General features: G+C 59.3%; 56 protein-coding genes (1 of these 56 running past the window's edge). 36 read left to right on the plus strand and 20 right to left on the minus strand.

Annotated elements, in window-relative coordinates; translation table 11 throughout:
• Positions 1-118: 118 nt before the first annotated feature.
• The 5 genes from VL197_03105 to VL197_03125 form a co-directional block, all read right to left on the minus strand.
• Positions 119-1,291, minus strand: a complete 1,173-nt coding sequence (locus VL197_03105; GenBank protein ID HUJ16957.1) for an HD domain-containing phosphohydrolase — start codon at positions 1,289-1,291, stop codon at positions 119-121.
• Positions 1,292-1,322: 31 nt separating this feature from the next.
• Positions 1,323-1,676, minus strand: coding sequence for an STAS domain-containing protein (locus VL197_03110; GenBank protein ID HUJ16958.1), 354 nt, complete (start codon positions 1,674-1,676; stop codon positions 1,323-1,325).
• Positions 1,669-3,342 carry an ATP-binding protein gene (locus tag VL197_03115; GenBank protein ID HUJ16959.1) on the minus strand — a complete coding sequence of 558 codons (1,674 nt, stop codon included), beginning with the start codon at positions 3,340-3,342 and terminating at the stop codon, positions 1,669-1,671. The genes VL197_03110 and VL197_03115 overlap by 8 nt, the downstream gene beginning before the upstream one ends.
• A 1-nt stretch (position 3,343) precedes the next feature.
• Positions 3,344-5,365, minus strand: a complete 2,022-nt coding sequence (locus VL197_03120; GenBank protein ID HUJ16960.1) for a diguanylate cyclase — start codon at positions 5,363-5,365, stop codon at positions 3,344-3,346.
• 803 nt (positions 5,366-6,168) lie between these two features.
• Entirely contained in the window at positions 6,169-7,035 is an 867-nt protein-coding gene (locus VL197_03125) for a CpXC domain-containing protein (GenBank protein ID HUJ16961.1), read from the minus strand.
• Between the two features lie 137 nt (positions 7,036-7,172).
• Between VL197_03125 and parC the strand changes: the two genes are divergently transcribed.
• Together parC and VL197_03135 are read left to right on the plus strand one after the other, a co-directional pair.
• Positions 7,173-9,434, plus strand: a complete 2,262-nt coding sequence (gene parC / locus VL197_03130; protein HUJ16962.1) for a DNA topoisomerase IV subunit A — start codon at positions 7,173-7,175, stop codon at positions 9,432-9,434.
• A 76-nt stretch (positions 9,435-9,510) separates the two neighbouring features.
• A complete protein-coding gene (locus VL197_03135; GenBank protein ID HUJ16963.1) occupies positions 9,511-9,930 on the plus strand; it encodes a secondary thiamine-phosphate synthase enzyme YjbQ in 420 nt (139 codons plus the stop codon).
• A gap of 77 nt (positions 9,931-10,007) precedes the next feature.
• Here the strand turns inward: VL197_03135 and ftsH are convergent, their stop codons facing one another.
• The 5 genes from ftsH to VL197_03160 all read right to left on the minus strand — a co-directional run bounded on the left by ftsH (position 10,008) and on the right by VL197_03160 (position 13,476).
• Positions 10,008-11,828 (minus strand): ATP-dependent zinc metalloprotease FtsH, encoded by a 1,821-nt coding sequence (gene ftsH / locus VL197_03140; GenBank protein HUJ16964.1) that lies wholly within the window; start codon positions 11,826-11,828, stop codon positions 10,008-10,010.
• A 49-nt stretch (positions 11,829-11,877) separates the two neighbouring features.
• Complete coding sequence (locus tag VL197_03145) at positions 11,878-12,381, minus strand: Slp family lipoprotein (GenBank protein ID HUJ16965.1); 504 nt, start codon at positions 12,379-12,381, stop codon at positions 11,878-11,880.
• A 32-nt stretch (positions 12,382-12,413) separates the two neighbouring features.
• Positions 12,414-12,923 (minus strand): Slp/YeaY family lipoprotein, encoded by a 510-nt coding sequence (locus VL197_03150; GenBank protein HUJ16966.1) that lies wholly within the window; start codon positions 12,921-12,923, stop codon positions 12,414-12,416.
• Between the two features lie 58 nt (positions 12,924-12,981).
• The gene (locus tag VL197_03155) at positions 12,982-13,245 is read right to left on the minus strand and encodes a hypothetical protein (protein HUJ16967.1); all 264 of its coding nucleotides are present in this window, start codon (positions 13,243-13,245) and stop codon (positions 12,982-12,984) included.
• A gap of 105 nt (positions 13,246-13,350) precedes the next feature.
• Positions 13,351-13,476: a hypothetical protein gene (locus tag VL197_03160; protein ID HUJ16968.1), complete on the minus strand. Its 126-nt coding sequence runs from the start codon at positions 13,474-13,476 to the stop codon at positions 13,351-13,353.
• Positions 13,477-13,868: 392 nt separating this feature from the next.
• On the opposite strand from VL197_03160, the gene VL197_03165 reads away from it, so the two are divergent.
• The 14 genes from VL197_03165 to VL197_03230 all read left to right on the plus strand — a co-directional run bounded on the left by VL197_03165 (position 13,869) and on the right by VL197_03230 (position 23,790).
• Positions 13,869-14,156, plus strand: a complete 288-nt coding sequence (locus VL197_03165) for an HU family DNA-binding protein (GenBank protein HUJ16969.1) — start codon at positions 13,869-13,871, stop codon at positions 14,154-14,156.
• A 48-nt stretch (positions 14,157-14,204) separates the two neighbouring features.
• A complete protein-coding gene (ccsA, locus tag VL197_03170; protein HUJ16970.1) occupies positions 14,205-14,987 on the plus strand; it encodes a cytochrome c biogenesis protein CcsA in 783 nt (260 codons plus the stop codon).
• Between the two features lie 129 nt (positions 14,988-15,116).
• Positions 15,117-15,833, plus strand: a complete 717-nt coding sequence (locus tag VL197_03175) for a cytochrome c biogenesis protein ResB (GenBank protein ID HUJ16971.1) — start codon at positions 15,117-15,119, stop codon at positions 15,831-15,833.
• A 148-nt stretch (positions 15,834-15,981) separates the two neighbouring features.
• Positions 15,982-17,049, plus strand: a complete 1,068-nt coding sequence (mnmA, locus tag VL197_03180) for a tRNA 2-thiouridine(34) synthase MnmA (GenBank protein ID HUJ16972.1) — start codon at positions 15,982-15,984, stop codon at positions 17,047-17,049.
• Positions 17,050-17,194: 145 nt separating this feature from the next.
• Positions 17,195-17,545: a LysR family transcriptional regulator gene (locus VL197_03185; protein ID HUJ16973.1), complete on the plus strand. Its 351-nt coding sequence runs from the start codon at positions 17,195-17,197 to the stop codon at positions 17,543-17,545.
• A complete protein-coding gene (locus tag VL197_03190; protein HUJ16974.1) occupies positions 17,542-18,336 on the plus strand; it encodes a substrate-binding domain-containing protein in 795 nt (264 codons plus the stop codon). The genes VL197_03185 and VL197_03190 overlap by 4 nt, the downstream gene beginning before the upstream one ends.
• A gap of 10 nt (positions 18,337-18,346) precedes the next feature.
• A complete protein-coding gene (locus VL197_03195; GenBank protein HUJ16975.1) occupies positions 18,347-19,195 on the plus strand; it encodes a substrate-binding domain-containing protein in 849 nt (282 codons plus the stop codon).
• A 19-nt stretch (positions 19,196-19,214) separates the two neighbouring features.
• The gene (locus VL197_03200; GenBank protein HUJ16976.1) at positions 19,215-20,033 is read left to right on the plus strand and encodes a substrate-binding domain-containing protein; all 819 of its coding nucleotides are present in this window, start codon (positions 19,215-19,217) and stop codon (positions 20,031-20,033) included.
• 84 nt (positions 20,034-20,117) lie between these two features.
• Positions 20,118-20,822, plus strand: coding sequence for an ABC transporter permease (locus VL197_03205; protein HUJ16977.1), 705 nt, complete (start codon positions 20,118-20,120; stop codon positions 20,820-20,822).
• Positions 20,819-21,466, plus strand: a complete 648-nt coding sequence (locus VL197_03210; protein ID HUJ16978.1) for an ATP-binding cassette domain-containing protein — start codon at positions 20,819-20,821, stop codon at positions 21,464-21,466. The genes VL197_03205 and VL197_03210 overlap by 4 nt, the downstream gene beginning before the upstream one ends.
• A 159-nt stretch (positions 21,467-21,625) precedes the next feature.
• The gene (locus VL197_03215) at positions 21,626-22,450 is read left to right on the plus strand and encodes a GAF domain-containing protein (protein HUJ16979.1); all 825 of its coding nucleotides are present in this window, start codon (positions 21,626-21,628) and stop codon (positions 22,448-22,450) included.
• A 13-nt stretch (positions 22,451-22,463) separates the two neighbouring features.
• Entirely contained in the window at positions 22,464-22,844 is a 381-nt protein-coding gene (locus VL197_03220) for a response regulator (GenBank protein ID HUJ16980.1), read from the plus strand.
• 221 nt (positions 22,845-23,065) lie between these two features.
• Complete coding sequence (locus VL197_03225) at positions 23,066-23,506, plus strand: hypothetical protein (GenBank protein HUJ16981.1); 441 nt, start codon at positions 23,066-23,068, stop codon at positions 23,504-23,506.
• A 98-nt stretch (positions 23,507-23,604) separates the two neighbouring features.
• On the plus strand, positions 23,605-23,790 hold the full coding sequence (locus VL197_03230; protein HUJ16982.1) for a hypothetical protein: 186 nt from the start codon (positions 23,605-23,607) through the stop codon (positions 23,788-23,790).
• 593 nt (positions 23,791-24,383) lie between these two features.
• On the opposite strand, the gene VL197_03235 is transcribed toward VL197_03230, so the two are convergent.
• Positions 24,384-24,935: a YaeQ family protein gene (locus tag VL197_03235; protein HUJ16983.1), complete on the minus strand. Its 552-nt coding sequence runs from the start codon at positions 24,933-24,935 to the stop codon at positions 24,384-24,386.
• Between the two features lie 499 nt (positions 24,936-25,434).
• Here VL197_03235 and VL197_03240 point away from each other — a divergent pair, with 499 nt between their 5' ends.
• Complete coding sequence (locus tag VL197_03240; GenBank protein HUJ16984.1) at positions 25,435-29,640, plus strand: anhydro-N-acetylmuramic acid kinase; 4,206 nt, start codon at positions 25,435-25,437, stop codon at positions 29,638-29,640.
• A 115-nt stretch (positions 29,641-29,755) separates the two neighbouring features.
• On the opposite strand, the gene folE (VL197_03245) is transcribed toward VL197_03240, so the two are convergent.
• From folE (VL197_03245) to rlmN, 7 genes are all read right to left on the minus strand, one after another.
• Positions 29,756-30,331, minus strand: coding sequence for a GTP cyclohydrolase I FolE (folE, locus tag VL197_03245; protein ID HUJ16985.1), 576 nt, complete (start codon positions 30,329-30,331; stop codon positions 29,756-29,758).
• Positions 30,315-30,842 (minus strand): 2-amino-4-hydroxy-6-hydroxymethyldihydropteridine diphosphokinase, encoded by a 528-nt coding sequence (gene folK, locus VL197_03250; protein HUJ16986.1) that lies wholly within the window; start codon positions 30,840-30,842, stop codon positions 30,315-30,317. Before folK ends, folE (VL197_03245) begins: the two co-directional genes overlap by 17 nt.
• A gap of 2 nt (positions 30,843-30,844) precedes the next feature.
• On the minus strand, positions 30,845-31,201 hold the full coding sequence (gene folB, locus VL197_03255) for a dihydroneopterin aldolase (protein HUJ16987.1): 357 nt from the start codon (positions 31,199-31,201) through the stop codon (positions 30,845-30,847).
• Positions 31,182-31,976 (minus strand): SDR family oxidoreductase, encoded by a 795-nt coding sequence (locus tag VL197_03260; GenBank protein ID HUJ16988.1) that lies wholly within the window; start codon positions 31,974-31,976, stop codon positions 31,182-31,184. The genes folB and VL197_03260 overlap by 20 nt, the downstream gene beginning before the upstream one ends.
• Positions 31,973-32,320 (minus strand): 4a-hydroxytetrahydrobiopterin dehydratase, encoded by a 348-nt coding sequence (locus VL197_03265; protein HUJ16989.1) that lies wholly within the window; start codon positions 32,318-32,320, stop codon positions 31,973-31,975. Before VL197_03265 ends, VL197_03260 begins: the two co-directional genes overlap by 4 nt.
• Before the next feature lie 178 nt (positions 32,321-32,498).
• On the minus strand, positions 32,499-33,704 hold the full coding sequence (locus VL197_03270) for an FAD-dependent oxidoreductase (protein HUJ16990.1): 1,206 nt from the start codon (positions 33,702-33,704) through the stop codon (positions 32,499-32,501).
• A 563-nt stretch (positions 33,705-34,267) separates the two neighbouring features.
• Entirely contained in the window at positions 34,268-35,374 is a 1,107-nt protein-coding gene (gene rlmN / locus VL197_03275) for a 23S rRNA (adenine(2503)-C(2))-methyltransferase RlmN (GenBank protein HUJ16991.1), read from the minus strand.
• A 343-nt stretch (positions 35,375-35,717) separates the two neighbouring features.
• On the opposite strand from rlmN, the gene VL197_03280 reads away from it, so the two are divergent.
• The 13 genes from VL197_03280 (at position 35,718) to VL197_03340 (ending at position 48,981) form a co-directional block, all read left to right on the plus strand.
• Positions 35,718-36,869: a methyl-accepting chemotaxis protein gene (locus tag VL197_03280; GenBank protein HUJ16992.1), complete on the plus strand. Its 1,152-nt coding sequence runs from the start codon at positions 35,718-35,720 to the stop codon at positions 36,867-36,869.
• A 15-nt stretch (positions 36,870-36,884) separates the two neighbouring features.
• The gene (locus VL197_03285) at positions 36,885-37,250 is read left to right on the plus strand and encodes a response regulator (protein ID HUJ16993.1); all 366 of its coding nucleotides are present in this window, start codon (positions 36,885-36,887) and stop codon (positions 37,248-37,250) included.
• Between the two features lie 60 nt (positions 37,251-37,310).
• Positions 37,311-39,440: a chemotaxis protein CheA gene (locus tag VL197_03290; GenBank protein HUJ16994.1), complete on the plus strand. Its 2,130-nt coding sequence runs from the start codon at positions 37,311-37,313 to the stop codon at positions 39,438-39,440.
• A 42-nt stretch (positions 39,441-39,482) separates the two neighbouring features.
• Positions 39,483-39,830 carry an STAS domain-containing protein gene (locus tag VL197_03295; protein HUJ16995.1) on the plus strand — a complete coding sequence of 116 codons (348 nt, stop codon included), beginning with the start codon at positions 39,483-39,485 and terminating at the stop codon, positions 39,828-39,830.
• A 1-nt stretch (position 39,831) separates the two neighbouring features.
• A complete protein-coding gene (locus VL197_03300) occupies positions 39,832-42,006 on the plus strand; it encodes a chemotaxis protein CheA (GenBank protein ID HUJ16996.1) in 2,175 nt (724 codons plus the stop codon).
• 144 nt (positions 42,007-42,150) lie between these two features.
• On the plus strand, positions 42,151-43,845 hold the full coding sequence (locus VL197_03305; GenBank protein ID HUJ16997.1) for a methyl-accepting chemotaxis protein: 1,695 nt from the start codon (positions 42,151-42,153) through the stop codon (positions 43,843-43,845).
• 94 nt (positions 43,846-43,939) lie between these two features.
• On the plus strand, positions 43,940-44,455 hold the full coding sequence (locus tag VL197_03310; protein ID HUJ16998.1) for a chemotaxis protein CheW: 516 nt from the start codon (positions 43,940-43,942) through the stop codon (positions 44,453-44,455).
• A gap of 119 nt (positions 44,456-44,574) precedes the next feature.
• On the plus strand, positions 44,575-45,423 hold the full coding sequence (locus VL197_03315) for a protein-glutamate O-methyltransferase CheR (protein ID HUJ16999.1): 849 nt from the start codon (positions 44,575-44,577) through the stop codon (positions 45,421-45,423).
• Entirely contained in the window at positions 45,420-45,983 is a 564-nt protein-coding gene (locus tag VL197_03320; GenBank protein ID HUJ17000.1) for a chemotaxis protein CheD, read from the plus strand. The genes VL197_03315 and VL197_03320 overlap by 4 nt, the downstream gene beginning before the upstream one ends.
• A gap of 7 nt (positions 45,984-45,990) precedes the next feature.
• Positions 45,991-47,070 carry a chemotaxis response regulator protein-glutamate methylesterase gene (locus VL197_03325; protein ID HUJ17001.1) on the plus strand — a complete coding sequence of 360 codons (1,080 nt, stop codon included), beginning with the start codon at positions 45,991-45,993 and terminating at the stop codon, positions 47,068-47,070.
• A 120-nt stretch (positions 47,071-47,190) separates the two neighbouring features.
• The gene (locus VL197_03330) at positions 47,191-47,586 is read left to right on the plus strand and encodes a response regulator (protein HUJ17002.1); all 396 of its coding nucleotides are present in this window, start codon (positions 47,191-47,193) and stop codon (positions 47,584-47,586) included.
• Positions 47,587-47,655: 69 nt separating this feature from the next.
• Positions 47,656-48,030 carry a response regulator gene (locus VL197_03335; protein HUJ17003.1) on the plus strand — a complete coding sequence of 125 codons (375 nt, stop codon included), beginning with the start codon at positions 47,656-47,658 and terminating at the stop codon, positions 48,028-48,030.
• A 36-nt stretch (positions 48,031-48,066) separates the two neighbouring features.
• The gene (locus tag VL197_03340; GenBank protein HUJ17004.1) at positions 48,067-48,981 is read left to right on the plus strand and encodes a phosphate/phosphite/phosphonate ABC transporter substrate-binding protein; all 915 of its coding nucleotides are present in this window, start codon (positions 48,067-48,069) and stop codon (positions 48,979-48,981) included.
• Positions 48,982-48,998: 17 nt separating this feature from the next.
• Here VL197_03340 and VL197_03345 read toward each other — a convergent pair whose 3' ends face one another.
• Together VL197_03345 and VL197_03350 are read right to left on the minus strand one after the other, a co-directional pair.
• Positions 48,999-49,679 (minus strand): hypothetical protein, encoded by a 681-nt coding sequence (locus tag VL197_03345; protein HUJ17005.1) that lies wholly within the window; start codon positions 49,677-49,679, stop codon positions 48,999-49,001.
• A complete protein-coding gene (locus VL197_03350; protein HUJ17006.1) occupies positions 49,676-51,394 on the minus strand; it encodes a VWA domain-containing protein in 1,719 nt (572 codons plus the stop codon). Before VL197_03350 ends, VL197_03345 begins: the two co-directional genes overlap by 4 nt.
• A gap of 161 nt (positions 51,395-51,555) precedes the next feature.
• Between VL197_03350 and VL197_03355 the strand changes: the two genes are divergently transcribed.
• The 6 genes from VL197_03355 to VL197_03380 all read left to right on the plus strand — a co-directional run.
• Entirely contained in the window at positions 51,556-52,347 is a 792-nt protein-coding gene (locus tag VL197_03355) for a carbon monoxide dehydrogenase accessory protein CooC (GenBank protein HUJ17007.1), read from the plus strand.
• Between the two features lie 111 nt (positions 52,348-52,458).
• A complete protein-coding gene (locus tag VL197_03360) occupies positions 52,459-53,010 on the plus strand; it encodes a 5-formyltetrahydrofolate cyclo-ligase (protein ID HUJ17008.1) in 552 nt (183 codons plus the stop codon).
• A 91-nt stretch (positions 53,011-53,101) separates the two neighbouring features.
• Positions 53,102-53,665, plus strand: coding sequence for a GTP cyclohydrolase I FolE (gene folE / locus VL197_03365; GenBank protein HUJ17009.1), 564 nt, complete (start codon positions 53,102-53,104; stop codon positions 53,663-53,665).
• Positions 53,666-53,692: 27 nt separating this feature from the next.
• A complete protein-coding gene (locus VL197_03370) occupies positions 53,693-54,295 on the plus strand; it encodes a 4Fe-4S dicluster domain-containing protein (GenBank protein ID HUJ17010.1) in 603 nt (200 codons plus the stop codon).
• A 29-nt stretch (positions 54,296-54,324) separates the two neighbouring features.
• A complete protein-coding gene (locus VL197_03375; protein HUJ17011.1) occupies positions 54,325-55,200 on the plus strand; it encodes a CoB--CoM heterodisulfide reductase iron-sulfur subunit B family protein in 876 nt (291 codons plus the stop codon).
• Positions 55,197-57,326: the 5' portion of an FAD-dependent oxidoreductase gene (locus tag VL197_03380; protein HUJ17012.1), read on the plus strand. 927 nt of this gene lie beyond the right edge of the window; 2,130 of the gene's 3,057 nt are visible here — the first part of the coding sequence; it begins with the start codon at positions 55,197-55,199; its stop codon lies off the right edge, out of view. Before VL197_03375 ends, VL197_03380 begins: the two co-directional genes overlap by 4 nt.

The following is a 57,326-nucleotide window of genomic DNA, read 5'->3' on the forward strand; positions in this document are numbered from 1 at the left end:
TCACAAGCAATGCAAAAAGGCGGTGATTACTCACCGCCTTTTCTGTTGTTCTCTTGTCATGCTGTTTCGTAGGGACGCCCAATCGCCTCTTCCCATGCACGTTCCCATACGTGATCGATCAATTGGCCGAGATGCTTTCGGTCAGGTGAGGCAAGAGGGGAAGAATCTGGAGATCATGGACTTCACCGCTCAATTCCCTGAGGAGCAGGTTGAAAAAGGTCTTCGTGATATGTTCGTCAAATTGAGTGCCGCTGCATTTCAGCACCTCGCGGAATGCCTCATCAAGCCCCATCCTATTCCGGTAGGGGCGGTCCGTCGTCATGGCGTCAAAGGCGTCGGCAAGCGCGAGGATCCTTACACCCTCGCTCAGTTCGGTCGCGCTGAGCGAATCGGGATATCCCTTCCCGTCAACCCGTTCATGATGGTGAAGGACAAACATCTCGACGTTTTTCCACGGGAACTTGATCTTCGACAGGATATCGTAGGATATCTGGGGATGCTTTTTTATTTCCCTGACCTCGGGCCCCGTTAACGCCTCTCCCTTGTTGATGATATCCCGATCTATGATGATCTTGCCGATATCGTGGAGCAGGCCCGCAACGTAGATACCCTCCACATCGTTCTTCTTCCAGCCCAGTTCGCGGGCGATCGCGACGGCATAGCTCGCGACGCGATAGGAATGGTCCTTGGTATATTCATCCTTGGCGTCGATTGCAGCCGCAAAGGCCTGGATCGTGTCGTGGTAGATGCGGCGCATGTTCTCATACAGTCGCTTGTTCTCCGCAGCCTTCTTGGCGAGATCCCTGAACAGGCGGGCGTTATGCAGCGTTATCGCTAGCTGATGGGCGACGACCCTGAGAACATCCTTGTCACTGGGGCGGAAGGGCGTTTTGCCGATCTTCTTACCGAGCGCGAGAGCGCCGACAAACTCATCCTTCACGAAGAGCGGAAGGAATATCCTTGCCTGGAGACTGGCGAATACGCTGCTGTTCTGCTCGTAGAAGTCGCTCAGCGACAGCTCCCGGATGGTATGGGGTTCATTGATCCGGAACTTGCCGACCTGGTCCGCTCGGATTGTCAGTCGGGACACCTGCTTGATCGCGTCCTTGTGCCCCTTGTGGGCCAGGAGTTTGAGGCATTTTTTCGGTGCTTCGTAGGCATAGAGCGATGCCGATGGTACGGAAAACATGCCCGTTACGACGTAGAGGGCGGATCTCATCTTGTCCGTCAACTCCTTCGATGAGGACACTTCCTGCCCCAGGTCGGCAAGGGACGCGATGCTGAACATCATCCGCTTCAAATGAAGTTTCCTGTTCGGCATGTCAATCACGGTCGCTCAAATAAGAGAGAGCGTCCTTCTCGTCCTTGAATACGCGCACGTGTTCGATCAAACCCACCGTCTCAAAGATGTCCCGGTGGATCTTCTTCATGTTCGTGAAGCAGAGCTGGCCTTCGTAATCTATCGTCTTTTGCACGATGCCGGTGAAGATCGAGACGCCCAGCGTGTTGATGAACTGGACGTGGGAAAAGTTGATGACGATCTTCCTGAGCCCCCTTCCCAGGTACTGCTCGCTGGTCAGTTCAAGACGTTCGGCTCCGAGGTCATTAATGTACCCCGTAGGACTCATGATCGCAACATCTTGCGCATCTTTGAGCGACAGCGAAAAATTACTCATGGCTGATGGCGTCCTCCTTCTTTACTCCCGCAGTCGGTTCAAGCTTCTTTATCAAAGTCGTTTTCGTTCCCCGGGCCGTCTTTTCAAATTTCACTTCGTCGGCGTATCGCTTCATCAGTTTTATTCCCCACCCTCTGCCGGAGGTTCTGGCTTGCTCCCGGTCAACGGCGGGCTCGCCGCCTTCCAGGGCGACGAATTCCTGCCCTTCGCTTTCGATCGAAACTTCCAGGCGATCTTTTCCCGCGACCACTCCAACATAGACCCTGTTGTCGGTCCCCTTGCTGTGCTCCATGGCATTGATGCATGCCTCAATGACCGCTATTTGCAGCTGACCGACTGCATCCTGGTGCATGTGCAGGTTCTTGCCGATCTGCTCGAGGCACTGCGCTGCCACCAACTCCGCTTCCTTGATCATCGGCAGGGTGATCTCATAACTGACGACCTCTTCGCCGGCGGCCGATGATCGTTCAAGGATTTCCTGTGCCAGGTCATGAGACGCTTTCCCGAGGATCTCCCGGCGGAACAGGGTTTCAATGATGTCCCGTACCACCCGGTCATGGGCCGACCTGAGAACGCCGAACTCTCCGCGCGCAATATCCGCCCGGTACAGCCCGTGCGCGATCGCTTCCGCCTGGTCGACGCTCAGCGAGAAGGTCCTGGCGAGTTGGTGACATGCAAGGGGCTCATTTGAATGAGAGACCTTGTATGCCGCCGTGAGGGCAAGTCGTCTGAGCTCGAGATCGGGGAAAATGCACTTCAGGTGCGACGACACCGCCAGAGCGAGCGACCCCTCTGTAATCTCGTGTGCGTAGGCCTTCCAGAAATCCGCTTCAGTGGGATTAGGGAGTGTGGCCGCCATCAAAACGACGCGGCGCAGGTAGAGAGGATTGCCCCCGAGGTGGATGAGGAGGGCCTGCGGTATCGAGCCTTTCGAAGCGTGGTGCGCGTGGAGCAGGGATCCGGCGCCCGTAGCCGCGATGGCGAGCCCGAGGGGCGGAACGGCAATCCTCTCCAGGCCGCTTGAGACGGGCATGTCCCGGAGATCTGCCTCATTTCCCGCGATGATGTGGGGGGTCTTCCTGAACGACATGGGTACTTCGAACAGGGAAGCTAGCCGCGGATCGGGATTGTCGCCTATCGAGAGCTTCTTGACACGGTGAAACCCGTCGATCAGTACAGCCACCGGCACGCCCGTAGTCAGCACCGATTGCTGAGGAGCGTTCAACGCTATGTGGAGGGCGCTCAGCGGGTCTCCGGCATTTCGGGCAAATTTTTCCAGAACCTCTCGCGCCCACCGGGCCTCCCGTTCTTCCACAAGGATTGAAAGTTCGTCCAGTGATACACCGTCGATATACAGGAGGGCCTGCTCCTTTTTTTCGAACGCGATCCGTTGGTAAAGGAACTGAGTGAGATAGCTTCTTGAAAAGGACGCCGCGGAGACGAGGGCGGGGTTAATCGAATAGAAGAACGGAACGACCCGGTCTTGCCTCCAGAACAGCGAAGAGAAGAGCTGCTTGAGTAGCTCTGTTTTGCCGATGCCGCGCGGCCCGGAAAGATAAGCGCTTTGCGCCAGACCGCGCTCGGCCTGAAGGACCCTGCGACGGAGGTCGCCCAGCTCCGCTTCTCTTCCGAAAAATTCCGTTTCCTGAAGCGTTCCGGGCAGCATGTTACGAATACACCTCTATTCTGTTCTTGCCGCGATCCTTTGCACGGTAGAGTGTCTTGTCAACGAGGTCGAGCAGAAGTTCGATCGTGTTTCCGTGTGCGGGATAGCACACGATCCCGATGCTGGTCGTGAGCTTGATCGGTTCCGTGCTGGTTGTACGCTGCGGGAGGAAGGTGCTGTCCGCCACGTTGCTTCTCAGGCGCTCGGCGATTTCGACTGCCAGTGCTTCCGTGGTTTCGGGCAGGATGATCATGAACTCATCTCCGCCGTAGCGTGACACGATGTCGATGGAGCGGACCGTATTGAGCAGGGTCTCCGCAACGTCCTTGAGAACCTTGTCCCCGAAGAGGTGGCCGAAGGTATCGTTGCAATACTTGAATCCGTCGAGATCGAGCATGAGGAGGCTCAGTTGGTGGCCGTACCGTTCGGAACGCGACAGTTCATCCTTCAGTCGTTCATAGAGGTACCTGCGGTTCAACAGCCCCGTCAGGTGGTCCGTGATGGTCAACCTCTTGAGCTCTTCCGTTTTATTGATAAAGACGTTGCGCTCCATGATGATCGCTGCATGGGTCGCAAAGGACTGTATGAGCTTCAGATCCTCCTCGTCGAAAACTTCGCCGCTTGTTTTGTCAGAGAGGTTGATTACGCCGATGATTCGATCGTCGATCTTGAGCGGAACGCTCACGAAGGACCGGGTCTTGTAGTGGTCACGATTTTTCTGCCTGATCCGCGGGTCGCTCTCCAGGTTCTTGACAAGATAGGGCTCGCCCAGCGCCGCTACTTTCCCGGCGATGCCGACTCCGCGCTGGATCCTGATCTTGCCTGACATTCCCTGGATGATGCCTTTTTTCGCCTCGAGGAGAAGATTGTCGGTTTCATGATCGAGCAGCATCAGGGACCCCTGTTCAGCCTTCAGCAGTTCGGCGGACTTCTCAAGGATTGTCTGGACGAGGGTTTCAAAATTCTGGATCGGCACAATGGTCTTGGTCAACTCCGACATGGCGACAAAGCGGTTGAATTTCTTGTAGAGGTCGTGGTGCAGTTGCTGATTCTCGATGATGAGAGCGGTCTGCTTGCAGAACCCCGAAATGATCTGCTTGTCGTTTTCTTTGAAAATGCGGTCGGGGATGCTCAGGATCCCGCTTAATCGCTTATTGACGACAATGGGGAAATAATAGCGGGAGCCGCTTCGAGGCGTTTCGACGCCGGTAGCCGCTGCCGGTTCCGATGTCCGGACGAAGGCTTTGCCTCTCAGAAGGTCCTTGACGATCGGGTCATGGACATCGATGCTGTGCGGGTCGGTCCGGATGCCGCCCTTGGACAGGCCGTAGAGGCTCGTAAATCTGCTCCGAGCCTTGTCGAGCGATAGGATCGTGATCCGGTCGACATCGAGCAGTGACGAAAGATTATACAGCATGTCGTGGTACCGCGTTTCCGGCTGCTCAGCGCCGGAAGAGCCCCAGAGTGCGAAGACGCTTTTCAGGCTTTCGAACTTCTTCCGCAGGGTCACGGTTTCCTGCGTGTTCTTCAAGAGCCGGTTGACCGTGTCGACCGCGAAGTTGCAGGCCTTCCACGCCTGCTTGGAGCTCGTAAAGTTGAGGGGTGTCTTTATGGTGACCATGTCAACGCCGTAGGCGCTGACGAGGTCCATGTAGTCACGAAAATCCTCGTACGAGGAAAACGACCCCTGCCCAAGGACAACGGCTCTTTCGTCCATGAAGTCGATGGGAAAAGCAAAGCTCATGATCTTCGCGTGGCATTTGAAGATATTGGGTGTACCCATCTCGAGGGTGTTTACGATGAAGGGTCGGCAGACGGTATCGCACAGGGATTTGAGTTCAGCTGACTGGGAAGGAAATCCCTTGCAGGGCAGGTTATCTCCCTGGGGGACATAGATCGGCTCTCCTGCAGCGGAGTAAAGGCTGAGAGTAAAACCCAAGGTTTCGGAAAGGGACTCAAAATGCTCCTGCCACTTCCCGCCCGTAAAAAGGTCCTGCAGACGCTGCCCGGTTGATATGTTCAACGCAGTACCTCCGAAGTGCTCATGAACCGATCGTTGCGAGAGCTCTCGTCCTTATCCTTTATTAATATGAAAGCAATCCGTAACTCCCGAAGCAGCGCGAGCATTTTCCCGTGCTCGACAGGAGGGACTCCTGGTTTCCTGTAAAAAACAATTTTTGAGCAAGACGTTGAAAAAGCTTGTAGTTTTACAACTCACCCTGCTGCTAATGTGCTTTGTGAACCGCATTCCTGATCGTAAGACGCTTTGGAACGGAATGATGATTCTGGGAAAAAGCGGTGAGGTACTCTCAATAAACAAATATCATAAGACAAATAAGCCGTCAAGAGGAAAGGGGCCCGGCAAATAATTTATGTCGGACTCATTTAATTGCAATAAATTGCATTAAGCAAGATATACGCCATATATATTATACTAATATATAATATTTTAGAATTACGTTCTAATGTTTTAGCATTATATATTTCTAATTTTAGGAAGTAATACATATACAACGATAGTTTGCATATCTGATCGTTCGGTTTGGAGTCAGCAAGCTGGTATCGAAGCCGAAATCATTCGAACGGTAAGGCCGGGCTCCGGGAGCTTGGCTCTCGTATGTCCCGCGACGGTGCGCTTGTGGTATCGATGCATCGGGTTTCAGGAGGACGAAGAAAGCAAGTTGTTGCTTCGATGGCGGCGTTGTGCTCCTGTGGGTCAGGAAAAGACGACAGGAACAACCGCCCGCGGCGGCTCCTGTCTGAGTGGGATGAGTGACAAACGGTAATGCTCGCCGTCCTTCATGCGTTATGCCGACTGGCCATGTATTAGTGTGACGGTTCTTGGGCCTCGACCCGCGATGCCGTTCTTTTTACTTCCTTGCGAAGCTCATTTTGCGCATCATAGGATTCGACAGTCCCCAGCTTCCAGGTATAGACCCTGCCGCACGTCTCGCATGAGGCGCCGGAGAGGGCCTCTTTGCAGCTGGGACAGTACACGACATAGTGTCGCGAAAGAAGGTCGTTGTGGTCGTTCAATTCAATCCGGTTGCCGCAGCATTTGAACTCGGCGGACAAGTCCGCCCCGCACTTGCACCGGCCATCCTTGGGCCAGGGAAGCATCTCCTCGAGCGTATAAACCGCCTGGCCCAGAATGTCGACGAGTTCGTCGTTTGTCGCGTCGCCAAAGAACGATTCGGTCAACTTCTCGCGGATGTCGATCATCAGGGGATCTTCCTTCAGAAACCGGAGCATCTTCCGAAGGCGCTCCTCACCCGTGCCGATCCTTGACAGGGCACGCAGGTTCCTGTTCATCTTGTAGTGATCCTGAAAATAGATCAGCATCCAGACCTGGGTCATGTCATAAAAAAATTCGAGCACCGGGTAGTAGCCGTATTTCTGCCGGATGCCCGTTTCCACTTCTCCTCGCTTGTCGGGAATGCGCGGGAACACAGCGATCAGCATGCCATCTTCAAAATCCTCGTAGAAAAAGGGGGTGCCTGAAAAATGCCGGCAGCCGCAATGAGTGCACTGAATGATGTTGAACTCCCATTTCAGGAGGGCTTTCCGCGCCTGCGGCGCCCGCGTCACGTCAACCCACGTGATCACCTTTGCCTGAAAGTCCCGGTCGCAGTTGCCGCACTGGAACGTCTCATGGCTGTATGCTTCTGCTTGGATGGTCAACAAATTTACCATGCCACATTATACACCTTTTTTAAAACTTGACTTTGAAAAATCAATCCTCTTTGTGGTAATATAGCGGCCGACAGTTAGTTGCATAAAATCCGGCTCATCGATTTTTTTCTGTTCTTGTGTTAAGAAAGGGGCTCTTCATGCCGATACAAGAGGATTCTATTTTGACAACGGCGCTCCACGCGGAGGTCGAGAACCGGTTTCTGACCTATGCGCTCTCGACAATCGTGTCCCGCTCATTGCCCGATGTCCGCGACGGCCTCAAGCCGGTGCACCGGAGGATTCTCTATGCCATGTGGGAGATGGGGCTGGGACCTACGGCGAAGTTCAGAAAGAGCGCAGCCGTCGTGGGCGAGGTCCTCGGCAAGTTCCATCCCCACGGCGATCAGGCTGCGTACGATGCCATGGTCAGGATGGCGCAGGACTTCTCCCTGCGGTATCCCCTGATCGATGGCTCGGGTAACTTCGGAAGCCTCGACGGCGACCCGGCCGCTGCCATGAGGTATACCGAGGCGCGGCTGTCGCAGCTTGCCGAGGAGCTGCTGGTCGAGATCGAAAAGGACACGGTGAGCTTCCGGCCGAACTACGACAACTCCCTGAAGGAACCCGTGGTGCTGCCTGCCCGCTTTCCCCAGCTGCTCGTGAACGGCACCTCGGGCATCGCGGTCGGCATGAGCTGCTCCTTCCCGCCGCACAACATCGGCGAGGTGATCGATGGACTTGCGGCCATGATCGATGACCCCGCCCTCGAAGTGAAGGACCTGCTGAAATACATCAAGGGCCCGGACTTCCCGACGGCGGGACAGGTCCTGAACTCCAAGAAGGAGCTCAGGGACATATACCAGTCGGGAAGCGGCGCGATCCGGATCCGCGGCGAATATGCCGTCGAGGACCTTCCCCGCGGCAGGCTGGCCGTTGTGTTCACGTCAATTCCCTATCTTGTGAACAAGGCGAAGCTGCTCGAGAAGCTCATCGGTCTCATGGAGGAGAAGAAGCTGCCCCAGGTCGCTGCCGTGCGCGACGAGTCGACCGGCGAGGTGCGCGTCGTGATCGAGCTCAAGGCGGAGACGAGCCCCGAGCTCGTGACGGCCTATCTCTTCAAGCATACGGACCTCGAATCCTCCTTCGCGATCAACTTCACGGCTCTCAAGCCCACCATGGAGCCCGAACGGCTGTCGCTCAAGCAGTTGATGCAGTACTTCCTTGATTTCCGGCACGAGATCACGACCAAACGGCTCAACTTCGACCTGAAGATCCTGAAGGCGCGGCTTCATATTCTTGCCGCTTTTGAAAAGCTGTATGATGACCTGGATACGGCCATCAAGATCATCCGCAAGGCAAAATCGCGCGAGGAAGCGGCAGAGAAGCTCAAAAAGCACTTCAAGTTCGATGATGAGCAGGTGCGTGCGATCCTGGAGATGCAGCTGTACAGGCTCGTTGGCCTCGAGATCGAACGCATCCTGAAGGAGAAGGCCGAGAAGTCGAAGCAGCGGAAGGACATCGAGGCGATCCTTGCGAGTCAGAAGAAGATCTGGGGCCTGATCAGGACGGAGTTGCTTGAGATCAAGGAAAAGTACGGGGACAAGCGCAAGTCCGTCATGAAGGCTGCCGAGGACGTGGAGTTCTCCCAGGAGGACTTCATCGTGCACGAGGACGTGACCGTGATCCTCACGAAGATGGGATGGGTCCGGCGCGTCAAAACGGTAGGGGAAAACCTGCGCTTCAAGGAGGGGGACGACCTCCTGGCACTGCTGCCTGCCAACACCCGGGACACCATCGCGATCTTCTCTTCCATGGGCAAGGTCTATGTCATCAAGGCTTTTGATCTCCCGTCGGGGTCCGGCTTCGGCGAACCGGTCCAGAGCCTGTTCAAGTTCGGCGACGGCGAGCGGCCGATTGCTGCGATGAACTTCACTACGGTCATGGCTGGCGAGCGCGAGCCCGGCGGCGGACCGGAGAAGCAGGCCGAACTGGCGCTGGCGCCCCGCGAGGTATCGGCGCTGTCCGTATCAGCAAAGGGCATCGGGTTCCAGTTCGACCTCGGCCAGTTCAATGCGGTGACCACGCGTGCAGGGAAGAAGTTCGCCGGCGTGAAGGAAGGCGACGGCATCATGGCCGTGGAGATCCTCGATCTGCCGAACGTGCTGTTCCTTACGACGGAGGGCAAGGCCGTGGTCGTGGCGGCAAAGGACATTCCCGCTCTGAGCGGTGCTGGCAAGGGCGTGAAGCTGGTCAACGTGAAGAGCGGCGAAGTGGCGCTCGTACGTGCCGTGCGGAAGAACGACCAGGTGAAGGTCATCGACGAGAAGGGCAAGGAAAAGGTCATCGACCTCAAGGGGTACGGTGTGATGACCCGGGGAAGCGTGGGGCACAAGGCGGTCAAGGCGGTGAAGTTCGGGTAGAAGTAGATTAAACCCACACCCTGCACTCGCGCGTGTCATGCGTGGCTGGACCCGTGGTTGCAATCTGGGAACGAGAATGAAAAGCTTTCGCAAGGAACTCTGGTTCAACGTGCCCGCGCGCAGGGGGTTCATCAACATCACGCTGCAGGTGGAGGACTGTCTTCGCGAGAGCGGCGTCGAGGAGGGTCTCGTCCTCGTGAACGCTATGCACATCACCGCGTCCGTCTTCATCAATGACGACGAACCCGGCCTGCGTCATGATTACGAGGCCTGGCTCGAACGGCTAGCCCCCCACGAGCCGGTTGCCCAATACCTACACAACCGGACCGGCGAGGACAACGGCGACGCCCACCTGAAGCGCCAGGTCATGGGTCGTGAGGCCATCGTGGCCGTCACGAAGGGCAGGCTCGACTTCGGCCCCTGGGAGCAGATCTTCTATGGAGAGTTCGACGGCATGCGCAAGAAGCGTGTGCTGGTGAAGATCATCGGGGAGTAGACAGCCCGCCGGAACAAAAAAAGCGCCCTCGGTCATGGAGAGCGCTTTTTTTGCGTCGGGTCACGAAGGTGGTGCGTCTATTCCTTTTTCTTCTCCGGCAGCCCGAGGAGTTTCCTGATCTCATCCCCCTCAATGGTCTCTTTGTCCAGGAGAGCCGCCGCAAGCTTCCGCAGGTTCTCCTGGTTGGCCGTCAGCATTTCGCGGACCTTCGCGTAAGCCCCGTCCACCAGCTTCTTCACTTCCTCGTCGATCTCGCGGGCCGTCTCCTCGCTGTACTCCCGGGAGCTCTGCGGAATGCCGATATCGAGGAACAGGGGCCTCCGCTCCCGTTCAAAGGTGAGGGGCCCGAATTTTTCGGTCATGCCGTACTCCGTGACCATTGTGCGCGCGATCAGGGCGGCCCGTTGGAGGTCGTTCTGGGCGCCGGTGGACACTTCGTGGAAGATGATCTCCTCGGCCACCCGTCCGCCGAGCATGACGCAGAGCTTGTCCTGCAGTTCGGTCTTGGTCATGAGGTACCGGTCCTCGGTCGGAAGCTGGAGCGTGTAGCCGAGGGCCGCGATGCCGCGCTGGACGATCGAGACCCGGTGCACCGGGTCGGTGGTCGGCAGCAGCTCCGCAACGAGCGTGTGACCGCACTCGTGGTAGGCGACGGTCTCCTTCTCCTTCTTGTTCATGACCCGCGTTTTCTTCTCGAGGCCGGTCATGACCCGGTCGATGGCTGCTTCGAAGTCCGTCATGTCCACTTCGGTCTTGCTCTTCCGGGCGGCCAGGAGCGCCGCTTCGTTCACGATGTTCGCCAGGTCGGCGCCGACGAATCCCGGCGTCCGGGCGGCGACAACGGCAATATCGACGTCCTTCGACAGCTTCACGCCCCGGATGTGCACCTTGAGGATCTCCTCGCGGTCCTTGATGTTAGGCCGGTCGACGAGCACCTGCCGGTCGAACCGGCCGGGGCGGAGCAGCGCCGGGTCGAGGATCTCGGGCCGGTTCGTCGCCGCCATGATGATCACGCCCTTGCGCGCGTCAAAGCCGTCCATCTCGGCGAGGAGCTGGTTCAGGGTCTGCTCCCGCTCCTCATGGGTGCCGGCTATGCCGATGCCCCTGGCGCGGCCCAGAGCGTCGAGCTCATCGATGAAGATGATGCAGGGGGCCTTCTGGACCGCCTGCTGGAAGAGGTCGCGGACGCGCGACGCGCCTACACCGACGAACATCTCGACGAACTCGGACCCCGACAGGGAAAAGAAGGGGACCTTGGCCTCGCCGGCGACCGCCCGGGAGAGGAGCGTTTTCCCGGTCCCGGGGGGCCCGACGAGCAGGACCCCTTTGGGAATGCGGCCCCCGAGCTTCGTGAACTTGTCGGGTCGACGGAGGAACTCGATGATCTCCATGAGTTCCTCCTTGGCCTCGTCCACGCCAGCCACGTCATTGAAGGTCACCTTCACGTCGCTCTCGCTGTAGATCTTGGCCCGCGACTTGCCGAAGCTCATAAAGGTCTCGCCCGGGCCGCCCGATGCCATGCGGCGGAACACAAAACTCCAGATGAGCATCAGTACGACGAGGGGGAGTATCCAGGTCAGGAGGAAATCCCTGAGCCAATTGCCCGAGAGGTCGCCGCGGTAGGAAATGCCGGCGGCGGCGAGGCTCTTCACGAGGTCGGGATCATCCACGCGCACGACAGTGAACGGCTTGTCCTTCTCTCCAGCCTTGTCCGCCGAGCGCACGCCCTTGATCGCGTCCTGGGAGATGACGACATCTTTCACCTTGTGTTCAGTCACTAGGGCCTTGAACGTGCTGTAGGGTATCTCTTCGGTACGGGGTTCCGAGAAGAGCCGGAACACACTGATGAACACGAGGAAGAGCATCACGTACAGGAGTATCGGAGAGCCTTTTTTCATGCATGCACCTCGCGAGAGCCCGCCTCGGCAATTGCCCGGGCCTTGCCAGTCAGAATCCGTGATAGACTCCGACGCCGACACCCACGGAGATTTGCGGACCCGTCCTCGGCTCCCACAGCAGGATCTGCCTGGCTGCCACGACAGGGTAGCGGTATTGCATCTCGCCGAGCGGTCGCACTTCTTGGCCAACGACCTCGCCGATGAGTGATATCCGCTTGCCGGCATGATACACCGCGGGGTCCAGATACTGTCCGGATTTCATGATAAACCGGCCTTCAGTGTCATCCGTCTCCTCGGGTCTTCCCCTGCGGTCGACGGGACGTTGGAGCACCTCGATGAACGTGCCTTGGGCCGTATTCCGGATGTCGACGATGACTCCGCCCAGCATCAGCCATTTTCCCCGGTAATGGTCGGGATCGCGCTGCACGTCCCGGAATGCGGCGTCGGGGTCCACGCGGTCGAGTGCCTCCCGGGAAAAGGTGGGCGCGCATCCCGCGCAGAGCAGCAGCGCGGCGAACGCAGACAGGAACATTGTTCTTCTTTCCACTCTCATGGCATGCCCCCGCTCCGTTGTCCCTATAAGCGTCAGTTGGAATAGCGAGGTGAGGCGTACGGATCGTAGAGCGGATCGAGATACTGGGGTCTGCTCCAGGCGCGTCCCGGCTCCGGCCAGAGCTTCAGCTCCTTCGCGAGAAGAAGGGGCCAGCTGCGGTCTCCGTCGTCGAGCCCTTTGTGCCGGCTCCCGTCGATGATCGCAGCGGCGGTGATCTCGCGGCCCGGACTGTAGAGCAGGGGGTCGAGGGACCCAGGATGGAGGAGGAGAAAACTGCCGCCGGACCGGTTCGTCCGCAGCGGCCTGCCCCAGGAGTCCAGGGAGTGCTGCGCCACTTCGATCATGGTGCCGTCCGTGGTGCGGATTGCTCCGGCGATCGTTCCGCCGAGAATGACGAGCGTACCCTTATGCTGCTCGGGAGCCGACTCGATCTGTTCGAAGGAAAGGGTCTTGTCAGCCTGTTTGACGAGTTCCGGGGAGATGGCGTAGGTGCATCCGGGGAGGAGGAGGGCGATAAGGGCCACTGGAACTATGTTATTCATATGCAGACTCCTTCTCCGACCCCGCCACGCCCGGGCATGATGCAGAGGACCTGCCGCTCTACGCCCCCGAATTCTCCCGGGATTCCGCTTCGATCTTCTTCCTGACCTTGTCTGGGACGTCGACCCCGCTCAGGTCAAAAGCCCCGAGTTCGCGGGCCAGGAGATTGATCTTCTCGCTGGTCTGGAGGTGTTTATTGATGATGATCCTGCGCGTTTCCATGACCCTGCAAGATCCGCCCTTTGATGTCTTGAGGTCGTCATAGGTCAGCTTGATGGACAGGGCTTTCGCAACGAGTTCAAGATCCGCAAGCGTAATTTTCATGGCCATGACTTCTAGAGTAAGTATAGCAGAGAGCGATAGAGCAACACGCTGGTTCCTCGCTCCGGCGCCGTCACCGGCCCCTTGTCTCTGCTGGCGCGGGTCCGGTCAGGCTTCCTCTTTGTGGACCTCAAGGATGCTGACGACGTTCACGTTCGCGTCCTTGAGCGCCTTCTGCACATCGGCAAGCTTCGCGTCCTGCACCTTTAGAATGAAGTTTGTCTTCGTAGCCATTTTTCGGCCTCCTCACTAATGATTAGAAAGCAATCAGCGTTCGATAAATTATCATAAAGGCGGCAGTCAAGTCAACTCCGAAAGGACGCAGGTGCTGCATCCACCGGTCTCTTGCAAAAGCGTCCACCAAGAGTGCCGGAATAAGCATTATCGGTACTGCGGGATGATTACGCTCACTCCGCAACGGGGCTGGTCAGGGCCCTCGCTCGCGTTGAAGATGCCTGCAGCGCGCACGTGTGCGCCATCTCGTGAAAATGCGCCGCGAAACGCGGACATTGAAAAAATTTCTCTTGCTATTTCATGCCAGACTGTATATACTTTTCCCCGAAACAGCACCTAATCTGCCTTTGGGCAGTTAGAATTTTTTAATTTTTTTAAAGGGAGGATTTTTTATGGCAAAAGCCATGACGAAGTCTCAGATTGCTGATTTTGTCGCGAAGAAGGCAGACATCAAGAAGAAGATGGCGGTACAGATCCTGGAAGACATTGCAACGCTCGCCTACAAGGAAGCCAAGAACTCCTTCACGCTGCCAGGGCTCGGCAAGCTGGTGCTCGTTCAGCGCAAGGCCCGCATGGGCCGGAACCCTCAGACCGGCGAGGCGATCAAGATCCCGGCCAAGAAGGTCGTGAAGTTCCGCGTGGCAAAAGCCGCAAAGGAAGCCATTCTCGGCAAGAAATAATCCCATCGTACCTGGTCTGACTCCAAAAGGCATTCCGGAACATCCGGAATGCCTTTTGTTCTTCACCCGCATGCAGCAGTGACGAGGCTCGTGCGCGCCGCGGTTCACGGAGTTGGTTCCAAGCCTGCTATGCATCTACTTCTTATTCTTCTATATTCGCTGGGGCTCTACCGCCTGCGCTTTGTCCTGCCCGCGCTTCTCCTGCACGCCGTCCTCATCTCGGGCACGGCAATGATGTTCGGCAGGATACCGCTCATGGGCATGCGCGAAACGCTCGGTTTTCTCGCTTTCGCGATCGGCGCTCTCGCGCTGGTCCTGGGCTGGAACCGGAAGCGCGATCTCTTCACCTCTCTGTCCATGCCGCTTGTCATCCTGCTTCTGGCGGGCTCGTCGCTCTCCGCGCCCGTGGAGCACTCCCTGCCGCCGGTTCTCAAGACCATCTGGTTCGAGCTGCATGTTATCCTTTCCTTCGTGTCCTATGCATTGTTCGCCATCGGCGCAGTCTACGGCGTCCTTGCGCTCGCGGAGGACGAACCGGGCGCCGAGAAAAGCCAGTACAGCTGCCTGCTCCTGGGCTACGTTCTCTTCTCCACGGCGATGATCTTCGGCGGCATCTGGGCCTACCTCGCGTGGGGGACCTATTGGCTTTGGACGCCGAAGGAGCTCTGGACCACGATCGTGTGGCTCTTCTACGGCCTGTACCTGCATGCGCGGCTCGTGCGCGGCTGGACAGGGCCGAAGGTCATCGGGATGGGCATCGCCGGGTTCATCATCGTCCTGTTCACGTACGCGGGTGTCGGGCTCTTGATGAAGAGTTCCCATGAGTTTTAAGAAAAGAAGGCGGACGTGGATTTGTTCGGGAAAAAACGGATACGGCAGGGCGGGAGCAGTGTTGAACAATTCATGCATCATCGATTCGCGGCTGCTCGCGGACACCTGCGTTCCGCATGAGCGGGAACCATGAAGAACTTTTTTCTTTCGCTCAAGACAGCGGTCTGGACGCTCTTTGTCCTGATCTGCCTCTTCTTTATCGGCTCGGGCCTGATGCCGGCGTACCGCGATGTGTTCGCTCCCCTGAACGACGACCTTCTTCTGAACTGGATCAAGGGTGCGGCTGCGGCGAACCCGTGGCAGACGTGGTGGTTCTTTGCATCCCTTGCAGGCCTGGTTGTGCTCACGATCAACACGATTGTCTGCAGCATCCAGGCAGTCTCGTTGCGATGGTCCCGCTCCGAATTCCTGCTCCGCATCTCGCCGCAGGTCATGCATGCGGGCTTCCTTCTCATCCTGCTCGCGCACCTGCTCAGCGCCGTCTCGGGGTACAAGCTCTCCGGCATGCTTCCCGAGGGAGGATTCGGCAGGCTCCCGGAGGACCGGGCAGTGCTCCTGCAGGAGGTCCGCGTAGAAACCGATGCAGCGGGATATATGACCGACTGGACAGCATCGGTCTCCCTGTACGAGAAAGACCGACTCGTGAAGAGCGATGCCCTGCGTCCGAACAAGCCCGTCTTCTACCGGGGCGTCGGCGTCTACCTGAAGACCCTGAACTTCGACCGGGGGCCGGCCGCCTTCCTCATGATCGTGAAGGACCCGGGGGCGGTCTGGGCTCTGGCCGGCGGCCTGCTATTCATGCTTGGCTCGGTCACCCTGCTTGCGCTGAAATGGAAAAAGGCGTAAGGTTAGTTGTTGACGGGAAAGAACGGCAACGGATTCTGCTGCTGGGACGACGTCGATAACGCCATCTGTCGTGATAACTTTGGATCTAGCATGCGGTTTCTGACTCTACCCAAGCGGTGCATCCACCCGGGCATTCCTATCCCTTCGCGTGCATTCGCGGCAGGACCTAGGCCACTCCATGAATAAGCGCGTACTCGTAGCCATGAGCGGCGGCGTGGACAGCTCCATCGCGGCGGCCCTGCTCAAGCAGCAGGGCATGTCCGTCGAGGGCGCGACCATGAAGCTGACCGCGGGGCTTTGCTGCGACATCAGCGCGGCCCAGGCAGTGTGTCAACATCTTGGCGTCCCACACCGCATGATCGACGCCCGGGACCGGTTCTCCGAGTCCGTGGTCCGGGACTTCATTTCCGAATACCGCCGGGGACGGACGCCGAATCCCTGCATCACGTGCAACGACCTCGTCAAATTCCGGCTGCTGCTCGACTACGCCCGCTCACAGGGCTTTGACCATCTTGCCACCGGCCATTACGCGCGCATCGAGCAGGACCCAACTACTGCGCGGTATCTGCTGAAAAAGGGCATCGACCCGGACAAGGACCAGAGCTACTTCCTCTACCGTCTGAAACAGGAGCAGATGCGGCACATTCTCTTTCCGCTGGGAGGCATGCGCAAGGCGGATGTTCGAAGGCTCGCGGCCGGGCTCGCCCTTCCCGCGGCTGAACGGCCCGAGAGCCAGGAGATCTGCTTCGTCCCGGGCAATGACTATCGCTCGTTTCTCAAAGAGCATGCGCCTGAGACGCTCCGGCCGGGAGACATGGTCATGATTGATGGAAAGGTGGTCGGCAGGCATGACGGTGTTGCTTTCTTTACCGTCGGACAGCGGAGAAAGCTCGGTATAGCCGCGGGTGAACGGCTGTATGTCGTGAGCGTAGAGCCGGATACGAACAGGGTCGTGCTCGGAAAACCGTTCGAGCTCCAGGCCAGCGAGATGGCAGTAGCGAACCCCAATTTCGTCGCCGTTGATAAGCTTCATGAGCGCACGATTGTCACGGTCAAGATACGATACCGCTCGTCTTACGCGCCCGCTGTCATTGAACCGGCCGGTCCCGACAGGGTTCGCGTGGTGTTTGAACAGCCCGTTCCCGGCGTCTGCCCCGGCCAAGCCGCGGTCTTCTACGACAATGACATCGTCGTGGGCGGCGGCGTCATCGAGTAAACGTCCTTTCCTGCGCGCCGCACATCATGCGGTCCGATCCTCACTACTGATCTTTCTCCTTGCCCACCGTTATTCCCTATGATATATTACGACTATGCGGAACGCGCATCATCGCAGCAGCTGAAACGCGAAGCCCACGCCGGGGTTGCGCGGCCGCATCTGGATCGATGGGCCCGAAGGGACCTTCATCGGGTACGGACGGGTCGTCCTGCTCGAGCGCATCAGGGAGCAGGGGTCTATCACGAAGGCCGCAAAGTCAATGCAGATAGCGTATCGCCACGCCTGGGACCTGGTGGACTCCATGAACCGGCAGGCGAAGGAGCCCCTGGTGGAACTGGCCACGGGCGGCAAGGGCGGCGGCGCGCGGGCCACAAAAGAGGGTGAGCGCGCGATCAAACGGTTCCGGCGTTTCTATGATGATTTCCAGTCATTCCTGAAGCGGGAAGAAAAAAACTCCAGCCCTGACGGCTGGACAACAGAGGAGGCGCACCCATGATGAAGAAGCGGACCAGACTGATCGTTGCCTCGACGACCAGCACCCAAAACTCAGGTCTTTTCAACATTCTGATTCCCGCCTATGAAAAAGCGACGCGCTATGACGTCTCCGTGGACGTCATCGCCGTAGGCACCGGCAAGGCGATCCGAATCGCCAAGAAAGGCGGGGCGGACCTGCTTTTTGTCCATGACCCCTTCAGGGAGGAGAAATTCGTCGCAGAGGGATACGGCGTCAACCGGCGACCCGTCATGCATAATGTGTTCGTCATCGCCGGTCCGCAGAGGGACCCGGCAAAGATCAAGGGGGTACGAACGGCAGTCGAGGCCTTCGAGTTGATCGCCGAAACGGGCTCCCCCTTTGTGTCCCGGGGAGATGATTCAGGTACGAACATCAAAGAGCTGGATCTGTGGGATGATGCCAGCATCAATCCGAAAGGCAAGGGATGGTATTTCGAGACCGGCGGAAAGATGGGTGATACCCTGCTGCTCGCGGACCAGAAGAAGGCCTATACCCTCACGGACATCGGCACGTTCCTCAATTATGAAAAGCAGGTCGACCTGAAGATCCTGTTCCAGGGTGATCCGCTCCTTAAGAACAGCTACAGCGTCATCGCCGTCAATCCCGACCGCTTTCCGAATGTAAGCTACCGCGAGTCCATGGACTTCATCGCCTACGTCACGTCGCCCGAGGGCCAGGCCGTCATCGCGAAATACATAAAGCACGGCATGCGCCTGTTCAATCCCGACGCCGTTCAGAGCGCCGCGTCCTCAGTGCGGCGAACGAAATCATAGGAGGCATGCCATGTTGAGCCGTATCGTGCCTTTCCTTGCCGTATTCCTGGCCATGTCAATCTGCCCGCAGCTCAATGCCGCGGAAACAGCGCCGACGAAGCTCATGCTCGCAAGCACCATCGGCCCCATTGACGCGGGCATTGTGGGGGCGCTGGAAGAGGCGTTCACGAAGAAGACGGGCATACTCGTCGAGCATACCGGAGCGGGCACGGGACAGGCCCTGAAGCTTGCCGAGTCCGGGCAGTATGACCTCGTTCTGGTGCATGCGAAGGCGCTCGAGGAAAAATTCGTGGCCGACGGGTTCGGCACGAAGCGCTACGACCTCATGTACAACGACTTCGTGATCCTCGGCCCCGCAGCCGACCCGGCGGGGATCCGGGGAATGCGGGATGCCGCCGGAGCGCTGCGCAAGATCGCCGGCACGAAGGCGCCCTTCGTGACGCGGGGCGACAAGTCGGGCACGAATGTAAAGGAACTGGAGGTCTGGAAGAAGGCGGGCATCGAACCACAGGGTGCCTGGTATACGGTATTCGAACAGGGAGCAAAGGGGAACGCTCCGACCCTTGCCTTTACCGACGAGAAACAGGCCTATACGATCATGGACCGGGCCACCTATGTCACGATGAAAGCAAAGATATCCCTACAGGTGCTTGTCGAACAGGATGACGTTCTGCTGAACTATATCACGCTTATCCCGGTAAGCCCGGCCAGGTTCCCGCAGGTGCGCCACCGCGAGACGATGCAGTTCGTCGAGTGGCTGCAGGGCAGGGAAGCGCAGACCATTATCCGTGACTTCGGCAAGGACAAGTATGGGGAGCCGCTTTTCTTCCCCAATTCAGCGGAAGGGGAAAAATTATAATTTTACTGAGACGGAGGGCATGATGAGAGGGTTTTTCGTACTTATTTCGGTATTCCTGATCATGGGCAGCGCGGCTGCAGTTTCTGCCCAGACGCGCATTCGCATGGCCTCGACCACGAGTACGCAGAATTCCGGGCTCTTTGACTATCTGCTGCCGATATTCGAAAAAAAAACCGGGATCAAGATCGACGTTGTTGCCGTGGGAACCGGCGCATCGATCGAGATCGGCAAGCGCGGCGATGCCGACGTGGTGTTCGTTCACGCCAAGGAGCACGAGCTGAAGGCCGTAGAAGAGGGGTTCTTCGTGAACCGCCACGATGTCATGTACAACGACTTCCTCGTCATCGGCCCCACGAACGATCCGTCGAAGATCAAGGGCATGAAGTCGGCGACCGAGGCGTTCAAGAAGATCGCCGACTACGGCTCACCCTTCGTGTCGCGTGGGGACAAGTCCGGCACGAACACCAAGGAGCTTTCGATCTGGAAAAAGGCGGGTCTTGAACCGGCGGGCAAGAAATGGTATCTTGAGGTCGGCCAGGGCATGGAGAAGACCCAGCGTGTTGCCGACGAGAAGCGGGCCTACACGCTCACGGACCGCGGCACCTGGCTCGCCACGAAGGACAAGGACAAGCTGGACATGATCGTAGTGCTCGAAGGCGATCCAACGCTCTTCAACCAGTATGGGGTCATGGCCGTGAACCCGGAAAAAGCAAAGACTGCGAAATACAAGGAAGCGATGGAATTCGTGAACTGGATCATCTCCAAGGAAGGCCAGGACGTAATAGCTTCCTTCAAGGACAAGAACGGCAACGCACTTTTCATTCCGAACGCGAACTAGGACGCAGGGCGGGCACGGACCGGTACGACACAAGCGAGTCGATACCCCCAGTATACATCCCCGCGCCGGTCCGTGCCCTTATCTATGGATTCAATCGCCCAAGGTTTTATCCGCGCATTTGATCTTATCCTTCACCTGAACGCCGAACTCTTCGGCATTATCCTCCTGTCCCTCAAGGTGTCCGGTCTTGCCCTCCTGGTCGCGACCATCCTGGGCCTGCCCCTGGGCGCGTTGCTCGGCCTGAGGCGATTTCCCGGCCGCGACCTTGCCATCAGCTCCATGAACACGCTCATGGGTCTCCCTCCGGTGGTCGTCGGGCTTTTCGTCTATCTCCTCATTTCCCGCAAGGGGCCGCTGGGGTTTCTCGGACTGCTCTACTCACCGTCGGCCATGATCATCGCCCAGACGATCCTAGCGCTGCCGATCGTAAGCGCGCTCTGCCACTCGGCCATTGTGAACGTTGACCCGGTGATCGGCCAGGCCGCACGAACGCTTGGGGCGACGCCGGGCCAGGTGACCATCACTATAATAAAGGAAGCGCGGTACGGCATCCTGTCCTCGATCATCGCGGCCTTCGGCAGGGTCATGGCAGAGGTGGGCTCCATCCTGATCGTGGGCGGCAACATCGCGGGGTACACACGGGTCATGACAACGACCATCGCCCTCGAAACGGACAAGGGGAACTTCGAACTGGCCCTCGCCCTGGGCATCATCCTGCTCGCGATCTCGTTTTTTGTCAACGCCGTACTGCATGGCGTTCAGAAGAGGGGGGCAATGCCGTCACCATGAAGCTGGCCGTTTCCCATATCAAAAAAGCCTACGCGGGCAAGGCCATCCTCCAGGACTGCTCAGCGGTCTTTGACAAGGGGGGGATCTCCGTGCTCATGGGCCCCAACGGGTGCGGCAAGTCCACATTCCTCAGGATCTGTGCCTTGCTTGAAGAGGCCGACCGGGGCGAGCTCCTCTTCGGCGACGACAGCGCGCCGCTCACGCACGACCTTGCGCTCAAGCGGCGGATCACTCTCGTGCTTCCCCGCACGGGCATATTCAACACCACGGTCTTTCAAAATGCGGCCTACGGCCTCAGGGTCCGGGGAAGGCGCCCGGCAGAGGTCGCCGGGCCGGTCCGGGAGGCCCTCGCGTTCGTGGGCCTCGAGCAGAAGAAGGACCAGCAGGCCCGCACGCTCTCGAGCGGGGAGACACAGCGGCTCGGCATTGCGCGGGCGCTCATCATCGAGCCCGAGATGCTGTTCCTCGACGAGCCCACGGCCTCGGTGGACCAGGAGAACACCGCGATCATCGAGTCGATCATCCTCGATATGAAGAAGCAGGGCAGATCCACGGTCATCATGGCCACGCACGACCGGGACCAGGCGGAGCGGCTTGCAGACCGCGTACTGGTCATGAACCGAGGAATGATCGAGGAACGCTGAGACCGCTGAGCGGCCCCACCGCCAAGAATTGGCCTTGATAAATTCGGCGCACTTTACTATAATAGGTTACATTTTCGACCGCGTGCATCCGTCCGTGAGGGTGCGAAGGGATGGCATCGTTTTGATGTTGCGTGCAGCAGCGGGAATGAGGAGGGTCTGATGGACAAGGAACCGGCATCTATCTCCAAGAGGGTCGAGGATTTTCTCCAGGTCTTCAAGAAAGGCGAGGAGTTCACGCAGGAGCTGCTCAAGGAGAACGAGAAGCTCCGGTACCGCGTCGCGCAGCTCGAGGAACTCACCAAATTCTCGGACCGCGAGGGCAACTTCAAGGTGCACTCCATGGAGGAGCGCATCAAGTTCCTTGAGGATGAGAACAGGAACCTGCTCGACCGGTACCGGCAGGTCGAGGAGGAGAACAAGGACTTCGCCAACCGCTACATCGAGGTGGAGGCCGAGAACAACAACCTCGCCAACCTGTACGTGGCCAGCTACCAGCTCCACTCGACCCTGGATTTCAACGAGTCCCTCAAGATCATTCTCGAGATCGTCATGAACCTGATCGGCGCCGAGGAGTTCTCGATCATGATGCTCGACGAGAAGACGAACGAGCTCACGATCGTGGCCCAGGAGGGCATGGGCCCCGAGGCCCGGGCCAGCGTAAAGCTTGGCGACGGGACCATCGGCACGGCGGCCAAGGCGGGCGAGGCCTACTACCGGGAGGGCGACCCGACCGACCTAGGCGGGGTCGACTACCTGCACCCCCTGGTCTGCATTCCCCTCAAGATCAAGGAGCACGTCATCGGCGTCATTGCCATTTACAAGCTGCTCGTGCAGAAACAGGCCTTCTCCAACGTGGACTACGAGCTCTTCTCGATGCTCGCCGGCCACGCGGCGACCGCGCTCTTCTCATCCAAGCTCTACTCCCAGTCGGAACGCAAGCTCACGACCATCCAGAGCTTTCTCGATCTGCTGAAAGAAAAATAAACGGAGGTTGGCAATGCCCGAGTACAATTTTCTGGTGGTGGAAGATTCCCCGACGATGCGGCAGCTGATATCCTTCGCGCTCAAGCGCATCCCGGGAAGCAAGATCGTCGAGGCCAACGACGGCATCGACGCGCTCAAGAAGCTTTCGATCCAGAAGTTCGACATCATCCTGACCGACATCAACATGCCGATCATGGACGGCCTGAAGCTCGTGTCCATGGTCCGGAACGACCCCGCCCACAAGGGCATCCCGATCGTCATCATCACCACGGAAGGCGCTGAGGAGGACCGGAAGAGGGGTCTCGCGCTCGGCGCCAACGCCTACATCCCAAAACCGATCCAGACAGCGGACCTTCTGACTGTCGTGAACCAGATTCTCGGGGCCAAGACCTAGTCCGCAGCATTTTGAAAGCATCACGCAAGGAAGGACGAGAGACGATATTGTTTCTCGTCCTTTTTGGTTGTCTGCGAATACCGGGGGAGGGCAAGAACCCGAGGGGCTTGGAAGAAGAGTGATTGCCAACGTGAAGACGGGCGGAGAAACAGGCGCCTTGGAGACGACGGAATAGGGCAAGTATCAAGTCCGAACCAGGAGAGTCCATAGGAGCAATGCACATGCAAAAGATGATCACCATTATGGCAGCGCTGGCGTTTTCATGCGCAACAGCAGCAGCCGAAGAGCACTTCGGGGTGAAGGCTTACCCCAACGTCAAGACCGACGCTTCGACGGACCGGTACTGCAGGCAATACGTGCAGGAGAGCGAGAACGCGGCAAGAAAAGCCGGCAATGCCTCGATCGGGACAGAGGCCTATTGCTTTCGTACGGGCGACGGCTTTGACAGGGTTGCGGCCTTTTACCGGAAGCAGAAGGGCCTCGAACTCCTCGGCAATATCGCGAATAGACCCGGAAACAGGGCCGCGGTATTCTGTCTTCCGGAAATGCGGTGCGCTGCCCTGGGCAACGGCGTGGACGTGACCATAACGTCGCCCTGGATCGACGATAAGAAGAGGCAGAACGACGTCATGATAACGATCAGGGAGAGCAGGCAGAAGTAGGGGTCAGGGAAAAGACCTGACAGACGTATGCGGGGAAAAGAACGTATCGGGATCAAATCCTAGATGTTGATTAATATGCAAAGAAAGATTTGATCCCGGTGAGACTTGAATCGAAACTGATCGAACCCCGCAGCACTTTAATGGTGCTCTCCATGCTCTCCATGATCATGGTCTCCATGATCACCATGGCCGTGTTCTTCATGTCCTCTATGACCGTCGTCCACCGGTACGAAAACGGGAAAGCAACCGCTGGATACGAGCAGCAGGACCCCGATTATCATTAGTCTAATTTTTTTCATAGTAGTATAGTATTGTCATCCTTCACTTGTTTCTTTCGGATTGTCTCAGTTTTCTGACAACTGATGCCGAGGTTCTTCCGGCAATACCCGATTGAATATTTACATTATAGCATCGTTTTTTCAAGCTGCTGACACCGATGACGGCTGCTGCTCTCTTTCGCAGATCATTACTGAGTTGCTGCGACGGGCGAACACGAGAAGGGGGTCTTCCGGGCCTGGTTTCTCTTCTTGCCGCTTATCCTCGCTGTCTGCAAAAGTTCCCTCTTACGCAACGGTCTTAAAATAATGGGTACGGTGAAAGCCGAGTCCGCCGGCCTTTCCGTCCCGCTACATCGCCGGCTAAGCATTGCATGACGTGAACCGTCCCCTCCTTTTTTCCAGCACCGTCTCAAACCCCGGACTGATGATCCTAATCGCTTCCACTCAAATGGAAGAAAGACGACCATCGATGGCGCTATTGGAATTGCACGAGAGCGAAGTGGATCGCCAGTTAGAGAAAGGTCAGGCAATATAATAATACTTTCGACACTGAACCCGCATTTATCCGTGTCAAAGGTCTTGATTCATTGGCGGCCGGATTATGAAGGAGACAGGACCGTTGCCTTGGTCAGGTCCAGGTGCACTGTTTCCCGTTCATCGGTCACCCACACCTGGTTGTCCTGGATGGTGAATTGCAGTTTCATGCTGCGCTGCGCCAGCCTGGCGAGGGCCGGGGGGGTCGTCGCGGGCAGGTTTATCACGGTCAGATTCCTTAAGCGTCCGAGACTGTTCCTGATCTGGTTCAGCCAGACGTCAGCGCCGTGGCCGCCGAAGCTGTAGATATATACCCCTGCCGCGCGTCCACAGGCTCTGCGAATGCGTTTTTCGTCGGGTTGTCCCACATCGATCCAGAGTTGGACCCCGCCGGTCAAATCCTTCTGCCAGAGCGAGGGTTCATTATCGGACCCGATGCTGTCGCCAAAGACCAGCGCCTCGTGGGCGTGCAGGGCAAAGGCCAGAAGGCGCACCATCATGCGCTCGTCTGTCTCGGAGGGGTGGCGGGCGATGGTGAGGCTGTGGTCGCCGTAGTAGTTGCGGCCCATGTCGGAGATCTGGAGCTCCGCCTTGAATATGGTTGATTTCAGCGCCATGTCGTCATTGTCCCGGAGAGTTATAACTACCCACGGAGTAAGGAGAATACAGTAAACCATCCAGCAGGGCAAGGGAATTTACATAAACTACACGCAGGTCTTAGGGTGAGGCCCTTTATTGAGACCTCCGCCTGGTTCTCTGCTACGGAGATTTTAGTGCCTTCTTCTCGCCTTTCTGATGATAAGGCCGTCGCATGCGCATAACAGACCTTTCCTGCTTTTGTTCTTTTCTCTGACCGCTATCCTCAAAGAAACCTTTACCGGTTCTTTCCTCCATACGCAGCCCTGGGTGCTATACTTGACTCAACTGAATCATTCGTCGATCCAAATCGATCCCCTCAAGCAAGAACGAGCCGGATTTGAACATCCGGAGTTGTCTGTCGGGAACAAAGATCGCTCTCCTGTATTTTACCGTCAAGTTTAACGCCGCGAACCGCGTGGTCTGGGCGCTTGCTGCCGCAGAGCGTTCATATTGCCCCGTGGAGAATTGAGGGAAACCATGCCGAACATCCTGCCCATGAGTCAGAATGCATTATTGCAGGAAAAGGCGCCGCAACCGTTCTGTGTGGGCGCGAACATCGGCGCCATAACGGTGAAGGCAGTGGCCTTGCGTGGGGACGATGTCTTCTCCAGCGTGAAGGCCCATCAGGGCCGTCCCCTGGAGGTGCTCGGGGAAATGCTCGTCGGGAAGGAGTTTGACGGAGCCGACTGGTTCGGGGTGTCCGGCCGCCGGGGGCACATCACCGAGGTTGCCGCCATACAGCGGGCTTTGGCTGAGTTGGGGGGCGATTTCGATGCCGTCGTCTCGCTGGGCGGCGAGTCCTTTCTGGTGTATCTCCTTACGGACGGAAGGATCGAAAATGTGCTTTCGCACAATAAATGCGCTGCCGGAAGCGGCGAGTTCTTTGTGCAGCAGATCGGCCGGATGAGGCTTACTATCGAGGAAGCGATCCAGCGCTCATTCAGCGGGAAGGTCGTACCCCTGGCAAGCCGCTGCTCGGTCCACTGCAAGTCGGACATAACCCACAAGCTCAACCGGAATGAAGCGAGCCCCGAGGACATCCTGCACACGCTGCATGACAGCATGGCCGACAAGGTGATCTCGCTGCTCGAAAAGGGGCAGCAACAGCTCAAGCGGGTGCTCGTCATCGGCGGCGTATCCCGAAACGCCGCCCTTTTGGCAGCTTTGCGAGAGAAGCTTCCTTCCACGGAAATCGTCGTCGCAGCGCAGAGTCTTTGTTTCGAGGCCTGGGGGTGCGCTCTGCTCACGCGCGACGACCCTCGCTACAGCTCTCCGCAGATCTCGCTTCAGCCGATCCTGGACAGCTTTCCGCCGCTTCATCGCCAGGCTGACAGGGTGCAGGTCATCGCGCCGGTGCCGCGGCAGGCGCCTCCGGAAGGTCTGCTCGTCCTTGGTCTTGATGCGGGGTCGACGACGACCAAGGCGGTCCTGCTCGATCCGGCAACGAGGGCGGTGGTCGCATCGCACTATACCCGCACGCGCAGCGACCCCGTGGCAGCGACGCGCGAATGCCTCAGGGTCATCGGGCAAGAGGCCGGCAACCTCAGGGTCGGACTTATCGGGACCACCGGCTCGGCCCGGGAACTGGTCGGCGCTTACCTGGGCACCTCCCATGTGTACAATGAGATCTCCGCCCATGCTACGGGAGCAACCCACTTCGACCCCGACGTGGACACCATCTTCGAGATCGGCGGCCAGGACTCCAAGTACATCCGCCTCAAAAACGGCGTGCCTGTCGATTACGCGATGAACAATGCCTGCTCTGCCGGCACCGGGTCTTTTCTGGAAGAGAGCGCCCAGGGGGACCTCGGCATCACCGTGTCGGAGATCGCAGAGGCCGCGCTGGCCGCGCCGTCCCCGGTGCAGCTCAAGGCAACCTGCGCTGCTTTCATCAATTCCGACATCCGCATCGCTTTCCAGCAGGGACAGTCGGCAGAGAACATAGTTGCCGGGCTGGTCTACGCGATCGCCGCGAACTATCTCACCAAGGTCAAGGGGCCGCGCGCCGTGGGCAAAAAGGTGTTCCTGCAGGGCGGCGTTGCCCTGAACCGCGCCGTGGGCCACGCCTTTGCCCACAGTGTAGACCGCATGGTCGTGATCCCCCCCAGCCCGGAACTGATGGGAGCGCTGGGCGTCGCGCTCCTGGCCCTCACACGGTCTCATGACACCCTCGATACTGAGACGGACCTGCTCTCCCTGGCCAAAGCCGAGATGGCGTCCCCGGGACGCTTCATCTGCAAGGCATGCCGGATGCACTGCAGCATCGACCGCTTCGAGGTTGGGGGCCGGCGTTTCCCCTTCGGCGGGCGCTGCAGCCTTTACGAACATGTGTGGAAGAGAAATACCCACGTTGTTGCGGCGGCGGACCTGGTGGAGCAGCGTGCGGAAATGATCTTTGGAACCACGAACGATCAGGTCGAAAGGCCGGCAATGGATCGTGTTCAGCCGACCATCGGAATTCCGAGAGCGCTTTTGACGCACTCGCTCTACCCGCTCTACTCGGTCTTCTTCAAGGGCCTGGGACTGAACGTTGTTCTGTCCGGTCTTGACCCCAAGGGCGAGCTGAAGTCCTATTCAGGCTTTTGCTTTCCCGCGCAGACAGCGCACGGAGCGATCCTGGACCTTGCCAAACAAGGCGTGGATGCGGTCTTCCTGCCCCACGTGAAGCGCATGCCCCGGACCGGCCCGTGCCGTGATTCCTACCTCTGCCCGATCACCCAAGCCAGCCCCTTTTTCCTTGCTGAAGCATTCCCCAATGTCCGCTTTCTTTCCCCGGTCCTGGATTTCACGCGCGGCTACGAATGCGGCCTGGAACTGGAGGAGATGACCAGCCGCGAGTTCGCGATCGGACGCGAACGGGTTGGGCAGGCTTGGGAAGCGGCAAAGAGCGCTCAGAAGAAGGCTGAACGCGCCATGCGGGAGCTGGGGCAGCATGCCCTGGAGCAGGCGCTGTTCGAAAGAAAACCAGCGATCGTGCTTGCCGGCCGCAGTTACAACGCCTACGCAGCCGAGGCGTCTCAATCAATCGGTAGGAAGCTGTCCAGCATGGGCGCGGCAGCCATCCCCGCTGATTGCCTGGCGCCGGTCGAAGAAGGGCCCTTTGCATGGCACTTCTCCAACCAGGTCCTGAACGCCATGACCCTGGCCAAAAAATATCCGAACCTGTTCCTGGTCTGCATCAGCAATTTCAGCTGCACCGTGGACGCCTTTACCCACGCAAGGGTCGCGTCCGAGATGGGCGCCAAGCCGTACCTGATCCTCGAGATCGACGCGCACACCGCCGACGCCGGTGTCCAGACCCGTCTCGAAGCGTTCCTGGACATTGTTCATAACTATCAGGCAGCACCGGCCGTTCAGAGCGCGCAGTTCTCCCTGTGCAGGACCGGCGCCGGGAGTACGGTCATCCGTTCAGAGGGAGAGACCGTATCCATGCAAGATCCGCGGGTACGGTTTTATTTTCCCAATTTCTCCGAGGTCCATTCACAGGCGATGGCCATGGCGTTTCGCTGGATGGGCCTGCACGCCGGCAAGATCGCTCCGCTGGACCGGGACCAGCTCGAGCGGGGCCTCCAGTATACGTCGGGCCGCGAGTGCCTTCCTCTGCCGCTCTGCATCGGACAACTGCTCAAGATCAACGAAGAGCGCGCACGCGGCGAGATAGCGGGATTTTACATGCTGGAGGGCGGCGCGCCCTGCGTATTGGACGCCTACCTGGACTTTCTCAGGCGCTTCATCGTCGAACAGCGATTGCCCGACCTGTTCCTGTTCGTCCCGACCGCAGAGAACGGACGGAGCGCGATCGACAGAATAACACTCGCTAAGAACACAGCGCTCACGCTCCTCGCGGCGGACCTCCTCGTGGAGATCGAGCACGTTCTCCGTGTTGTCGGCGCTCCAGGCAGCGTGGATCAGCTCAGGCAGGAGTGGCAGCGGCTTGTGGACGCAGCGGACTCGGAGGCCCGGTTCCAGGCCGAGCTGCCCGGATTCGTCGAGCTGATCGCAGCGCTGCCGCGCACGCGGGAGCGGCGGACCTGTCCGCGGGTGATCGTCATGGGTGACTTTTTCACCCGGTTCAGCCCGTTCTTCATGGACGGCGTCCGGGACCTCTATTCTGAACGAGGCATAATCCTGAAGCCGGTTGATATGACCGACCTGCTGCTCTATCACACCTATTACGGGGTGACCGAAGCGGCCCGCGAATGGGGCATGAAGCCGGGCGGCCTTGCTTTGGCCAAGGCCTGTTCGAGGATTTTCCAGAGGGACGGAAAGCAGTATCTGCAGCACTGGCTTGCCTATCAGGCGGAGAGACGGGTCGAGGGAGAATACCGGAGGCTGTTTGAGAAAACAGGCCTTCTCGTGGCAGGTCCCAATGATGCAGCTTCCCTGTTCGAGAAGGCCTCTGATCATGTGTCGCCGGGGATCTACGGCGAGATTGTCCCGACCGTAGGCCGGGGATTGGAGGCCGAGGCCCTGGGCTACGATGGGATCATCATCATTGGGCCGTTCAACTGCCTCCCGTTCCGGATCTCGGAGGCGATCCTGAAACCGCTCAGTATCCGGCACGGGATGCCTGTTCTTACCTACGAGAGCGATGGCTACGCGGTCTCGCCGACGGTCCTCCGGCAGGTGGACGTCCACATCCAGCAGGTCCTTGAACACGCGGCCAGGGTTTCCACGGCATAGGATACGACGCTTGCCTGCATTTGGGGGTTATCACCGGACACGGATGACGCAGAATGCGGGCCTGGCAACCTTTTGTTCGCGATGACTCGTTGCTACGAGCGAGAACGGGTCATGCTTACAGCGTTTTCGGCCTGTTAATGATCGATAAAAATTCCTCTCTCGTCGCAGGGTTCGTTCGGAAGACCCCGAGCACCGCCGAGGTCACGAACATGGAATTCTGCTTCTCTACTCCCCGCATCATCATGCAGAGGTGGCGCGCTTCGATCATGACGCCGACGCCGTCGGCGTTGATCGAGTCCTTGATCGCAAAGGCGATTTGTTCCGTGAGCCGCTCCTGGATCTGGAGCCTGCGGGCATACATGTCGACCAGGCGGGCCAGTTTGCTGACGCCGAAGACTCGTCCCCGGGGAATGTAGCCGATATGGCAGCGGCCGTAGAACGGCAGCAGGTGATGTTCGCAGAGGCTGTACAGCTCGATGTCCTTTACCACGATCATGCTGGTCGTTTCCTGCGCGAAGCAGGCATCGTTGACCAGCGCCCCGAGATCGGCCCGGTAGCCCGAGGTCAGATAGGCGAGGGACGCGGCAACGCGTTTGGGCGTCTTGAGGAGACCTTCCCGCTGCGGGTCTTCGCCGAGCTCGATCAGCAGTTCCTCTACCAGTTTTTCGATCCGTTCACTGTTTCCGCTCATGGAGGAGTTCCTTTCGCAGTTCTTCTGTGTAGGCCTCGAGCGGCGTCATGGCGTTCGGAGACAAGGCCGCCGCCGCTTCCCGTATATGCAGCCCCGATCCCGGCAGGACCAGGCCGGGCGCGAGCTCCCGGATCGGGATCGCAAGGAACGGCCGCAGCGGGATATCGGGGTCCGGGAGGACCAAGTCCGGTGTCGTCATCACGAGCCCGTCCCAGAGGAGCAGATCGAGGTCGATGGTACGCGCCGCGAACTTGTCACTGCCCCGGGTCCTGCCAAGTTCGCTCTCGATGCTGCGCAGCAGCCGGAACTTAAGCTCCCGGGGGGCAAGGTCCGTTTCGATCTCCACCACACAGTTGTAGAACCACGGCTGACCTGGCGGTCCGACGGGCTCCGTACGATAGACCGTTGAGATCGCCGTGACCCGCTCCGTCGAAGCGAGCCCGAGGATGGCGCTCCTCACATTCGTTTCCGGGTCGATGTTCGATCCGATGCTTATGAAGGCCCGCGCCATGGTCAGCCCGGCCGCTTCCTGACGATCTCCACGCCGACGCTCCGTGCGAACCTGAGCGCCCCGGGTTTTTCGATCCTCACCGTTGCTTCCTGGACCGACGGATGGCCGAGGCAGATGTCGGCCACTGCCTGTGCCAGGGCTTCGACGAGATGGAACTGCGAGCGCTCCGCCATGCCCAGGACCTGCTTATTCAGGGCGCGGTAATCCACGGAGTCTTCGATCCGGTCGCTCGAGCCGGCCTTCCTAAGATCCACTGCGAGCGCCACGTTGATAAGCACGTCCTGTTTGTCCCGGCGCTCCTCGTCATGAACGCCGATGACGCACCGCACCAGAAGGTCCTTAATCAGAATCCGGTCCATTGCCGCCCTCCAGAAGGCGCCGGCCGCCGTCAACGTAGATGATCTGGCCGGTCACGAAGCCGCTTTTAAGCAGATAGAGAACAGTGTCCGCGATGTCCCCCGGCCCCCCGTGCTTCCTGAGGGGGACCTTTTCTGCCAGCCGGTCGAGGTAGCTCTCATCCTTACCCGCTGGCGGGAGAATCAAGCCGGGCGCAACGGCGTTTACCGTAATGGCTGGAGCGAATTCCAGCGCGCATATCCTTGTCAGGGACGCGAGCATCTGCTTGCTCAGGAGGTACGCCACGTGCGCCGGATCATGGCTGGCTATGCGGGTATCGAGAATATTGATGATCTTGCCACGGCCGGCGAGCCTTGCGAACTCGCGGGAAAGGACAAAGGGCGTCCACGCGTTCACCTGCATATGTCGCACCACGTCGCTGAAGCCGACATCCATGATCGAAGTCGGAAGAAAGATGGAGGCATTGTTGATCAGGATGTCGAGCCCCCCCCCAGCCTGGAGGGCCCGGGCGGTCAACGACTCGTACTCTTCCGGCCGTTCGAGATCGGCAATGATGCTCCAGGACTTCGCCCCGCAGTCCTCGACTTCATTGCACACCCTTGCGGTCTCGGATTCCTGCGCCTTGCGGTCGTGCGCCACGATATTTACGCCCTCTTCCGCAAGAGCGATGGCGAGTGCGCGTCCTATCCTTCTGCTGGCACCGGTTATCAGGGCGACCTTTCCCTTCAGGCTCGCTGCGGCGCTCTGTTCCGGGGTCTCCGTGAGATGATCGGTCATGCAGCCTTTCCGACCCGCTGCTGGTCCGCCAAGAGGTCGATCTTCGCCGCCACGACAAAGTCGTTCAGCGTCAGGCCGCCGACCTTATGCGTCGACAGGGTCAACCGCACCTTGCTGTAGGATATGAAAATATCAGGGTGATGGTCCTGTTCGTTCGAAAGCGCTGCCACGCGGTTCACGAATTCCATGGCCTCTCGAAAATCCCTGCACCGGAATTCCCGTTCGATGGCACCTCTGCCCAGCGACCACAGCGGGATCTCTCGCGCGAGTTCCTCCGCTTCTTTCTGCGAAAGGGGGGCGGTCCCTTTCGCTACGGGTTTTGCGGTTTGTTCTGCCAGTTTCATATTGACCTCCCTGTTCGTCCTTCCTATTATTAAAACCAACCACAGAGAACACCGAGAAAATAATGTTAACGGCAACTCTTTTGCGATGTCCTAACAACAGAGGCCATAGACTTTTTAAATAGCTTAAAGATCTATTCTTAGCCTCCTTTATTGTTAAGCTTTGCGGATCCATTTTTTGTCATTTGATCATGCCGCGCAGGCCCTCTCTCGTCACCCTCGCATTCTTGCGGATCAGTTCGCGGGCCGCCTCGACCTTGTCCCACACGTTGCACATCATCGCGCCCCGGACCCTGTCGTCTTTGAGGTAATAGATCACGCCCGTATCGTTTTCCTTCTGCCAGTCGGCGAACGTCTCGAGCTGGGCGTCCACTTCTCCCACCGCCTCGTACCCGAACTCGAAGAGGTCAGAGAAAAAGTAGGGCATATAGTCATAAGGTTTGTGCCCACCGGCCATGTTCAAACCTGCCCGCTTGCCCTGGTTCAAGGCATTGTCCCAGTGTTCGACGCGCGTCTGTTTTCCGAGCGCCTGGTAGGGAAAGAACGCGATGTCACCAGCAGCGTAGATGCCGGGGAGCGACGCCTGAAGATATTCGTCCACAATGACCCCGTTGGCCGTCTGCAGTCCCGCACGCCTCGGAAGATCGAGCGAGGGCGCAATGCCGATGCCCACAATCACCATGTCGGACCCGATCTTCGTACCGCTCGCGGTGTACGTGGTGAACCGGTCGCCTTCCTGGGAGAACGCAGAGGGCCTCTCATCTGCCAGGACCTTGATGCCGCGCGAGAGGTACAGGTTCAAAAGCGCCCGCCCAAGGTATTCAGGGTAGACCCTGCTGACGAGGTAGGGCTCGGGAAAGATCATCGTCACGCCGACCTTATTGATGGTCAGCGCAGCCGCTATTTCGGAACCGATGAACCCGCCGCCGATGACGACCGCCGTTTTCCCCTCTGTGGATCCTTTCCGCAGCTTCAGGTAGTCGTCCAGGGTGCGAAAGTAACAGATGCCCGCGAGGTCGCCGCCGGGAATGGGGAGTGTTCGCGGGATGCCGCCCGTGGCAAGGAGCAGTTCGCGATAGCGATACTCGTTGCCGGCGTTCGTCGTGACCGCCCGTTGTTTCGCATCGAGCGACGTGACCGTGATGCCGGTTTCCACGGTCACTCCGTTCTCGTCGTAGAATTTCCGGTCATGGAGAAAAATCTCCTCGACCTTTTTCTTTCCGAACCAGAGCTTCTTCGTCAGAGGCGGGCGGTCATAGGGTAGGTGCTTCTCGGCGCTCAGAAGGAGAATTGCCCCCTTTTTGTCCAGTTCCCGTATCCCCTCGACGGCCGATGCCCCGGCCAGGCCCCCGCCTACGATGATATATTCATATGATCGGTCACCCATGAGCCGTTGCCTCCTCACCCGCTGTGAACGTTATAAGACAAAATCCGTTTACGCTCCCTGGCAAAATCACTGCCTGCAGTTTTAGTATAGCATAGTGGCCGGGGATCAATTGTGTGATGACTCGCCCCGTCACGCAGCGGAGAAGTGAAAGAAGCCTTCGAGTTCAGTGCGGTTTTTAAACGGCACTCTATTCGTGGAGACCTGCTTGCCGTAAGCCTGTTGCTGCCTGTTCCTCCTCGGTGGTAATAAATCAGGTAAGAGAGCTCGCTAGGAAAAGAGGAGGGAAGTATGAACGTCATGGACAAGATGGAACGTGACCTGCTCGTCACCGAACTGGAGGAGATACCACGACCCCGGAGCTCAGGGTCTTGATCGCGTCGGGAATACGGAAGGAGCTCAGGGATGAGCTGAAGCAGGACGAGGTAGCGCTGAAGAATGTTCTCGAAAATCTCGAAATGGCTGCCTGACCGGGATTGACGAGTGGGCAGACAAGGGGGACGCATCGCGAACAGAAGTGTCCCTGTTATTTTGCGCCGCCTTCCGTCAATCCCTCCGAAGGGAGATTACGGATGCAGCGCAGCCTCCTGCTCCCGCAACTGGCCGCAGGCCGCCGAGATGTCCCTGCCCCGTGACTCGCGCAGGGGTGCGGTCAAGTGATGGTCCAGCAGGACCTTCTGGAAGAGGCGGACCGCGGCATCAGCGGGCCGCCTGAACTCGCTGCCGGGAAAGGGATTGAAGGGGATAAGATTGACCTTGCTCCTGATGCCCTTGAGCAGGTGCACGAGCCGCCGCGCATCCTCCCCCGAATCATTCACGCCCGAGAGCAGAACGTATTCGAACGTGATCCTCCTCCGTTCGTCGAGGGGAAAGCGCCTGCAGGCGGCCAAAAGCTCCCCGATCGGGTAGCGGCGATTCACGGGCATGATCCGGTCGCGGACCGCGTCGGTAGTTGCGTTCAGCGAGATGGCGAGGTTGACCCTGATGCCGGTTGTTCCGAGCCTGTCTATTTCCGGCGCCAGGCCGTCGGTCGAGAGCGTCACCCTGCGCGGCGAGAACCCCAGCCCCTTGTCTGCCGTTATCACGCGGAGCGCCTGCACCACGTTGTCGAAGTTCGCCAGAGGCTCACCCATTCCCATCAGCACGATGTTCGTGATGTACCGCACGGGCTCGCGCCTGAAGTCTCCGCCGCCTCCCTGGTGAACGGTGCCGGCACGTTCACCGGAAGCAATCAGCTTCTCTACGAACAGGATCTGGTCTACGATCTCGAAGGCGTCGAGGTTCCTGCGAAACCCGCCGCTGCCGGTGAGGCAGAAGCGACAGGCCTGGGCGCAGCCGACCTGCGAGGAGACGCAGAGCGTTTTCCGGTCCTCGTCGGGGATGAGCACGCTTTCGATGGTATGGCGGTCGGTAAGCTCGAATAAAAATTTTGTGGTCCCGTCCGAGGAGCGCTCCTGCTTCAGCAGCCGGGGCGATGGGATGAAGAAACGCCCCGCGAGCAGGACGCGCTCGGCCTTCGGGATGTTCGTCATCTCGTCAAAGGCGTCCGCGCTGTTCCGGTATATCCACTCATGGACCTGTCCGGCACGATATCTCTTCATGCCCAGGCTCACCAACTCCCGGGTAAGATCATCGAAGGAGAGATTCTTTATATTGATCGAGCCGGTTTGCATCGGAGAAGGGCTTTCCTTTCATGAGGCCTCAGATTAACACCTTTATCCTGCAAAATCAAGCTGTCAAGAAACGGTACTTTTCACGCATCACTGTCCTGTTTCTGTACAGTCATACGGGTTTGTTTAGACTTAAATATCTGAAAAAATGTACATATTTATCCGGAACGAAAAGTGCATGAGTTTCTGTGGATTAACAGAGGGTTAATTACAAACGTTTCCAGACAAAAACCTGAAAATACCCCTAAAGATCATTCAAGATTTCAATGGAATCTCCGAAAAGAGATCAGCCTTCCTTATTATTATAGTGATTGACGGGAGGCTCAGCCGGGATTGCAGGAGGGATATGACCGAGAACAAAAAAATAAAGCCCATTCTGGCTGGTCTTCTCCTGCTTGCTGCGCTGCCGTCCCTGTTCACCACGTGGCAGGTTCGGCTGAGCGCCTTCATCGTATGTTACGGCGCCGCCCTGTTCCTCGCCATTTCCCTTCTGCAGAGGCATCACGCCTCGCTCGAAGAGAAGCACGGGCAGGAGCAGAAGATCGAACTTGCCGGGATCGAATCGATCCTAACGCCCGTCGCCGGTCACCTTCAGAGCAAGGTTCAGATCATTCCGGTCCTGACGAACCAGCTGACAGAGGTCACGAAGCAGACCGAACAGGCCGCCCTGGAAATGGGTGAAAAATTCATGGGCATCGTCGGCCGGGCGCGGAAGCAGTCGGAGAGCGCATCGGACGCCTTCGGCAGGCTCGGAGTGAGCGGCGGAGACTCGTCGGCTATCAGCGTGAGCAGGCAGACCTTCAAGAGCGTCATGGCCGACCTTCAGACACTCACGAGCTCCGCGAGAGAAACCCAGCAGGAGATGAGCGTTATCGCCCAGGACGCGGAAAGCATCAGGAAGATCGTGGGAGAGATCGAATACATCGCGCAGCAGACCAACCTGCTCGCCCTCAACGCGGCGATCGAGGCCGCGCGCGCGGGAGAGGCGGGCAAGGGGTTCAGTGTGGTCGCCGACGAGGTGAGAAAGCTTTCCGACCGGTCCAACGGCGCCGCCGACAAGATCAAGCAGCTGATCACCAAGATCGGGGCGGACATGAGCGCCATGTATCAAAAGACCGAGATGAGCACGGCCGAGCACACGGCCAAATCGCTCCAAGCAGGGACGGCCGTCGATGAGGCGCTCGCCACGCTGGACGCCGTGGTCCGCGACGCGAAGGAGCGGCTCGAGGAGCTCACCAAGGAGTCTGATGCGCTCGCCAGGGACATCAGCGGGATCATCGTCTCCATGCAGTTCCAGGACATCACCCGTCAGCGGATCGAGCATGTGGTCGAGCCCCTGCTGCAACTCAAGGCCGAATCGGAGCAGATCCTGGCGAAGCTCCGGGATGCCAGCGTGACCCACCACAGGGCGAACGCGTCGTGGATCGAGAAGTTGTATACCATGGAGTCGGAGCGGGCGGTCATGAACAAGACGCTCCTCGCTCTGAACGTGAAATAGCGGGAGGGTTCTCGTATGGCAAAGACCGTTCTGGTTGTAGATGACTCCGCATCGATGCGGCAGCTGGTCGCTTTCACCATCAAGGAGGCGGGGCACGACGTGCTGGTCGCGGAGAACGGCAGGGACGCCCTTGGGAAGATCGCGGGCGCAAAGATCGACATGGTCATCACCGACCTGAACATGCCCGAGATGGACGGCATCGAGCTCATCAGGAAGCTCCGCGGCCTGCCGGCTTTCAAGTTCTCGCCCATCGTGATGCTGACCACGGAGTCGCAGGAGAGCAAGAGGCAGGAGGGAAAACAGGCGGGGGCCAGCGGCTGGATCGTCAAGCCGTTTTCCCCGGAACAGCTGCTTGACGTAGTGAAGAAGTTCGTGAAGTAGCAGCGCGTATCCGGGCAACCCCGGCCGGCTGCGTATGAGAGGAAGGACATCGTCGTGGCGATAAGCGACAGGCACAGGTCCGTTTTTCTGGAAGAAGCGAACGAGCGTCTGGAAGAGCTTGAAGCGTCGCTGCTCGAGCTCGAGGAATCGCCGGCGGACGGAGAGCTGATCGGTCGGATCTTCCGCGCCCTGCACACGATCAAGGGCTCCGGAGCCATGTTCGGCTTCGAGAGGGTTTCGAAGTTCACCCACGAGATCGAGACCGTCTTCGACCTCGTCCGGAACAACAGGATGTCGGCTTCCCGGGAGCTGATCAACCTTGCGCTTCAGGCGCGGGACCGGATCAAGACCATGCTCGCTGCGTCCGATGAAGCCGGACCGGAACTGGAGCGGGCCAATGTCCCCCTCATAGAGTCGCTGAAGAAGCTTATCCCTGCCGATGTCCGGAAGGAACCCCCGGCCGGGCCTCTGCCCTCCGCAGTCGAAACCAAGGCCGGCGAGCGGCGCGAGGCAATCGCTACCTACCGCATCGCCTTCGGGGCGGGTCGGAACATATTCAAGACAGGAATCGACCCGATCCGCCTGCTCGATGAATTGCGCGGACTCGGCGAATGCACCGTCGTCGCCCTGACCGAGCCGGTGCCGTTCCTCGAGGACCTCGACCCGGAAGACTGTTACCTCTCCTGGAACGTCCTGCTCACCACCAACCGCGGGCTGAATGCCATCAAGGACGTGTTCCTGTTCGTGGAGGACTGCTCCAAGGTGAAGATCGATGTGGCCGACGTCATCGACCCGTCGCAGAACGTGGATTTCCAGCCGTACACGAAGAGGATCGGTGATATCCTGGTCGAACGCGGAGACGTCTCCCCGGAGGTCGTCCGGCAGGGGCTTTCGGCACAGAAGCGCTTCGGCGAGATCCTTGTGGGCATGGGCGCAATCGGACCCGATAAGGTGACTGCCGCGCTCGCCGAGCAGGAGCACGTTCGCGACGTGCGCGAAAAACGCCACAAGGAAGAATCGGTGATGACCGTCCGGGTGCCAGCCGAAAAGCTCGACCGCTTGGTGGACCTCGTCGGGGAACTGGTGACGGTGCAGGCGCGGCTCAGCCAGGCGGCATCGACCCATGGCAACGGCTCTACCGATTTTCTCGCCATCTCGGAGGAGGTGGAGCGGCTGACGGCCGAGCTCCGGGACATCACGATGAGCATCCGCATGATGCCCATCGGCACCACCTTCAGCAGGTTCAAGCGCCTGGTGCGGGATCTGTCCGGGGAACTGGGCAAGCAGATCGAGCTGACCACGGCCGGCGCCGAGACCGAGCTGGACAAGACCGTCATCGAGCGGCTCGGCGACCCGCTGGTGCACCTCATCCGGAACAGCATCGACCACGGCATCGAGACCCCGGCCGTCCGCGAGGCAGCGGGCAAACCGCGTCAGGGTTCGATCCTCCTGTCCGCCGTGCATGCAGGTGCGAACGTGCTGATCCAGATAACCGACGACGGAGGCGGCATCGATTCCGACGCGGTCCGCATCAAGGCGATCGAGAGGGGTCTCATTGCAGCCGATGCACATCTGTCGGAGCAGGAGCTGTTCGGACTGATCCTGACGCCGGGATTCACTACGGCAACAAAGGTCTCGAGCGTGTCCGGCCGCGGGGTGGGGATGGACGTTGTGAAGAAGACCATCGAGTCGCTGCGCGGAACCCTCGACATAACCAGCCGGAAAGGGACCGGGACCACCATCACGCTGAAGCTGCCGCTGACCCTGGCGATCATCGACGGCTTCCTGACCAGGATCGGCAGTGAGCACTTCATCTTCCCGCTGTCCGTCGTGGAGGAATGCGTGGAGCTGTCCCGCGACGACCGGGAACGGTCCCGGGGCAGGCACCTTGCCCATGTGCGGGGACAGATCGTCCCCTATCTACGCCTCCGGGAGCGCTTCGCCATAGGGTGCGAAGCGCCCTCCATCGAACAGATCGTGATCACCCGGGTCAACGACCGACGGGTCGGATTCGTGGTCGACCTTGTGATCGGCGGCCATCAGACGGTCATCAAGAACTTGGGAAGATATTACCACGGCGTGAAGGGCATATCCGGCGCAACGATCCTCGGCGACGGCACCGTGGCGCTCATTCTCGACGTTCCCCGGCTTGTCCGAAGTGCCGAGTTCGAGGAAACGAATGCCCGTTGAACTGCGGGCAATAACCATTCCCCGTCAAGCGAGGTGAACAGCATGGGAGCGAATTTTCAACAATCCGGGACGAGCGTGGTGATCACGCTGGAAGGCGAGATCACGCTGCCGCATGCCGCAGAGCTGAGACACACCCTGATCAAGGCGCTGATCGACTCGGACGACATTTCGATTTCTCTGGCGAACGCGCAGGCCCTGGACCTCTCCTGCCTGCAGCTCTTCTGTTCGGCCCACCGCAGCGCCGTTCGCCTGAAGAAACGGCTCTGCCTGAGCGGTCCGCTGCCCCAGGTGTTTACGGACATGGTCGAGGCCGCCGGCTTCGGCCGGCTCACGGGCTGTAAACTGGATACGGAGAAGAGCTGCCTCTGGGCGGCGGCTCATGGAGCCTGACATGGATGAAAAGAGCAAACCGGCATTTGATGACTCCTCGGAAATCATTGTGCGCGAACTGCGCGCAACATTCCAGGCGGAGGCCCAGGAGCTGCTTGCGGAGCTGGAGCAGGCGCTCTTGGAGCTCGAAAAAGATCCGAACGACGGCCAGCAGATCGGCAGAGCCTTTCGCGCCATGCACACGATCAAGGGGTCCGGCGGCGCCTGCGAATTCCACGAGATAGCCGGCTTTACGCACGAACTGGAGACGATCCTGGACAACGTCCGTTCAGGCAAGGTGACGGCGACGAAAGAGATCATCAATCTCACCCTTGCCGCCCGAGACCAGATCGAGGCCATGTTCAACGTCTACTACCGCGGCGGCACTGCGGACCCCGCGCGGTGCACCGAGATCCTCGAGGAATTCCGGCAGCTGCTCCCGGGCATGGAGCTGAAGGGCGGACCGGCCGCGGAGCCGGCGGCCAAGAGCATCGCACAACCGGAGGCCGGGGCGCCCTGCCTCACGTACCGTATTCGCTTCAAACCGGCTGCGGACATCGCCCTGCACGGGATAAATCCGGTCCACCTCCTGAACGAACTTCGGGAGCTCGGAGCATGCAAGATAATTGCCCATACGGAGGCCATCCCGCTCCTCGAGGACTTCGATCCCCAGGCCTGCTACACTTCGTGGGACGCCATCCTTTCGACCTGCCGGGGCCTGGACGCCATTCAGGACGTGTTCATCTTCGTAAAGGACGGCTCCGACGTTAAGATCGACATCATAGACCGGGACGGCTTTCTGGACGACGAGAAAACCTACAAGAAGGTCGGCGAGATCCTGCTCGAACGCGGAGACCTGGCCATCGGGGACCTTCAGAAGGTGCTGGAGAGCAAGAAGCGCGTCGGAGAGATGCTGGTAGAGACCGGCGTGGTACCCAGCGCCAAGGTGGAGTCGGCCCTGCTCGAACAGCAGCATGTGCGCGAGCTCCGGGAGCAGCGCCAGGGCGCAGATGCGGCTCAGAGCATCCGCGTGGCGACCAGCAAGCTCGACACCATGGTGAATCTCGTGGGCGAACTCGTGACGGTCCAGGCGCGGCTGACCCAGACGGCGGCGACCAGCCGGATCCCCGCTCTGCTAGCGATCGCAGAAGAGGTGGAGCGGCTGACCGCCTCCCTCCGGGACAACGCCATGAACATCCGCATGCTGCCCATCGGGACGACGTTCAGCAGGTTCAAGCGAATCGTTCGCGATCTTTCCGTGGAACTCGGCAAGGAGATCGAGATGACTGCGGACGGGGCCGAGACGGAGCTGGACAAGACCGTGATCGAGCGGCTGAGCGATCCCCTGGTCCATATCATCCGGAACTGCATCGATCACGGTATCGAGCAGCCCGCCGTCCGGCAGGCCGCGGGCAAGCCGAGGCAGGGTACGATCCACCTGTCGGCCGTGCATTCGGGAGCCCATGTCCTGATCCGGGTGGAGGACGACGGAGCGGGCCTGGATGTTTCGGCCATCAGGGCCAAAGCCCTCGAGAGGGGCCTGATCCAGCCCCATGACGAGCTGTCGGAGCGACAGGTGATGGAACTGATCCTCGCACCCGGCTTCTCCACGGCGAAGAGCGTAACCGGAGTGTCGGGACGCGGCGTGGGGATGGACGTGGTCAAGAAGGCGATCGATGGGCTCCGGGGCAGTATCGAGGTCACGAGCGCGCCGCGCAGGGGGACAGCCATTTTGCTCAAGATCCCGCTCACCCTTGCCATCATCGATGGCTTCCTGACGCGGACGGCAGGCGAGCATTTCATCTTCCCGCTGTCCCTCGTGGAAGAGTGCGTGGAACTCTCGCAGGGCGACGCCGCCGGCACGCACGGCAGGCACCTGGCGCATGTCCGGGGATCGCTGGTACCCTACATCCGGTTGCGGGACTATTTCGGGATCAACGGGGCGCCGCCCCGCTTTCAGCAGATCGTGATCACGAATGTCGACGGCAGGCGCGTCGGGCTCGTGGTGGACACGGTCATCGGCGAGCACCAGACGGTCATTAAATCGCTCGGGAAATATTATCAGGGGGTCGAAGGGATATCCGGCGCTACGATCATGGGGGACGGGACGGTGGCGCTGATCCTCGATATCCCGAAACTGGTCCGGCAGGTTGAACATGAGGAAACCAAGATCGCCCGCGGCGGGGCTACTGTCTAACGGAAACCGGAACGCCTTCTGCCTGACCTCGCGATCGGGTCTTCGAACTGGAGGCGGTCGAATGAATCGCCGTTTCAGCGTAGATTCGTCCGGAGAAAGGCCGTCGAGTGAGGCGTGCATGGCGACACGGACAAGGAGCATTCCATGAAGATCTCGCGAAGCATCACCTTTCGGGGTAGGATCCTGTTCATCACAGGGCTGATGATGGCCGGCATCCTCGCCATCACCCTCCTCTCGCTCTTCACCATCAGACGGGAGCTGTTCGAGGACCGGAAGGTGAAGACACGGCACGTGGTCGAATCAGCCTTCGGCGTCCTGGAGTACTACCATGGTCTCGCCCTGCAGGGCAAGATGACCATGGACGAGGCGCAGCGGAACGCGGTCGCCATGATCAGGCAGCTCCGCTACGACGAGAAGGAATATTTTTGGATCAACGACATGCACCCCACGATGATCATGCACCCCTACAAGTCCGAGCTCGACGGGAAGGACCTGTCTGACTTCAAGGACCCCGAGGGGAAGCGGCTCTTCGTGGCCTTTGTCGACGCGGTCAAGGCGAGCGGGGCGGGATACGTGGATTATCTCTGGCCCAAGCCGGACTTCAAGGAGCCGGTACCCAAGGTGTCCTACGTCAAAAGGTTTGAGCCCTGGGGGTGGGTGATCGGGTCGGGCATCTACATTGACGACGTCCAGGCCGTCTTCTGGGCCGAGGCGAGGAGGTACGTGGTCGCCATGGTCCTGATCATGTCGCTCATCCTTGCGATCGGCCTGCTGCTGGTCAGGAGCGTGAATCAGGGGCTCACCGAGGCGGTGCGTGTTTCGAACCGTCTCGCCGAAGGCGACCTGATGCTGGATATCTCGGTGACGAACAATGACGAAACGGGCCAGCTGCTGAATGCGATGAAGGCCATGATGGAACGCCTCCGGACCGTCGTCACCGAGGTGAAGAGCGCCTCCGACAACGTGGCCTCGGGCAGCCAGCAGCTCTCCGTGGGCGCCGGGCAGATGTCCCAGGGAACGACCGAGCAGGCAGCATCCGCAGAAGAGGCATCATCATCCGTCGAGGAGATGAACGCCACGATCAAGCAGAACGCGGACAATGCCCAGACGACCGAAAAAATTGCACTCAAGTCGGCTGCAGACGCCACGGAGAGCGGCAGGGCAGTTGCCGAGACCGTGGCCGCCATGAAGGACATCGCCTCCCGGATCTCGATCATCGAGGAGATCGCGCGCCAGACGAACCTCCTGGCGCTGAACGCCGCCATCGAGGCCGCCCGGGCAGGCGAGCATGGCAAGGGCTTCGCGGTCGTTGCGTCAGAGGTCAGGAAGCTCGCCGAGCGGAGCCAGGCGGCAGCCGGCGAGATCAGCAAGCTGTCGACCACCAGCGTCGAAGTGGCCGTGAAGGCGGGACAAATGCTTGCCAGGCTGGTTCCGGACATCCAGAAGACCGCGGAGTTGGTGCAGGAGATCAGCGCCGCGTCCAAGGAGCAGACCACCGGCGCGGACCAGATCAACGGCGCGATCCAGCAACTGAACCAGGTGATCCAGCAAAACGCGGGTGCTGCCGAGGAGATGTCCTCCACAGCGGAAGAGCTCTCCTCCCAGGCCGAGCAGCTGCAGCGCGCGATAGCGTTCTTCAAGGCGGCAGAGCCCCAGGCTTCGCGTCAGGTTGCAGCGGTAAAACACGTTCCGGCGTGGCATAGGGCCGCTTTCGCCCCTGTCGCGCCGAAGCCGTTGCCAGCGCTCGGTGCAGCAGTTCATGCCGGAATTGCCCTGAACCTGGGGCATGACGGGAAGGGCAACGACGACCGCCGGGACAGCGAATTTGAGAGATTTTAAAACCAGGTGCGGTATGACTGACGTGGAGCCAACCAGCGATGTGCGTCAAGTCCGACAAAATCCCGCACTACGCATTTCTGGCGAGGAGGTACCTATGGCTGCAGCAGCAATCATGGAGACGACGCAGTATCTGACGTTCAAGCTCGATGACGAGGTCTTCGCCCTCGACATTGGCAAGGTACGGGAGGTCCTGGACTTCACCTCGATCACCAAGGTACCGCGCACGCCTGACTTCATGCGCGGCGTCATCAACCTTCGGGGCAGCGTGGTCCCGGTCGTCGATTTGCGGCTCAAGTTCGGCATGTCGAAGACGGAGAATACGGTGAACACGTGCATCATCATCGTCGAGGTCACGGTCGACGGCGAAACCACGGTCCTGGGAGCCTTGGCCGATTCCGTCCAGGAGGTGATGGACCTCGGGCCCGGCCACATCGAACCGGCACCGAAGATCGGGACGAGGCTGAACACGGAGTTCATCAAGGGCATGGGCAAGAAGGACAACCGTTTCATTATCATCCTCGACATCGACAAGATCTTCTCGACCGATGAACTGGCCCTGGTCCAGGCCAAAAAGGACTCCACCGCTCCGGAAGCGGGCCAGCAGGACTGAACGAACCGGAGGAGGGAAGGCGCTCCCAGTCCGGCGCCCCCCGGAGGGGAAATAGGACGTCCGGTATCGCGGGGGCCGCTGCCTTCCCCGACGCTCTCTTTGTGATGAAAGAAGTCCAGATGAACAACGATGCCGTCAAGGCAATGTCCGCGAAAGAGTTCGGCCGTCTGAGCGAGTTCATCGTCGACCACTGCGGCATCAAGATGCCACCGGCCAAGCAGATCATGCTCGAATCGAGGCTGCAGAAGCGGCTGCGTGTGCTCGGCATGTCCTCCTTCAGGGACTATTGCGATCACGTGCTCGGATCGGAAGCAGGGGCGGATGAGCTTGTGCACATGATCGACGCGGTCACAACGAACAAGACCGACTTCTTCCGTGAACCTTATCACTTCCAGTTCCTGGCCGAATCGGTGCTTCCCGAGTTTCTGAGCGAACAAGGGGGCGCCAGGAAGCACTTCCAGATTTGGAGCGCCGGCTGCTCCTCGGGAGAGGAGCCCTATACGCTCGCGATCGCTATGAGCGAATTTGCGATTCAGCGCGCCGGCTTTCAATACGGCATCCTGGCCACCGATATCTCGAGCCGGGTGCTGGACAAGGCGCGGCTCGGCATCTACGACGAGCATCTGGTGGCTGGTATCCCGCTTGCGCTCAAGCAGCGATACTTTCTGCGCAGCAAGGACCGCGGCAAGGCGCTGGTGCGCGTGGCTCCCGAGCTTCGCTCCCACATCTCGTTCCAGCGGGTGAACCTCATGGATGAGCACCTCTCGGCACCCGAGCTCATGGATGCCATATTCTGCCGGAACGTGATCATTTATTTCGAGCGGGCGACGCAGTACAGGCTCCTGGGCCGCCTGTGCCGGTGCCTCAAGACGAACGGGCATCTCTTCCTGGGGCATTCCGAGACGGTCCACGGCTTCGATCTGCCCCTCGTCCGGATCTCATCGACGATCTACAGGAAGGTCGCATGAGCAGGGGGAACAACGGGACCCCGGTCGTGTATCTCAAGGCGGGAGAATTGCACGTTACCGACCAGCCGTCGCTGGTTATCACGGTCCTCGGTTCCTGCCTGTCCGTAACGATGCACAGCAGCAGGCTGGGGATCGGAGGCATCTGCCATGGCCTGCTGCCGGAATGCGGCAAGAAGAACAGCTGTACGAGAGAGTGTCCGGACGGCTTAAGGTATGTGGACTGCTCGATCAGGCAGATGACCGGTATCTTCGACAAGGCAGGTGTGAAGCGGAGCGATATCGAAGTGAAGTGTTTCGGCGGAGCCGATATGTTCCCGCGCTCGATCGAGAAGCCGGGCCTCATCTCGGTTGGACGCCAGAACATCATGACTGCCGAAGCGCTCCTGAAGCAGGAAGGCTTCGCGATCGCCCGGCAGGATGTGGGAGGGCTCGGCGGACGGAAGCTGCTGTTCTACCCGCATACGGGCGAGGTCCTGCTGCAACGCCTCGAAGGGGTCCGTGAAGCCGATGTCCGCCGGAAGCAGTACGGCGTGCCCCGTCATCCAGCGGGCATGAGGTGATTCCGTTATGAGCAAAAAAATACGGGTTCTCGTCGTCGATGACTCTGCCGTCGTCCGCCAGACGATGGAAGAGGTGCTGTCGTCCGACCGCGGGATCGAGGTGATGGCAACGGCTTCGGATCCCTTCATCGCCGCGGAAAAGATCCTGCGCGAGGTGCCCGACGTCATAACCCTGGATGTGGAAATGCCGCGCATGGACGGCATAACGTTCCTCCAGAAGATCATGTCCCAGCATCCGATCCCGGTGGTCATCTGCTCCAGCCTGGCCGAGGGCGGCTCCGAGACGGCCCTCAAGGCGCTCGAATACGGAGCAGTCGAGATCATCACCAAGCCCCGCCTCGGGACCAGGCAGTTCCTCGAAGAATCCAAGGTGCGCATCTGCGATGCGGTCAAGGCCGCGGCCGCAGCCCGCATCGCGCGCATATCTCCCGATGCGCCGCGCGTCGTGCCCAAGTATTCAGCGGACGTGATCCTCGCGAAGCCGGGATCGAGCGCGATGGCAAGGACCACGGAAAAGGTGGTGGTCGTAGGCGCTTCTACCGGGGGCACAGAAGCGCTCCGGGATTTTCTGGAGGCCATGCCGCTCGACGCCCCGGGCATTGTGGTCGTGCAGCACATGCCCGAACATTTTACGCGCGCCTTCGCGGCCCGTCTCGACGGCATCTGCCGCATATCCGTGAAAGAAGCGGAGAACAACGACACCATTCTGCGGGGCCGGGCACTGATCGCACCGGGCAACCATCATCTGCTGCTCAAGCGCAGCGGCGCCCGCTACTACATCGAAATCAAGGACGGGCCGCTCGTGTCGCGCCATCGTCCGTCGGTTGACGTCCTGTTCCGGTCCGCCGCCCGGTATGCGGGCAAGAACTGCATCGGCGTGATCATGACCGGCATGGGCGACGACGGTGCCAGGGGCATGCTCGAAATGAAGGAGGCGGGGGCCTTCACCGTCGCGCAGGACGAGGACTCCTGCGTCGTTTTTGGCATGCCCAAGAAGGCGATCGAACTCGGGGCCGTTGAGCGCGTCGCGCCTCTCAAGGACCTGCCGCAGGTCGTATTAAATGCTCTCGTAACGGGCGCGGCCTGACGGGAATGAGCCGGCTTGATTTTTCGAGGGAGATCCGGGCGGCAGCGCCATCATGGAGGTTGCTTTTTTACCATCATGAGCATACTATAGACGTGCAACCCGTGACGAGAGATCATACCCATGCTGCCTGTCAAATCCGCACCGACGCGGGTCCTCATCGTTGACGATGAGCCGACCATCCTGCTGACGCTGTCCTATGCGCTCAGGACGGAGGGGATCGAGGTCATCACCGCGAGCAGGCTTGAACCCGCCGAGGAGGCCCTCGCGCGCTATACCTTCGACGTGGTGATCGTCGATATCAGGATGTCGGGGATTCTGGCAATCGAGGGGCTTGAACTGCTGACCTATATCAAGCGCAATTGGCCCACAACGGACGTGATGGTCATGACCGCCTATGGGTCGGAGCAGATTGAGAACGAGGCCTATGGCAGGGGCGCACGATGGTACTATGAGAAGCCGGTCGACATCCGCGAACTGATCGACCGGCTGCGGGAGCCGCGATCGTCCGTTGTGTGACAAGGTGATTGCCGCGGACTGGCGCACACCGGCATTGCCGGAAGTGGGAGCGCATGCAGGAGGATGGACATGCTCAAGAAGGTTCTGGTCATAGACGATTCGGCGCTGATCCACCAGATGTACAAAATGGTGCTCATGCGGTATCGCTGTGAGATCATCGACGGGATGAACGGGCAGGACGGGTGGGACAAGCTTGCGGCGAATCCGGATGTGGACCTGATCCTGCTCGACATCAACATGCCGGTGATGAACGGCATCGAGTTCATCAAAAAAGTGAAGGCGACGGAGCGCTACAACGCGATACCGATTGTCATGGTCAGCACCGAGGGCAAGGAAGAGGATACCTTGCGGGGGTTAGCGCTCGGGGCGAAGGGGTATGTGAAGAAACCGTTCCAGCCGAGCGATCTGCATGCCCTTATCGAGAAGATCTATCCGGTGAAATAGCGGCGAGGTGACACGGTCCGGCAAGGAGAGGCGATCATGGCGTTCATGAGGGATGTGCCGCAACAGGGGGTGGTTTGCCTGGGCGGGGGAGCGGGTGCGAGCCTGATGCGGCTGCTCTGCCGCATCACGGTAGGCATCATCCTTGTATCGGCCGTTCCGACCGCGGCCCGGGCCGAGGTCAAATTCGGCATTCTGCCGCGCTTGGGCCCCGTCGAACTGTTCACGATGTTCAACCCGCTCGCTCAATATCTCACGAAGGAGACAGGCGAGAAGGTCAGCATCGTCATCCCCAAGGATTTCGCGGCCTTCAACGCTGCGGTCAGGCAGGGTCAGATAGATCTCGGCTTTGCGAACCCGGTGGTCTACGTGCAGCTGAAAAGGGATATCGCCCTTGAACCGCTGGCCCTTGCCGCGGAGCTAAAGGCCGGCACGAAGTTCCGCGGCATCATCATCACGAGGAAGGAGAGCCCTGTCAGGAGGATCCAGGACCTGAAGGGGAAAAAACTGGTCTTCGTGGACAGGGATTCGGCCGCGGGATACATTTTTCAGATGCTTCTCCTGCACCACGCGGGCTTTGACGTTCGCAGGGACTTGACGGTGCTTCCCTTCGCGAAGACCCATGACAACGTCGTGCAGGCCGTTTACAACGGAGCAGCCGACGCCGGCGGCATCCGGGAGGATGACTTCGACAGGGTGAAGCGCAAGATCGACATTTCCCGGTTAAGGATCGTGGCCTATACCGACTATTACCCTAACTGGCCGGTCTTTGCCTCGCCGAGCCTAAGCAAGGAGGTGACGGCAAAGATCCGCGCCGCCCTGCTCAGGCTCAAGCCCAACGAGGCCGCGTCGGCGGGCATCCTCTGGTCCGCGGGGCTGATCGGCTTCTCGATGGTCCAGGACACTGATTACGATCATCTGCGCGAGGCGGCGCAGGTGGCGGGAGCCTTCTGACGGGCTTCCATCCTCTCTCAGGCGCCGTCTCCCGCATTCTGTTGCTGCCGGTAGAGGATCTCGTATTCTTTTTCCAGGTTGTCATATTTCGCCTGGAGCGCCTTCAGGATATTTGTCTTCTCGGCGAGTGCGTCCTCCGCGGCCTTCGTCCTATCCAGCAGTTCCTCTTTTTCCCGGGACATCATGGTCCTCACGATCTCATCGGCCGGCGTGATGGAAGCCGTTTCATCTCCCTGGAGCTTATTGAACTGACCCTCCCAGATCCTGAACTTCACCGCGAGCGTTTCCTGCTCGGCTTTCAGGCTCCCGAGAGCGGCCTCCATCTCCTGCTGACCCGCACCGCTCGCCTTCTGTTCCGACCGTTCCTGCTGATCACGGTAGGCCGCTTGTATGCCGGACAACCGTGCCGGCGCGGTATCGAACACCTGTTTGCAGCTCAGCATATCGTGGACCATTTTTTTCAGCATCTCGACGGTCTGGCGGAGGGAGTCCAGTTCGCCGGACCCCGGCTCCTGCGCTTCGGCAGCGTCAGGGCTGGAGGGGAGCTCTCCCGGCCCTGCCTGCTCTTGTGGCGTATCCTCGATTCTCTTCCGGCCCCGATCCTTCCAGGCTCGCCACAGCAGTACGAGCGTCACCGCGAGGAGGACGATCAGCGCCTCGACGAGCAGCAGGAACGAGAGCGCGTCGATCTTTATCATGATAATACCTTCTTCCGTGCGAACTTCTTGATCAGGAATAATACGATGCCAGCGAACGAGGCGAGCGCAAGGTTTATCAGGCCCAGCCGAAGCAGCACTGGTCCCCAGTGTATTTCTTCGTCCGGCAAGTTATTTGGCGCCACGGAGGCCGCCTGCGGCGTCCGTGGCGCGGGAGCGAGCGACGGAGCGTCCAGGACCCGGAACGGGACGGTCTTCTCACGCTTGAATGTCCTGCCCGTTGCCCTGATCCGCACCGTGTATTCCCCCGGCCCAGCTGCGGGAAGTTCAACATGATGCCTGCTGTTTATCCCCGAAGTCCCGGCTCCCGGAGGAGAACCGTCGTCCACCAGGTTCACAGCGGTGGTCTTTCCGTCGGGCCCGGTTACCTCGGCGGAAAAAACCGCGTTTGCGGCCAGATCCGCTCCGGTCACGATCACACCCTGTTTTTCCAGCCAGGCGTCGATCCTGACGGATTCTCCCTTCCTGACGAAGTCCCTGTCCAGGGCGCACCTCAGGCTCAGATCCGTCAGAACGTACACTTTGTTGCCTTCGTTCGTGCTGAGCCTGACGGTCCACATGCCCTCAGGGGGTTCGCTGATCGTTATCATGTCAAACACGTTCGATGCATACCAGTTGAACGAAGAGGGATGTCGCGACGAGGTATGCTGCCCGCCGTTCGGATCGCGAAGGGCCACCGCCGTGCCCGGCGCCTTGGTGATCAGCACCACCGCTTCCCGGATCTCGCGGTCAAGGACGAAGGATTCTCCCTCGAAAGGGACGCTGTCCGGCGCCTTGAGCCGTTCAAAGATGGAGGTGAACATGAGGTGCACGTCCCTCTCGGTTTTCGCGTACCGGAACGAACCGTCGGTCTCGCGGGCCATGGTCGCGAGCAGGGTGCTGTCCGACTCCTCCGTAAAGGCCACCGTGTATATCCTGATGCCCGCATCTTTCAGCTCGGGCAGGAGCTTCATGAGCTCGGCATGCGCGGCGGAGTCCTTCTCTGCGGAGCCGAGAGCCAGCCTGCCGTCGGACATCATGACCAGGATCCTGTTTTTTGTCGTCGACTGCTTCAGCTCATCGTAGCCTTTCTGCACGGCGTCGAGAATGTTCGTCGAGAACTCCCGGGACGAGATCCGGTCGATGGCCCTGAATACCGCAGGCCGGCTCTGATCATTGTTCGCGGTGAGCGGGATGAGCATCGTCGCCGCATCACCGAAGCTCATGACCGCGATGCGGTCGTTCTTCCCGACCAGCGAAGCGAAGAGCTTGGCCGCGTCCTTCCGGTAATTCCCGGGGTCCGTCCTTTTCATGCTGCCCGAACTGTCGATGAGCAGAACAATGTCGAAGAGGTCCTGGACCGGCCTCGCGGGCCTGATCGTGGTGGTCTGCTCCGAGGGGAGAACGGACCGCGTCTGTCCGGATGAGACCTGTTCCGGGGTCGTCGACTGGCCGGAAAGGACGTACGTCGTGGTCGGCAGCGCAGCGGAAACGACCGCAGGGGTCGAGGTTTGAAGGGACGCCTCTCCGGCAGGGGCGTTCCGGGCGGTACCAAGCGCCGCGGTCGGTGCCTGGCGGATGATGATATTGGATCCCTGCTGTGCAGGGGCGTGGTCCTCCTGCTTCATGTACCAGGAAAGGGCCGCAATAACCGCCAGGACGATCAGGAGCGCGGCCGCAAGAATCCAAATATATGATGGTATTTTTCTTATTCGCATAGAGCAATTATCGTATCGGTAAACGGGAGTTTATCTTTAGTCTCGAAGTCCGCCGCGTACTTTCAGGAAGCTCAATTACCAGGTAAAAAACCCTTGACACATCCGTATGTTAGGTGTTATTTTTACCATCTGTTCAATTATTCGTCATTTCGGAGATCTGATTGAAAATAGCAATAACCGGCAAGGGAGGCGTAGGAAAAACAACGCTTTCCGGCCTCCTGGCCCGGATCTATGCGTCGGAAGGGAAGAAGGTTCTCGCGGTAGATGCCGATCCTGATGCAAACCTGGCATCTGCCCTCGGCATAGCGCCGGAGCTGGCAGCAAAGGCCCTACCGCTTGCCGAGCAATCCGACATGATCGAGGAGCGGACGGGCTCCCGTCCGGGCGCGCCAGGCGGCCTGTTCAGCATCAACCCGAAGGTGGATGACATCCCCGAGGCCTACGGCATCCAGCATGAGGGCGTGCGGCTCCTGGTGATGGGCAAGTCAAAGGAGGCCGCCGCCGGATGCTACTGTCCTGAGCATGTGCTGCTCCGCCGCCTTGTCAGCCATCTGATCCTTCGGCGCGATGAGGTTGTGATCCTCGATATGGAGGCGGGCATCGAACATCTGACCCGCGGCACGGCCAGTGGAGTGAATGCCTTTATCGTGGTGGTAGAGCCGGGACAGCGGAGCCTTCAGACAGCTCATCATGTGCAGGACCTGGCAAAGGGGCTCGGCATCAAGGACGTCTTCGTCGTGGGCAACAAGATCAAGCGGGAGTCGGACAGGGAATTCATCACAAAGCACCTGCCCGGGATGAAGGTCCTCGGATTCATGAGCTATGCAGACGATATGGTCAAGGCCGATCTCGACGGCAGATCTCCCTTTGATGCGTCGCCGGAGGCTGTGGAAGAAGCAAAGGCCATCAAGTCCGGATTGGACCGGTTGATCGGAAAGTCCCTCTCGAAGTAACATACAGGACCGGACAGAGAGGAAGTCATAAAACGGTGGAATATAATTTTCTTTCATGTTAATATTAGTAAACGTTATTAATGTATTATTAAAAGTTATTCTTCCCTCCTCTTGAAAACACCTCTGAGAAAAAAGATAGCAGAAGCGAGGGATAGCCTTTCCCGTGAGATCCGTGCGTCCAAGAGCTATGAGATCGAGCAGCGGCTCTGGTCGCTTCCCGAGTTCCAGGCCGCGCGGATGGTCATGTTTTTTGCCTCGTTCCGAAGCGAGGTCGATACCCTGCCCATGATCCGGCATGCGCTGGATTCAGGCAAGCGGGTGATCCTGCCGAAGGTTGCAGGCAGGGAACTCCTGCTGTTCGAGATCAAGGACTTTGATAAAGACATGGTTCCCGGTACCTGGGGGATCCCCGAGCCTCGCGAGACCACGCCGGTCGCACTCGGCGAAGTGGGACTCGTTATCGTACCGGGCCTGGGGTTCGATCAGCAGGGAAACCGTCTGGGATACGGAGCTGGATTCTACGATAAGTTGTTGCAGGATTATTCCGGTGCCACTGCAGCGGTCGCTTTTGAGCTTCAGATCGTACCCGAGATACCGGCCGATCCTCACGACATCCCCGTACAGAAGATCGTAACGGAACGGAGAGTCATAGAAGCGAGCTGATCGTGCTGCGCATGCCGGTTGAGGCGTGCACCGGAGCTGATAGAGGGATTTTGGTCTGCGTTTCCAGGACCCCGTTGAGCCCTGCTACCATATGGACCCTAAGAAAATTGAAAAAGGCGTTCGCCTCATCATAGAGGGCATCGGGGAGGATCCGGACCGGCCGGGACTCAAGAATACGCCCCAGCGCGTTGCCGAGATGTATGCCGAGATCTTCTCCGGCATCGCGGCCGACACGGGAGAACTTCTGAAGCCCATGGCCGGCGAGAACCATGACGAGATGGTGATGATCCGCGACATCCCGTTCTATTCCGTGTGCGAACACCATCTCCTTCCGTTCTTCGGCAAGGCGCACATCGCTTATATCCCGGGTGCGGGGAAGATCGTGGGCATCAGCAGCCTTGCCAAGGCGCTCGAGGTCTTCGCCAAGCGTCCGCAGGTGCAGGAGCGTTTGACAACTCAGTTCGCCGACTTCATCGTCGGCAGGCTCAAGCCCAAGGGAGCCATGGTTGTGATCGATGCCGAGCATCTCTGCATGAGCATGCGCGGCGTAAAGAAGCCAGGGTCCCGCGTCGTCACGTCCGCGGTCCGGGGGATCTTCCGGACCAAGGAATCTACCAGGATGGAAATGCTCGAGCTCTTGAAGGAGCGGAATTAAGCGTTCAGTCCATACAAGGGAGTGTCTATGTCGCCATCGGTATTGAAGTACGAAGCGTCGGTTTCCAAATCCCTGCTCGACGAGGTCTCGGCCCGGTCCGGCCAGAACCTGCAGGCCTGCTATCAGTGCCGCCGTTGTGCCGCCGGCTGTCCGGTGGGGGAGGAGACGGGGGTCACGCCGGACCGGTTGATCCGGATGGTCCTCGTCGGAGACAGGGAAGGGGCGCTCAATAATCTGCTCGTCTGGAAGTGCGTGTCCTGTTATACCTGCGGTACGCGCTGCCCCAATAATATCCAGACCGCGCGGATCACCGAGACCCTGAAGAAGATGTCCAAGGAAGCCCATTTGAAGCCGCTCACCCCCCGCATCGCCGATTTTCACAAGGCCTTCATGACGTCTACGGGCCACTTGGGCCGCGTCAACGAGATCGAACTCATGGCCATCTACGAGACCAAGACCCTGTTCAAGGAGCTCGCGAAGGGGAACCTGAATGCCATGTTCGAGGAAATGAAAAGCCAGGCTAAGCTCGGCGCGGAAATGACGAAGTTGAAACGGATGCACTTCGGCATGGACAGGGTCAAGAACCGCGCGGAAATAAAAGCCCTCTACAAAAAATCCAAGGGCCGCTGACGGCCGTATGAGAGGATGAGTACCGTCCTATGGAAATAGCCTATTATCCCGGTTGTTCACTCCATGCATCGTCCGAGCTGTACGATATCCAGTGCAAGCTCGTGTTCAATAAGCTGGGCGTCGAGCTCAAGGAGATCGAAGATTGGAACTGTTGCGGCGCCACCGGCGCAAGCAAGACCAATGAGTTCCTTTCCATCGCCCTTCCCGCCAGGAACCTGGGGCTTGCCGACGCCACCGGTCTTTCCGAGATCGTGATCCCGTGCTCGTCGTGCTACAGCAGGACCCTCGTGTCGCAAAAGGTGCTTGCCTCAGATGCGGCGCTCAAGGAATCCATCAACGCGGAGCTCGGCCATAAAATAGAAGGCAGGATCAAGGTTTCGAGCATCCTCGAGGTCCTGCGGCCCAAGGTTGACTCGGGAGAGATCGCCGGCAAGGCGGTCAAGAAACTCACGGGCCTCAAGCCGGCCTGTTACTATGGCTGCCTCATGACGCGGTTCCCGGTGGACATCGACGTACCCGATAACGTGGAGAATCCCCAGGGAATGGAGATCGTCTGCAAGGCGCTCGGCGCAGAGCCCGTCGATTGGAGCTATAAGACAGACTGCTGCGGCGCCTCCGGGGCGTACAACGATGCCGAACAGTCGCAGCTTCTGATGTCCCGTATTTTCAAGGACGCGACAGCCCGCGGCGCGAACTGCCTCGTTACCACCTGCCCGCTCTGCCAGATGAACGTGGATTCCTACCAGGACGAGGTCGGCAAAAAATATGGGATAGAAAAGCGGCTGCCGGTCTACTACATCACGGAGCTTATCGGCGTCTCTATGGGGATCGACCCAATACTCATGCAGGTCGACCGGCATTTCGTGGACGCCATGGGATTGTTAAAGGAGTTGAACCTGATATGAGCGCACAGACTACTTCGAAAAAACAAGGCTCGGTCCTGATCGTCGGCGGCGGCATCGGCGGCATGCAGGCGGCCCTCGATCTCGCGGAAAGCGGCTTCAAGGTACACATGGTCCAGAAGGACACCTCCGTCGGCGGGACCATGGTCATGCTGGATAAGACCTTCCCCACGGGCGACTGCGCCATGTGCATGATCTCGCCCAAGATGGTCGAGGTCGGCCGCCATCTGAACATAGACATTCACACCCTGGCCGAGGTGACCTCGGTCTCCGGCCGGTCCGGCGACTTCACGGTCAAGGTAAGGATGGCGCCGCGCTACGTCGATAAAAGCAAATGCACCGGCTGCGGCGACTGCGAAGCGAAATGCCCCAAAAAGGTCCCGAGCGAATTCGACCAGCAGCTCGGCCAGCGCAAGGCCATCTTCTCCCTCTTCCCCCAGGCGGTCCCGAACACGCGGGCCATCGACTCGAAGAACTGTCTCTGCCTTACCGATCCCCAGAAGAAGCGCTGCCGCTTGTGCGAAAAGGTCTGCAAGGCCAAGGCCATCAACTACGAAGACGCCGGCAAGGAGATCGAGCTCCATGTCGGTTCCATCATCCTCTCTCCGGGTTTGAATCGGTATGATGCGCGGGTGCGGCCCGAGCTGGGTCTGGGCCGCTGGCCGAACGTGGTCTCCTCGGTCCAATTCGAGCGCATCCTCTCGGCCTCGGGCCCGTACCAGGGCGTTGTGCAGCGGCCGTCCGATCAGAAGCATCCTGTCAAGGTGGCCTGGATCCAGTGCGTGGGGTCCCGGGACAGCCACAACGGGAACCCCTGGTGCTCGTCGGTCTGCTGCATGTACGCGACCAAGCAGTCGATCATAGCCAAGGAGCACGACAAGCACATCGAGCCGACCATCTTCTACATGGAGATGCGGGCCTTTGGCAAGGATTTCGACAAATATGTGGAGCGGGCAAAGAACGACTACGGCGTCAAGTATCAGCGTGCCATGGTCTCGGCGGTCCGCGAGGATCCCGGTACCGGCAACCTGGTCCTTCGGTATTCCGACGAGACCGGTAAACTTTTGAATGAGACCTTTGACATGGTGGTCCTGTCCGTGGGCCTGGAACCCCACTCGGACGCCCTTGAGTTCGCCAAGACCTTCGGAATCGAGGCCAACCAATACCAGTTCGCCAAGACCTCGCACTTCACGCCGGTCAAAACCTCGCGCGACGGCGTGTTCGTTACCGGCATCTACCAGGGGCCCAAGGACATTCCCGACACCGTGATGCAGGGCAGCGGCGTGGCCGGAAGCGTCATGGCACTTCTTGCCGAGGCGCGCGGGACCGAGACCAAGAAAAAAGAACTGCCGCCCGAGAAGGATGTTGCCGGTGAAGCGCCCAGGATCGGCGTGTTCGTCTGCCACTGCGGTACGAACATCTCCTCGACCGTCGAGATCGACCAGGTCGTCGAGGCGGTCAAGAAGGAAAAGGGCGTTGCCTACGTTACGAATACGATTTATGCCTGCGCCCAGGACAACCAGGATGTGATCAAGCAGACGATCAAGGACCAGAACCTGAACCGCGTGGTGATCGCGTCCTGTACGCCCCGGACCCACGAGAAGCTTTTCCAGGAGACGATCCAGGAGGCGGGCCTGAACAAGTACCTCTTCGACCTCGCCGACATACGCGAACAGTGCTCCTGGTGCCATAAAGGCCAGAACGAAGTGGCCACGAAGAAAGCCATCAAGATCGTCAAGATGGCAGTGGCCAAATCACGGCTGCAGGAGCCGCTCAAGAGCGAGAGCGTTGGCGTGACTCCTGCATGCCTCGTCATCGGCGGCGGCGTAGCCGGCATGACTTCCGCCCTCGCGGTTGCCGACCAGGGTTTCCCCGTGCACATCGTTGAGCGAGAACAAGCGCTCGGCGGCCTGGCAAAAAACGTCTACCGTACTCTTGACGGCTCCGACGTGCAGCACTTCCTCGCAACGAAGATCGCGGAGGTCAAGGCCCATCCCAAGATCACGGTGCATACAGGCGCCGAGGTCAAAAAGACCGACGGTTTCGTGGGCAATTTCGAGACGACCCTGACCAATGGGAGCGTCATGAAGCACGGCGCCATCATCCTTGCCAGCGGCGGCGTGGAATAT

It is taken from the genome of Nitrospirota bacterium, assembly GCA_035516965.1.
GTDB lineage: Bacteria > Nitrospirota > UBA9217 > UBA9217 > UBA9217 > MHEA01.

Excerpts from the sequence above, each read along its gene's own strand:
- VL197_03135 (HUJ16963.1), top strand. The coding sequence starts at position 9,511 with ATGAAAAGCTTTCGCAAGGAACTCTGGTTCAACGTGCCCGCGCGCAGG.
- VL197_03205 (HUJ16977.1), top strand. The coding sequence starts at position 20,118 with ATGGATTCAATCGCCCAAGGTTTTATCCGCGCATTTGATCTTATCCTT.
- VL197_03260 (HUJ16988.1), bottom strand. The coding sequence starts at position 31,976 with ATGACCGATCATCTCACGGAGACCCCGGAACAGAGCGCCGCAGCGAGC.
- VL197_03165 (HUJ16969.1), top strand. The coding sequence starts at position 13,869 with ATGGCAAAAGCCATGACGAAGTCTCAGATTGCTGATTTTGTCGCGAAG.
- VL197_03105 (HUJ16957.1), bottom strand. The coding sequence starts at position 1,291 with ATGATGTTCAGCATCGCGTCCCTTGCCGACCTGGGGCAGGAAGTGTCC.
- folB (HUJ16987.1), bottom strand. The coding sequence starts at position 31,201 with ATGGACCGGATTCTGATTAAGGACCTTCTGGTGCGGTGCGTCATCGGC.
- VL197_03265 (HUJ16989.1), bottom strand. The coding sequence starts at position 32,320 with ATGAAACTGGCAGAACAAACCGCAAAACCCGTAGCGAAAGGGACCGCC.
- VL197_03215 (HUJ16979.1), top strand. The coding sequence starts at position 21,626 with ATGGACAAGGAACCGGCATCTATCTCCAAGAGGGTCGAGGATTTTCTC.
- VL197_03175 (HUJ16971.1), top strand. The coding sequence starts at position 15,117 with ATGAAGAACTTTTTTCTTTCGCTCAAGACAGCGGTCTGGACGCTCTTT.
- VL197_03115 (HUJ16959.1), bottom strand. The coding sequence starts at position 3,342 with ATGCTGCCCGGAACGCTTCAGGAAACGGAATTTTTCGGAAGAGAAGCG.
- VL197_03345 (HUJ17005.1), bottom strand. The coding sequence starts at position 49,679 with ATGATAAAGATCGACGCGCTCTCGTTCCTGCTGCTCGTCGAGGCGCTG.
- VL197_03340 (HUJ17004.1), top strand. The coding sequence starts at position 48,067 with ATGGCGTTCATGAGGGATGTGCCGCAACAGGGGGTGGTTTGCCTGGGC.
- VL197_03145 (HUJ16965.1), bottom strand. The coding sequence starts at position 12,381 with ATGAGAGTGGAAAGAAGAACAATGTTCCTGTCTGCGTTCGCCGCGCTG.
- VL197_03370 (HUJ17010.1), top strand. The coding sequence starts at position 53,693 with ATGTCGCCATCGGTATTGAAGTACGAAGCGTCGGTTTCCAAATCCCTG.
- VL197_03310 (HUJ16998.1), top strand. The coding sequence starts at position 43,940 with ATGGCTGCAGCAGCAATCATGGAGACGACGCAGTATCTGACGTTCAAG.
- VL197_03195 (HUJ16975.1), top strand. The coding sequence starts at position 18,347 with ATGTTGAGCCGTATCGTGCCTTTCCTTGCCGTATTCCTGGCCATGTCA.
- VL197_03220 (HUJ16980.1), top strand. The coding sequence starts at position 22,464 with ATGCCCGAGTACAATTTTCTGGTGGTGGAAGATTCCCCGACGATGCGG.
- ccsA (HUJ16970.1), top strand. The coding sequence starts at position 14,205 with ATGCCTTTTGTTCTTCACCCGCATGCAGCAGTGACGAGGCTCGTGCGC.
- folK (HUJ16986.1), bottom strand. The coding sequence starts at position 30,842 with ATGGCGCGGGCCTTCATAAGCATCGGATCGAACATCGACCCGGAAACG.
- folE (HUJ17009.1), top strand. The coding sequence starts at position 53,102 with ATGGACCCTAAGAAAATTGAAAAAGGCGTTCGCCTCATCATAGAGGGC.
- VL197_03125 (HUJ16961.1), bottom strand. The coding sequence starts at position 7,035 with ATGGTAAATTTGTTGACCATCCAAGCAGAAGCATACAGCCATGAGACG.
- VL197_03335 (HUJ17003.1), top strand. The coding sequence starts at position 47,656 with ATGCTCAAGAAGGTTCTGGTCATAGACGATTCGGCGCTGATCCACCAG.
- VL197_03375 (HUJ17011.1), top strand. The coding sequence starts at position 54,325 with ATGGAAATAGCCTATTATCCCGGTTGTTCACTCCATGCATCGTCCGAG.
- VL197_03350 (HUJ17006.1), bottom strand. The coding sequence starts at position 51,394 with ATGCGAATAAGAAAAATACCATCATATATTTGGATTCTTGCGGCCGCG.
- VL197_03280 (HUJ16992.1), top strand. The coding sequence starts at position 35,718 with ATGACCGAGAACAAAAAAATAAAGCCCATTCTGGCTGGTCTTCTCCTG.
- VL197_03190 (HUJ16974.1), top strand. The coding sequence starts at position 17,542 with ATGATGAAGAAGCGGACCAGACTGATCGTTGCCTCGACGACCAGCACC.
- VL197_03325 (HUJ17001.1), top strand. The coding sequence starts at position 45,991 with ATGAGCAAAAAAATACGGGTTCTCGTCGTCGATGACTCTGCCGTCGTC.
- VL197_03315 (HUJ16999.1), top strand. The coding sequence starts at position 44,575 with ATGAACAACGATGCCGTCAAGGCAATGTCCGCGAAAGAGTTCGGCCGT.
- parC (HUJ16962.1), top strand. The coding sequence starts at position 7,173 with ATGCCGATACAAGAGGATTCTATTTTGACAACGGCGCTCCACGCGGAG.
- ftsH (HUJ16964.1), bottom strand. The coding sequence starts at position 11,828 with ATGAAAAAAGGCTCTCCGATACTCCTGTACGTGATGCTCTTCCTCGTG.
- VL197_03300 (HUJ16996.1), top strand. The coding sequence starts at position 39,832 with ATGGATGAAAAGAGCAAACCGGCATTTGATGACTCCTCGGAAATCATT.
- VL197_03285 (HUJ16993.1), top strand. The coding sequence starts at position 36,885 with ATGGCAAAGACCGTTCTGGTTGTAGATGACTCCGCATCGATGCGGCAG.
- VL197_03320 (HUJ17000.1), top strand. The coding sequence starts at position 45,420 with ATGAGCAGGGGGAACAACGGGACCCCGGTCGTGTATCTCAAGGCGGGA.
- VL197_03150 (HUJ16966.1), bottom strand. The coding sequence starts at position 12,923 with ATGAATAACATAGTTCCAGTGGCCCTTATCGCCCTCCTCCTCCCCGGA.
- VL197_03305 (HUJ16997.1), top strand. The coding sequence starts at position 42,151 with ATGAAGATCTCGCGAAGCATCACCTTTCGGGGTAGGATCCTGTTCATC.
- VL197_03240 (HUJ16984.1), top strand. The coding sequence starts at position 25,435 with ATGCCGAACATCCTGCCCATGAGTCAGAATGCATTATTGCAGGAAAAG.
- VL197_03270 (HUJ16990.1), bottom strand. The coding sequence starts at position 33,704 with ATGGGTGACCGATCATATGAATATATCATCGTAGGCGGGGGCCTGGCC.
- VL197_03295 (HUJ16995.1), top strand. The coding sequence starts at position 39,483 with ATGGGAGCGAATTTTCAACAATCCGGGACGAGCGTGGTGATCACGCTG.
- VL197_03110 (HUJ16958.1), bottom strand. The coding sequence starts at position 1,676 with ATGAGTAATTTTTCGCTGTCGCTCAAAGATGCGCAAGATGTTGCGATC.
- rlmN (HUJ16991.1), bottom strand. The coding sequence starts at position 35,374 with ATGCAAACCGGCTCGATCAATATAAAGAATCTCTCCTTCGATGATCTT.
- VL197_03160 (HUJ16968.1), bottom strand. The coding sequence starts at position 13,476 with ATGGCTACGAAGACAAACTTCATTCTAAAGGTGCAGGACGCGAAGCTT.
- folE (HUJ16985.1), bottom strand. The coding sequence starts at position 30,331 with ATGAGCGGAAACAGTGAACGGATCGAAAAACTGGTAGAGGAACTGCTG.
- VL197_03210 (HUJ16978.1), top strand. The coding sequence starts at position 20,819 with ATGAAGCTGGCCGTTTCCCATATCAAAAAAGCCTACGCGGGCAAGGCC.
- VL197_03225 (HUJ16981.1), top strand. The coding sequence starts at position 23,066 with ATGCAAAAGATGATCACCATTATGGCAGCGCTGGCGTTTTCATGCGCA.
- VL197_03155 (HUJ16967.1), bottom strand. The coding sequence starts at position 13,245 with ATGAAAATTACGCTTGCGGATCTTGAACTCGTTGCGAAAGCCCTGTCC.
- VL197_03200 (HUJ16976.1), top strand. The coding sequence starts at position 19,215 with ATGATGAGAGGGTTTTTCGTACTTATTTCGGTATTCCTGATCATGGGC.
- VL197_03330 (HUJ17002.1), top strand. The coding sequence starts at position 47,191 with ATGCTGCCTGTCAAATCCGCACCGACGCGGGTCCTCATCGTTGACGAT.
- VL197_03235 (HUJ16983.1), bottom strand. The coding sequence starts at position 24,935 with ATGGCGCTGAAATCAACCATATTCAAGGCGGAGCTCCAGATCTCCGAC.